At 64.7% G+C, this 56941-nt stretch carries 53 protein-coding genes (2 of these 53 only partly in view); 31 read left to right on the plus strand and 22 right to left on the minus strand.

Translation table 11 applies throughout. From position 1 onward, the window contains the following. A protein-coding gene (gspD, locus tag G6P99_RS05875) for a type II secretion system secretin GspD (protein ID WP_165127528.1) crosses the window boundary here: on the minus strand, positions 1–135 show its start. It extends 2250 nt beyond the left edge of the window; only the first 135 of its 2385 coding nucleotides appear in the window; the start codon lies at positions 133–135; its stop codon lies beyond the left edge, outside the window. A gap of 325 nt (positions 136–460) precedes the next feature. Here gspD and G6P99_RS05880 point away from each other — a divergent pair, with 325 nt between their 5' ends. From G6P99_RS05880 to G6P99_RS05925, 10 genes are read left to right on the plus strand one after another with little or no spacing between them, the layout of a single operon-like run. Further along, entirely contained in the window at positions 461–2137 is a 1677-nt protein-coding gene (locus G6P99_RS05880) for a GspE/PulE family protein (protein ID WP_029079781.1), read from the plus strand. Positions 2138–2141: 4 nt separating this feature from the next. Then, positions 2142–3353 (plus strand): type II secretion system F family protein, encoded by a 1212-nt coding sequence (locus tag G6P99_RS05885; protein WP_029079780.1) that lies wholly within the window; start codon positions 2142–2144, stop codon positions 3351–3353. A gap of 53 nt (positions 3354–3406) precedes the next feature. Next, entirely contained in the window at positions 3407–3883 is a 477-nt protein-coding gene (gene gspG / locus G6P99_RS05890) for a type II secretion system major pseudopilin GspG (RefSeq protein WP_035976545.1), read from the plus strand. Between the two features lie 18 nt (positions 3884–3901). After that, the gene (locus G6P99_RS05895) at positions 3902–4366 is read left to right on the plus strand and encodes a type II secretion system protein (RefSeq protein ID WP_029079778.1); all 465 of its coding nucleotides are present in this window, start codon (positions 3902–3904) and stop codon (positions 4364–4366) included. Continuing rightward, positions 4347–4751, plus strand: a complete 405-nt coding sequence (locus tag G6P99_RS05900; RefSeq protein WP_165127530.1) for a prepilin-type N-terminal cleavage/methylation domain-containing protein — start codon at positions 4347–4349, stop codon at positions 4749–4751. Before G6P99_RS05895 ends, G6P99_RS05900 begins: the two co-directional genes overlap by 20 nt. Next, complete coding sequence (locus tag G6P99_RS05905; RefSeq protein ID WP_029079776.1) at positions 4748–5476, plus strand: PulJ/GspJ family protein; 729 nt, start codon at positions 4748–4750, stop codon at positions 5474–5476. The genes G6P99_RS05900 and G6P99_RS05905 overlap by 4 nt, the downstream gene beginning before the upstream one ends. After that, on the plus strand, positions 5476–6390 hold the full coding sequence (locus G6P99_RS05910) for a general secretion pathway protein GspK (RefSeq protein ID WP_029079775.1): 915 nt from the start codon (positions 5476–5478) through the stop codon (positions 6388–6390). The genes G6P99_RS05905 and G6P99_RS05910 overlap by 1 nt, the downstream gene beginning before the upstream one ends. After that, positions 6390–7463, plus strand: a complete 1074-nt coding sequence (locus tag G6P99_RS05915; protein WP_029079774.1) for a PilN domain-containing protein — start codon at positions 6390–6392, stop codon at positions 7461–7463. Before G6P99_RS05910 ends, G6P99_RS05915 begins: the two co-directional genes overlap by 1 nt. Beyond that, entirely contained in the window at positions 7460–8023 is a 564-nt protein-coding gene (gspM, locus tag G6P99_RS05920; protein ID WP_029079773.1) for a type II secretion system protein GspM, read from the plus strand. The genes G6P99_RS05915 and gspM overlap by 4 nt, the downstream gene beginning before the upstream one ends. Next, a complete protein-coding gene (locus G6P99_RS05925; protein WP_245284594.1) occupies positions 8023–8667 on the plus strand; it encodes a hypothetical protein in 645 nt (214 codons plus the stop codon). Before gspM ends, G6P99_RS05925 begins: the two co-directional genes overlap by 1 nt. A gap of 19 nt (positions 8668–8686) precedes the next feature. Here G6P99_RS05925 and G6P99_RS05930 read toward each other — a convergent pair whose 3' ends face one another. Continuing rightward, entirely contained in the window at positions 8687–9208 is a 522-nt protein-coding gene (locus G6P99_RS05930) for a prepilin peptidase (RefSeq protein WP_245284593.1), read from the minus strand. Positions 9209–9420: 212 nt separating this feature from the next. Here G6P99_RS05930 and G6P99_RS05935 point away from each other — a divergent pair, with 212 nt between their 5' ends. From G6P99_RS05935 to G6P99_RS05950, 4 genes are all read left to right on the plus strand, one after another. Then, a complete protein-coding gene (locus tag G6P99_RS05935; protein ID WP_029079770.1) occupies positions 9421–10206 on the plus strand; it encodes an EfeM/EfeO family lipoprotein in 786 nt (261 codons plus the stop codon). Further along, positions 10203–11579 (plus strand): cytochrome c peroxidase, encoded by a 1377-nt coding sequence (locus G6P99_RS05940; RefSeq protein ID WP_029079769.1) that lies wholly within the window; start codon positions 10203–10205, stop codon positions 11577–11579. Before G6P99_RS05935 ends, G6P99_RS05940 begins: the two co-directional genes overlap by 4 nt. Before the next feature lie 242 nt (positions 11580–11821). After that, positions 11822–13873 (plus strand): alkaline phosphatase family protein, encoded by a 2052-nt coding sequence (locus G6P99_RS05945; protein ID WP_029079768.1) that lies wholly within the window; start codon positions 11822–11824, stop codon positions 13871–13873. A 120-nt stretch (positions 13874–13993) separates the two neighbouring features. Further along, positions 13994–14674, plus strand: a complete 681-nt coding sequence (locus G6P99_RS05950; RefSeq protein ID WP_245284591.1) for a hypothetical protein — start codon at positions 13994–13996, stop codon at positions 14672–14674. A 139-nt stretch (positions 14675–14813) separates the two neighbouring features. On the opposite strand, the gene G6P99_RS05955 is transcribed toward G6P99_RS05950, so the two are convergent. Continuing rightward, a complete protein-coding gene (locus G6P99_RS05955) occupies positions 14814–16238 on the minus strand; it encodes a cytochrome c peroxidase (protein ID WP_029079767.1) in 1425 nt (474 codons plus the stop codon). 306 nt (positions 16239–16544) lie between these two features. On the opposite strand from G6P99_RS05955, the gene G6P99_RS05960 reads away from it, so the two are divergent. Then, positions 16545–18308, plus strand: coding sequence for an alkaline phosphatase family protein (locus tag G6P99_RS05960; RefSeq protein ID WP_029079766.1), 1764 nt, complete (start codon positions 16545–16547; stop codon positions 18306–18308). A gap of 62 nt (positions 18309–18370) precedes the next feature. On the opposite strand, the gene G6P99_RS05965 is transcribed toward G6P99_RS05960, so the two are convergent. Then, on the minus strand, positions 18371–22876 hold the full coding sequence (locus G6P99_RS05965; RefSeq protein ID WP_165127532.1) for a DUF5801 repeats-in-toxin domain-containing protein: 4506 nt from the start codon (positions 22874–22876) through the stop codon (positions 18371–18373). A gap of 440 nt (positions 22877–23316) precedes the next feature. Between G6P99_RS05965 and G6P99_RS05970 the strand changes: the two genes are divergently transcribed. Beyond that, a complete protein-coding gene (locus G6P99_RS05970; RefSeq protein ID WP_245284590.1) occupies positions 23317–23970 on the plus strand; it encodes a FecR family protein in 654 nt (217 codons plus the stop codon). A 37-nt stretch (positions 23971–24007) separates the two neighbouring features. Next, positions 24008–24874, plus strand: a complete 867-nt coding sequence (locus G6P99_RS05975) for a tetratricopeptide repeat protein (RefSeq protein ID WP_029079764.1) — start codon at positions 24008–24010, stop codon at positions 24872–24874. 79 nt (positions 24875–24953) lie between these two features. On the opposite strand, the gene G6P99_RS05980 is transcribed toward G6P99_RS05975, so the two are convergent. The 5 genes from G6P99_RS05980 to G6P99_RS06000 all read right to left on the minus strand — a co-directional run bounded on the left by G6P99_RS05980 (position 24954) and on the right by G6P99_RS06000 (position 29321). After that, positions 24954–25820 carry an HlyD family secretion protein gene (locus G6P99_RS05980; protein WP_029079763.1) on the minus strand — a complete coding sequence of 289 codons (867 nt, stop codon included), beginning with the start codon at positions 25818–25820 and terminating at the stop codon, positions 24954–24956. Further along, a complete protein-coding gene (locus G6P99_RS05985) occupies positions 25817–26023 on the minus strand; it encodes a DUF1656 domain-containing protein (protein WP_029079762.1) in 207 nt (68 codons plus the stop codon). The genes G6P99_RS05980 and G6P99_RS05985 overlap by 4 nt, the downstream gene beginning before the upstream one ends. Continuing rightward, a complete protein-coding gene (locus tag G6P99_RS05990) occupies positions 26020–28071 on the minus strand; it encodes an FUSC family protein (RefSeq protein ID WP_165127534.1) in 2052 nt (683 codons plus the stop codon). The genes G6P99_RS05985 and G6P99_RS05990 overlap by 4 nt, the downstream gene beginning before the upstream one ends. Before the next feature lie 2 nt (positions 28072–28073). After that, on the minus strand, positions 28074–28547 hold the full coding sequence (locus G6P99_RS05995) for a MarR family winged helix-turn-helix transcriptional regulator (protein ID WP_029079760.1): 474 nt from the start codon (positions 28545–28547) through the stop codon (positions 28074–28076). Positions 28548–28763: 216 nt separating this feature from the next. Next, the gene (locus G6P99_RS06000; RefSeq protein ID WP_029079759.1) at positions 28764–29321 is read right to left on the minus strand and encodes an HNH endonuclease; all 558 of its coding nucleotides are present in this window, start codon (positions 29319–29321) and stop codon (positions 28764–28766) included. 190 nt (positions 29322–29511) lie between these two features. On the opposite strand from G6P99_RS06000, the gene G6P99_RS06005 reads away from it, so the two are divergent. Beyond that, on the plus strand, positions 29512–31272 hold the full coding sequence (locus G6P99_RS06005; protein ID WP_165127536.1) for a chloride channel protein: 1761 nt from the start codon (positions 29512–29514) through the stop codon (positions 31270–31272). Positions 31273–31444: 172 nt separating this feature from the next. On the opposite strand, the gene G6P99_RS06010 is transcribed toward G6P99_RS06005, so the two are convergent. From G6P99_RS06010 to G6P99_RS06030, 5 genes are all read right to left on the minus strand, one after another. Then, positions 31445–32455, minus strand: coding sequence for a peptidyl-alpha-hydroxyglycine alpha-amidating lyase family protein (locus G6P99_RS06010; protein ID WP_051346109.1), 1011 nt, complete (start codon positions 32453–32455; stop codon positions 31445–31447). A gap of 132 nt (positions 32456–32587) precedes the next feature. Beyond that, entirely contained in the window at positions 32588–34375 is a 1788-nt protein-coding gene (locus G6P99_RS06015; RefSeq protein ID WP_029079757.1) for a flavin-containing monooxygenase, read from the minus strand. A 101-nt stretch (positions 34376–34476) separates the two neighbouring features. Continuing rightward, positions 34477–35562, minus strand: coding sequence for a DUF2855 family protein (locus tag G6P99_RS06020; RefSeq protein ID WP_029079756.1), 1086 nt, complete (start codon positions 35560–35562; stop codon positions 34477–34479). Positions 35563–35669: 107 nt separating this feature from the next. Beyond that, entirely contained in the window at positions 35670–37187 is a 1518-nt protein-coding gene (locus G6P99_RS06025; protein WP_029079755.1) for an acyl-CoA synthetase, read from the minus strand. Positions 37188–37211: 24 nt separating this feature from the next. Next, positions 37212–38183, minus strand: coding sequence for an NAD(P)H-dependent flavin oxidoreductase (locus G6P99_RS06030; protein WP_029079754.1), 972 nt, complete (start codon positions 38181–38183; stop codon positions 37212–37214). Between the two features lie 205 nt (positions 38184–38388). On the opposite strand from G6P99_RS06030, the gene G6P99_RS06035 reads away from it, so the two are divergent. After that, on the plus strand, positions 38389–39276 hold the full coding sequence (locus G6P99_RS06035) for a LysR family transcriptional regulator (RefSeq protein ID WP_029079753.1): 888 nt from the start codon (positions 38389–38391) through the stop codon (positions 39274–39276). Between the two features lie 44 nt (positions 39277–39320). Here the strand turns inward: G6P99_RS06035 and G6P99_RS06040 are convergent, their stop codons facing one another. Together G6P99_RS06040 and G6P99_RS06045 are read right to left on the minus strand one after the other, a co-directional pair. Further along, a complete protein-coding gene (locus G6P99_RS06040) occupies positions 39321–40883 on the minus strand; it encodes a glycosyl hydrolase family 17 protein (protein ID WP_035976540.1) in 1563 nt (520 codons plus the stop codon). 164 nt (positions 40884–41047) lie between these two features. After that, the gene (locus G6P99_RS06045; RefSeq protein WP_029079751.1) at positions 41048–41701 is read right to left on the minus strand and encodes a DNA-3-methyladenine glycosylase family protein; all 654 of its coding nucleotides are present in this window, start codon (positions 41699–41701) and stop codon (positions 41048–41050) included. Between the two features lie 175 nt (positions 41702–41876). On the opposite strand from G6P99_RS06045, the gene gluQRS reads away from it, so the two are divergent. Together gluQRS and G6P99_RS06055 are read left to right on the plus strand one after the other, a co-directional pair. Then, on the plus strand, positions 41877–42746 hold the full coding sequence (gluQRS, locus tag G6P99_RS06050; RefSeq protein ID WP_029079750.1) for a tRNA glutamyl-Q(34) synthetase GluQRS: 870 nt from the start codon (positions 41877–41879) through the stop codon (positions 42744–42746). Positions 42747–42880: 134 nt separating this feature from the next. After that, the gene (locus tag G6P99_RS06055; protein ID WP_029079749.1) at positions 42881–44194 is read left to right on the plus strand and encodes an ATP-binding protein; all 1314 of its coding nucleotides are present in this window, start codon (positions 42881–42883) and stop codon (positions 44192–44194) included. Here the strand turns inward: G6P99_RS06055 and G6P99_RS06060 are convergent. Next, the gene (locus G6P99_RS06060) at positions 44121–44981 is read right to left on the minus strand and encodes a YihY/virulence factor BrkB family protein (protein ID WP_371261153.1); all 861 of its coding nucleotides are present in this window, start codon (positions 44979–44981) and stop codon (positions 44121–44123) included. The genes G6P99_RS06055 and G6P99_RS06060 overlap by 74 nt on opposite strands. A gap of 166 nt (positions 44982–45147) precedes the next feature. Between G6P99_RS06060 and G6P99_RS06065 the strand changes: the two genes are divergently transcribed. From G6P99_RS06065 to G6P99_RS06085, 5 genes are all read left to right on the plus strand, one after another. After that, entirely contained in the window at positions 45148–45342 is a 195-nt protein-coding gene (locus tag G6P99_RS06065) for a twin transmembrane helix small protein (RefSeq protein WP_165127538.1), read from the plus strand. A 157-nt stretch (positions 45343–45499) separates the two neighbouring features. Then, complete coding sequence (locus G6P99_RS06070) at positions 45500–46072, plus strand: cob(I)yrinic acid a,c-diamide adenosyltransferase (protein WP_029079746.1); 573 nt, start codon at positions 45500–45502, stop codon at positions 46070–46072. Between the two features lie 117 nt (positions 46073–46189). Continuing rightward, a complete protein-coding gene (locus tag G6P99_RS06075) occupies positions 46190–46939 on the plus strand; it encodes an electron transfer flavoprotein subunit beta/FixA family protein (RefSeq protein WP_029079745.1) in 750 nt (249 codons plus the stop codon). Further along, positions 46939–47889, plus strand: a complete 951-nt coding sequence (locus tag G6P99_RS06080) for an electron transfer flavoprotein subunit alpha/FixB family protein (protein ID WP_029079744.1) — start codon at positions 46939–46941, stop codon at positions 47887–47889. Before G6P99_RS06075 ends, G6P99_RS06080 begins: the two co-directional genes overlap by 1 nt. Before the next feature lie 248 nt (positions 47890–48137). Then, entirely contained in the window at positions 48138–49019 is an 882-nt protein-coding gene (locus G6P99_RS06085; RefSeq protein WP_029079743.1) for a 3-hydroxybutyryl-CoA dehydrogenase, read from the plus strand. A gap of 16 nt (positions 49020–49035) precedes the next feature. On the opposite strand, the gene G6P99_RS06090 is transcribed toward G6P99_RS06085, so the two are convergent. The 3 genes from G6P99_RS06090 to G6P99_RS06100 are packed head-to-tail and all read right to left on the minus strand — an operon-like array spanning position 49036 to position 50749. After that, positions 49036–49161, minus strand: a complete 126-nt coding sequence (locus G6P99_RS06090; RefSeq protein WP_256375148.1) for a hypothetical protein — start codon at positions 49159–49161, stop codon at positions 49036–49038. After that, positions 49158–50369 (minus strand): pyridoxal phosphate-dependent aminotransferase, encoded by a 1212-nt coding sequence (locus G6P99_RS06095; protein ID WP_035976518.1) that lies wholly within the window; start codon positions 50367–50369, stop codon positions 49158–49160. The genes G6P99_RS06090 and G6P99_RS06095 overlap by 4 nt, the downstream gene beginning before the upstream one ends. Next, on the minus strand, positions 50366–50749 hold the full coding sequence (locus tag G6P99_RS06100) for a tautomerase family protein (RefSeq protein WP_029079741.1): 384 nt from the start codon (positions 50747–50749) through the stop codon (positions 50366–50368). The genes G6P99_RS06095 and G6P99_RS06100 overlap by 4 nt, the downstream gene beginning before the upstream one ends. 108 nt (positions 50750–50857) lie before the next feature. On the opposite strand from G6P99_RS06100, the gene G6P99_RS06105 reads away from it, so the two are divergent. Next, positions 50858–51715: a LysR substrate-binding domain-containing protein gene (locus tag G6P99_RS06105; RefSeq protein WP_084518376.1), complete on the plus strand. Its 858-nt coding sequence runs from the start codon at positions 50858–50860 to the stop codon at positions 51713–51715. Positions 51716–51816: 101 nt separating this feature from the next. Then, positions 51817–52005: a putative motility protein gene (locus tag G6P99_RS06110; protein ID WP_029079739.1), complete on the plus strand. Its 189-nt coding sequence runs from the start codon at positions 51817–51819 to the stop codon at positions 52003–52005. On the opposite strand, the gene tlpA is transcribed toward G6P99_RS06110, so the two are convergent. Beyond that, positions 52006–52686 (minus strand): thiol:disulfide interchange protein TlpA, encoded by a 681-nt coding sequence (gene tlpA, locus G6P99_RS06115; protein ID WP_029079738.1) that lies wholly within the window; start codon positions 52684–52686, stop codon positions 52006–52008. It lies immediately after the preceding gene. A gap of 127 nt (positions 52687–52813) precedes the next feature. On the opposite strand from tlpA, the gene argH reads away from it, so the two are divergent. The 3 genes from argH to lysA all read left to right on the plus strand — a co-directional run bounded on the left by argH (position 52814) and on the right by lysA (position 55860). Further along, complete coding sequence (gene argH, locus G6P99_RS06120; protein ID WP_029079737.1) at positions 52814–54211, plus strand: argininosuccinate lyase; 1398 nt, start codon at positions 52814–52816, stop codon at positions 54209–54211. Between the two features lie 92 nt (positions 54212–54303). Then, entirely contained in the window at positions 54304–54579 is a 276-nt protein-coding gene (gene lptM, locus G6P99_RS06125; RefSeq protein ID WP_029079736.1) for an LPS translocon maturation chaperone LptM, read from the plus strand. A gap of 15 nt (positions 54580–54594) precedes the next feature. Next, positions 54595–55860 carry a diaminopimelate decarboxylase gene (gene lysA / locus G6P99_RS06130; protein ID WP_029079735.1) on the plus strand — a complete coding sequence of 422 codons (1266 nt, stop codon included), beginning with the start codon at positions 54595–54597 and terminating at the stop codon, positions 55858–55860. A 197-nt stretch (positions 55861–56057) separates the two neighbouring features. On the opposite strand, the gene G6P99_RS06135 is transcribed toward lysA, so the two are convergent. Further along, on the minus strand, positions 56058–56941 hold the 3' portion of the coding sequence (locus G6P99_RS06135) for an NAD(P)-dependent oxidoreductase (RefSeq protein ID WP_029079734.1). The gene runs 28 nt beyond the window's last position; only the last 884 of its 912 coding nucleotides appear in the window; its start codon lies off the right edge, out of view; it ends in the stop codon at positions 56058–56060.

Genomic DNA, 56941 nt, shown 5'->3' on the forward strand with positions numbered 1-56941 from the left:
CTGGGACGCATCCACACTCTCGCCGACTGTTGCGGAATTGCAGGACGCCAGCAACCCCAGCGACGTCAAGACGAAAATGGCTGTCAGGCCGCCACGGATCGTCGGGCAGCGGCCCACTGTGCCTACGCGTTGCATGAAGGCCCTTCGCTACTTGCTGGCTGATATTTCGATGGCTTGCGACGATCGGTCCTGCCCCGCAGGACTCTTAGCGAGCGTTCATGACAGAAATAAATTGGTTACATGATTGTCGTTCGCGACCTGCATCGTGTCGTGCCAAAATTTGTGCAGCCGGCGCGTTGCTTGTGTCCGCGATGCCACCTCAAAGTTTCTTGAGCGCGGCGGACGATGTGACTTCGCACAGCTGTCACACTTCGGGTCGATAACCGCGCAGTTAACGGGAGCCGAACGGTGCCAGCGGCTCGGCGCGAGCTGATCCAGGATAGCGTGGCGGGATAAGAGAATGGCCAACGACCTGTCCGTTCGGTTTGTGGATTATCTCCGTCAGAACAATCACCTCGCGCCGACCGATGGGCCGGTCGAGCGGGCCGGGCAAGGCGCCGACCACAGGCAATTGAAGCTGTGGGAGGTCACCAGTCTTTCGCCTGTCGAATTCGCCGACGAAGCCGCACGCTTCTTTGCACTGGGCCGCCTGACGCTCCAGGAAATGACCTCGGCCGAGCCGCTGGTCGGGTCGTTCTCGCCGCGTTTCCTGCGCGAGACCATGGTCTATCCGTGCCGGGAAGCGGATGGAACCACTGTTCTCGCGGTCGTCGACCCCACCGATCAGGCGACGCAGCGGGCGGCGCAGATTGTGCTCGGCGCCGGGATAACAGTGAAAGTGGCATCGTCGGAAGATGTCGCCATCGTGCTGAACAACCGCGCCAGTGCCGAGGAGGACGAGGCCACCGAACTGACGGCGGCGCTGCCCCGCGAAGACGACATTGAGAGCCTGCGCGATCTCGCCAGCGGCGCCCCGGTGGTGCGCGCGGTCAACGATCTGATCGAGAAGGCGGTCGAGCTTCGCGCCAGCGACATCCATATCGAGCCATTCGCCGCCGGCCTGATGGTGCGCTTACGGATCGATGGCCTGCTGCGGCCGGTCGCGGCGCTGTCGGGCGTGCTGCCCCAGGCCGTGGTGTCCCGCATCAAGATCATCGCCAATCTCAATATTGCCGAGCGCCGCCTGCCGCAGGACGGCGCGGCGCGGCTGCGGGCCGGGCGTACCGATATCGATATCCGCGTCGCGATCATGCCGATGCAGCATGGCGAATCCGCCGTCATCCGTATCCTGCCCAAGGATCGCGGCCTGCTGGTCGTGGAAAAACTCGGGTTCTCGCAGGCTGATGAAGCCAAGCTGCGGCGGCTCTTGAAGTTGCCGCATGGCATGGTCGTGATCACGGGACCGACCGGCAGCGGCAAGACCACGACGCTGGCGACGATCCTGTCGATCCTCAACGAGCCCAGCCGCAAAATTCTCACGATCGAGGACCCGGTCGAATACGAGATCCCCGGCGTCAACCAGTCCCAGGTCAAGCCGGCGATCGGTCTGACCTTCGCCACCGCCTTGCGCTCCTTCGTTCGACAGGATCCCGACGTCATTATGGTCGGTGAAATCCGGGATACCGAGACCGCGCATGTCGCGGTGCATGCGGCGCTGACCGGGCATCTGGTGCTGACGACGCTGCACACCGAGACGGCGGCGGCCGCGGTGCCGCGCCTGCTCGACCTCGGGGTCGAAGGCTATCTGCTGCGCTCGGTGCTGCGCGGCGTGATCGCGCAGCGCCTGGTCCGGCAATTGTGCGAGCGCTGCAAGACGGCGCGGCCGCTGGCATTGGCTGATTTCACCGAGGACCCCCGGCTTGCGGCGATCGGATTGCGGGCTGGCGAGATTGTTCACGAGCCATGCGGCTGCGAACGCTGCGGCGGAACCGGCTATCGCGGCCGCCTCGGCGCATTCGAGCTGCTCGAACTATCGAATGAATTGCGCGAACTGATCGGGGAGCGAACCGACGGACTGAAGATCGATACGATGGCGATCCGGGCGGGCATGACCACGATGCTCGATGACGGGGTCGCCAAATGCCGCGCCGGATTGACCTCGCCCGCCGAGATCCTCCGCGTTGCGACGGTGCGGTGACGTCGTGCCGAATTATCGCTATCGCGCTTTGACCCAGACCGGCGAGATCGTGAACGGCACGATCGCCGCCCCGACTGCGGCCGAGGTGGCGCGGCGGATCGAATATCTCAAGCTGCTGCCGATCGAAACCACCGAGGACAAGCGCGCGTCCGGCGCCGCCGGTAGCCGCAGCCTGTTCGGCGGGCCGAGCGCCGCTGAGGTCACCACATTCACGCGCGACCTTGCGCTGCTGCTCAAGGCCGGCGCGCGTCTCGACGATGCGCTGGAGCTGCTGTCCGGCGATGCCGATGTCGGGCGGATGCGTCCGGTGGTGGCAAAAATTCGCGCGGCCCTGCTCACCGGCGAGAGCTTTGCCGATGCGGTCGCGGATCATCCGACCCTGTTCCAGCCGATGTACATCGCCCTGGTCCGGGTCGGGGAAATCTCCGGCACGCTCGACTCCGTGCTGGAGATGCTCGGGACCGAGCGCGCGCGTTCCGAGCAGATGCGGCGCAAGCTGACTGACGCCATGCAGTATCCGGCCTTTGTACTGGTCGCGGCGTCCGGCGTGATGCTGTTCTTCCTGCTTTTCGTGCTGCCGCAATTCTCGACCGTGCTGGGCGATTTCGGCGGCAAGTCGGATACGGCGCTCGCCAGCTTCATCGCGGTATCGGATTTCCTCCGCGCCAATGCCACGGCGGCAAGCCTGATTAGTGCGGCCACGATCGCGCTCGCATGGTGGCTGCTGCGGCAGGCGCGGGTGCGCGCCGCGCTCGTCAACGCGATCTCGCGGGTTCCCGGCATCAGCAGCGCCTTCCAGTTCTATCGCGCCAGCCTGTTCTGCCGCAATCTCGGCGTCCTGCTCGGCAGCGGCGTCAACCTCACCGCTGCGCTGCGCATCCTCGTCGACATCATGGCGGTGACCGGGAGCGAGGCGAACTGGACCGCCGCCGCCGACCGCGTCCGCCATGGCGGAAAACTGTCGGAAGCGCTCTCCGTCGCGGACAGCCTGCCGCCGATGGCGGTGCGCATGCTGCGGCTCGGTGAAGAGACCGGGCAGCTGCCGGTGCTGGCCGGGCGGGTCGCGGAATTCTACGAAGCAAAATTGCAGCGCAGCCTGGACCGTGTCGTCGGCATCGTCGGTCCGCTGGCGATCATCACCATCAGCACCGTCGTCGGCGGACTGATCGTATCGGTGATGACGGCGCTGCTCTCGGTCACGCAGCTAGTCGGTTAGAGCAGAGGTCATCGGTCATGATATCGCGCAACACCATCATCGGGGCATTTTCCATGCGAGCGGGACGCGCTCGGGCGCGGTCGCAAGGGCCGCGGCGTTCGGGGCAGGAGGGTTTCACCCTGGTCGAGATGCTGGTGGTGATCGCGATCATCGGCCTCATCATGGGGCTGATCGGGCCGCGCGTGCTCAACTATCTCAGCGAATCCAAGGTCAAGACCGCGCGCATTCAGCTGCAGAGCTTCTCCAGCGCGCTCGACCTGTTCTATCTCGACGCGGGCCGCTTCCCGTCCACGGCGGAGGGGCTCGCCGCTCTGGTCCGGCGCACGCCGGGGGTCGCGGCCTGGAATGGTCCGTATCTGAAGGGCGGCAACGTTCCGAGCGATCCCTGGAATCACGCCTATCTCTATCGGTCGCCCGGCGAACACGGGCCGTATGACATCGTCTCCTATGGATCGGACGGTCAGGAGGGCGGCAGCGGTACCTCCGCCGACATTTCGCTCGAGAAGGCGACAGCCGCCAACAATGAATAACACGGGTGCATGGCGAGCATGAATGACGCGACGCAGCGCGGTTTCACTTTGCTCGAGATGGTGTGCGTGCTCGCCATCATCGCGCTGCTCGCGGCCGTGCTGCTTCCGTTCATTCCGCACCAAACCTCGCGTTCGCGGTTGCAGGCCTATGCGCTGCAGACCGCGACGCTCTTGAAGGCCGACCGCAATGCCGCCATCGAGCGCAGCACCAGCGTTGCGACGCTGGTCGATGCGGCGAGCCGGGTGATCCACTCGGGCGCATCGCGCATGGCGGTGCGAATTCCCGACGATGTGCGGTTCGATGCCGTGCTGCCGCAGCGCTGCCAGCGGCAGGCCGCGCTATCGACCATTCGTTTCTTCGCCAATGGCGGTTCCTGTGGCGGCTCCATCGCGCTGACGCGGCTCGATGCGGGATATGAAGTGCGCGTCAACTGGCTCACCGGAAGGGTTGAAATCGTTGCTCGTGACGTCGCCGCCAACTAACCGCGCTGACGCGGGGTTCACGATCATCGAGGTGCTGGTGGCGCTGGCGCTGGTGGCCGTCTCGATCGTCGCGATCGGCGCCGTGATGGGTGTCAAGACGCGCGGTGTTCGCTCCATGGAGCAGCACGTCGCGCTGATGCAGGCAGCGCGCACCTTGATGACGGTCGGCATTCCGCCCCGCGCCGAATTGCAGCCGGGCTCATCGACCGGGCAGGCGGAGGGCTACCGGTGGACCGTCGACGTCAGTCCGCTCGGTGGTGACTGGACGGTTCCCGAGGGCAACGTGCCCTGGGCCCCGGAGCTGGTGAGAATTCGCGTCAAATCTCCGGGCGGCGCATTGTCCGACGTCCGCACCGTGCGCCTGATGCCGAGGTCCTCGCAATGACCCCGGCGAACACAGACCAGCGCGCGCATGAGCGCGGCTTCACGCTGATCGAGACCATCGTCGCGCTGGCGCTGATGGGGCTGTTGCTGTCGGCGCTCGCCAGCATCACGGCGCAATGGTTGCCGAGCTGGAACCGGGGGCTCGACCGGATCCAGCGCAGCGAGCTGATCGGGATCGCGCTGGAACGGATCGGGGCCGACCTCGCCGCGGCGGAGTTCGTTGCCGCCAATCGCGACGCCCACAAGCCGCTGTTCGATGGATCGGAATTGTCGGTGACGTTCGTGCGGACGTCGGTGGGACCGAATGCGGGGCCGGGGCTCGACATTGTGCGGCTTGGCGAGATCAGGGATCGCGGCGAGTTCGTCACGGTGCGTTCGCAGGCGCGGTTTACACCGCTGGCCGACGGAGTGTCGCTATCGGAACAGGTGCATCTCGGCAGCCCGGTCGTGCTGCTGCGCGCGCCCTATCGGCTGTCCTTCGCCTATGCCGGTGCGGACCGGGCATGGAAAAGCGTGTGGCGGGATGCCGACAGACTGCCGGCGATGATTCGGCTGACGGTGCGTGATGCTGCCAGCGAACGGGTGCTGTCGGTGTCGACCATCGCGCCGGTCCATGTCCAGATTCCGAGCGACTGCACCAAGCCGGACGGCAATTGCGGCGACAAGCGCAATTCCGACGGCAACGCCGATCAGGGCAAGACGTCTACCGATCAGGGGAAGACGTGATGGGCGCGACCGGCAAGTGCGGCCGAACGCCGGCCGATCGCGGCTTCGTCATCGTTGCGGTGCTCTGGATCCTGCTGGCGCTGTCGTCGCTGGCGATCATCTTCTCGGCCTATCTCGCCGCGTCGGCGCGGGCGCTGGCCGCCAGCGACCTGTCGTTGCAGACCGAGGCGCTGATGTCGGCCGGAGTTGAGCTCGCAGCTTATCAATTGACGCTGACGGATGAGAAGACGCGGCCGCAGAGCGGGGCTTTTCATTTTGGGCTGGACGATGCCAGCGTCGGCGTGACCTTCACGTCGGAGGCGGGCCGCCTCGACCTGAATTACGCATCGAAGGAGATGCTGATTGGCCTGTTCGTCGTGCTCGGCGCCGGCAAGGACGCAGCCGGCGAATACGCCGACCGGATCGTCGGCTGGCGAACCCGGCCCGCGCCGGGCAGCGAGAATGTCGAGGCCGCCCGCTACAATGCGCTTGGCTACTCGCCGCGCCAGGGCCTGTTCGTCCATGTCAACGAGCTGGCGCTGATCGCCGGTATCCCCGAAGCCCTGGTCGACCGCGCGCTGCCGTTTGTCACGGTGTTCAACGGCAGCCCGGATGTCGATCTGAAGATCGCGGCGCCGGAAATCGTCAGGGCGCTGGACAAGGCATCGGGCAACGATCAGGACGGCTTCGGGGCGCGTTCGGCCTCGCCAAACGGCATCGCGGCCGGAACGCAGGCGCCGAACGCGCAAAGTGCGGCATCGACGGCGCAGAGCCCATGCTACCGGATCGCGATCTCGATCCGTTTCCGCAACGGCCATCGCACCACGTCCGAGGCGGTGATCGCGCTCGGCGACAAGGTCGAGCCCTATCGTGTGTTGTCCTGGCAGAACGATGTCGAACCGCGAAATCCGGTTCTGCTTCGCGGGAGAGGTTGATGGCAATATTTGCCGAAGCACGACAATGGTTCGAGCGTTGGATCGGCGCCGTCGCGGTCACCGTTGACGGCGTCGCTGATAGGTTCGTGCGCCGGCGTGGCGTCGCGCTCGACGAAAATGCCGACGGCACATTCACCGCCCGTCTCGCGGTGTCGAAGGATGGTTCACCCTCGGTGCCGGTTTCGTTTCGGCTCGATCACGATGTGCCACAGCCTCCACTGTCAACGGATTGGAAGACGGCGTTCGACGGCAGCCGGATCGAGGTGCGCTTGCGATCGGATCAAATCGTCAGCCGCGTGCTCGATTTCCCGAGTCAGGCTGGCGATTTCCTCGACGGCATGATCCGCGCGCAGGTCGACCGGCTGACACCATGGAGCGCCGCTGACGCGGTGTTCGGCTGGGGCGCGCCGCGGCCGGTCGGCAATGATCGTATTGAAGTCGCGTTCAGTGCGACCGCGGCGGCCAAGGTCGATCCGTTGATCCGGTTGGCCAGGACGCTGGGCGGCGCTTCCATCGCGGTCTCGGCGCCGGCGGTTGGCGGCGACGGCACGCTGCAGCAGGTGACGTTGCTCGATCGGCCGCTGCGGGGTCTTGCCGGACATCTGGTTCCGCGCCTGTTGCGCATCGGCCTGGTCTCGACGGCCGCCGCAGCCGCGGTCTCGCTGCTGCTGAACATCTATCTCGGCGGCTGGCTGCAATCGGAGCAGGACGATCTCCAGCACCGGATCTCGCAGCGCCGTGCCGCGCTGCGCCTTGACGCCAATGGCGATTCGTCCGGTCTCGGCCTGTTGGCCAAGCGCAAGCAAACGACGCCATCGAGCGTCATGGTCCTGGAAGCGATCTCGCGTGTATTGCCCGATACCACCTATGTGACCGAGCTGCGCATCGAGGGCAACAAGGTGCAGGTGGTCGGAATGACCCAGGATGCGCCATCCCTGATCAGGCTGCTGGAGCAGTCGCCGCAATTCACCCGCGCCACGTTCTTCGCGCCGACGACGCGCGCAGCGAATGAGACGGCGGAGCGGTTCCACGTCGAGGCCAACATCACCGCGAATTTTGGGTCCGGCACATGAGCACAGCATCCCGATCGCTGGCCGCCGTCAGCACCTCGCCACTGGTCGCGACCGCGAGCTATCTCGGCCTTTTCGTGCTTTTGCTCTTTGTCGTCATTTCGTCGCTGTCTGATATCGCTGGCCTGCGCAGCGATGTTGCGGCCTCGGCCGGAATGCTGGAGCAGCTCGAGGGACGATCCAGGGCGAACACCGCGCCAGGTCAGCCCGCGATGCCGACCGGCTCCGCTTATCTCGAGGGCGCCACCGTCACGGTTGCCGGCGCCACCTTGCTGCAACGTGTGTCGGGTGCCGTGATCAAGGCCGGCGGCAACGTGCTGTCGACGCAGCTAGACGTTCCCAACGTGCCGGCGAAGGCCGGCTTTCTCAGTATGGTCGCGAGCTGCGAGATCGAGCAGGCGCAATTGCAGCCGGTGCTCTACGATCTCGAAGCCAGCATGCCGTTCCTGTTCATCGACCAATTGGTCGTGCAGCCCGTCGCCGACGAGGCCGCCAAGGGCGCCGATCCCGGCAAGATGCGCGTGCTGCTCGGCGTGTCCGGACAATGGCGGGGAGCCAAGTGATGCGACGCTTTGCAGCGATCATCGTGCTCCTGGCCGCGTCGGTTCATGCTGCAGCGGCCGCCGTGCCCGACCGGTCCGGCGATGCGCTCGATGCCGGGCTGCTCGATGATACCCGCCTGGGCGGTCCGGTGCTGAGCTCGCCGCCGCCGTCCGAACCTGTAACGTCGGTCCGCGTGGCCCCTTCGCCGGCGCCGCCGCCGCGGCCACTCAGCGCAAATCCGCTGTGGGGCATCCCGCTCAAGACGCTGTCCAACACGCGCGACCGGCCGGTGTTCTCGCCGTCGCGGCGGCCGCCGCCCGCCGTCGTTGCGGAACCGGAGGTCAGCAAGCCAGCGCCGACGCCGCCGCGCAAGGTCGCGATCGAGCCGCCGCCGCTGTCGCTGGTCGGCACGATCGCGGGAGATGATGAAAGTTTCGGGATATTTCTCGATCAATCGAACAAGACCGCGCTGCGACTGAAGGTCGGTGACGATTTCCAGGGATGGAAGCTGCGAGCCATCAACGGACGTGAAGTCAGGATGCAGAAGGACGAGCAGGAGGCCGTGCTCTCATTGCCCCAGCCCGGCGGTGAAGAGAGCGGCGACGTCCGGCTCGTTCCGGTCAGCACGGAGCGGAAGCCTTTGGCCGCGCGGCGCCAGATGTGATTGCAGCGTCCAGCGGAAACTAGATCAGCGCGAGCCAGCTCTGAAGTGCCGCCGTCAGGAGAAGGCCGAGCGCAAGAAAAGGACCGAACGGGATCGACGTCTGGCGCTTCATCTCGTGTCCTGCGAGTTGCAGGCCTCCGGCAACTGCAAGTGCCGCGAGTGCCGCGATCAGCAGCAAGGTCGGAACCCCTGTCGCGCCGACCCAGATCGTGGCGGCGGCAAGAAACTTGACGTCGCCAAGTCCCAATCCGTCGACATGCCGCAAGGCGAAGTAAAGCCGCTGCAACAGCCAGAACACGGCGCCGACGAGGACCGCGCTCGCCATTGCGGTGAAGGCGGCTGTCGTGCCTTCAGTGACGACGACGTTCGCAAGACCGAGCGCGGCGATCGCAAGGTTCAGCCAATTTGGAATGATGCCGTGGCGAAGATCGATCAGCGCGACCGCGCAGCAGAGCATGCAAAGCGCGCCGTAAGACCCGATAAAATAAAGAACTTCGCGATCGATATGCATGGTGACGGGATAAGTGTGACGCGTGCTCAATGTGTTGCAACAACTCGCGCGCGTTGAACAGTCCATTCTCAATTGATCCGTCACCGCGCGACGGGTTTGCGAAATTGTGATCGTCATCGACGATAGCGAAGCAGAAAAGATGCGACAAAATGTCTGCGCTGTCACAAATCCGCATAGGACACCGACAATAGTCCGCACCACTACGTGCCGCGAGCCCTTCGTGGCAGATGAGTGGGTTGACTATGCACAAGATGCGAGTGGCGGCGTGCCTTGCTTTGCTGGCAGCGTTCGCGGGCGTGCGCGCCGCGAATGCCGGCGCTCTGGAGGAAGGTGCCGAGCGCTATCGGCCGTATTTGATCGAGGGCGTCGCCAGTGCGCTGACAGGCGCGCGTGCATTGCGCGAGCGCGCCGCGGCAGCGGATTTGCCCGGTGCGAAGAAGGCCTGGCTGTCGGCGCGCGCCGGCTGGGAGCGCTCGGAAGTGTTCACCGCAGGATTCGTTCCCGAGCTCGATGCGCAGATCGACGCCTGGCCGAACGCGGACAGCGGGTTCCACGCCATCGAGGCAAAGCTGTTCGGTGCTGCAAGCACCGACGTCGCCACTGACGCGGCGGGCCTTGTCGAGCATCTGAACGACCTTCACGGCAAGCTCAAGGACATCAAGCTGACGCCGCAGGGCCTCTTGGACGGCACGGTGCGGCTCGCTTACGAGGTCGGAGAGAGCAAGGCTGATGGCGGCGAATCGCGCATCAGCGGCACCTCGCTCGACGACATGCGCAACAACATCGCCGGCATCGACTTCGCTTACCACACGATTTTCTCTGCCGCGCTCAACACGGTCGACGGCAAGCTCGACGAGACGGTGAACAACCGGATCGAGCAGCTCGAGGCGATCGTCGCGACGCCCGACTTGCCGCGTGTCAACATTGCCGATCTGCGCCAGACCAGTGAGGAGCTGGTGATCGCGTTGCAGAGCGCATCGGCGAAGCTCGGCCTGCAGCGGCCGACCTTGGAGGCCCAGGCGCGATGACATCGCTTCAGCTGCGTCTGGCTGCACTGCTCTCCGGCGTCATCGCCCTTGCACTGCTCGGGCGCGCCGTGGCGTTTCCGGTCGATGGCGACAAGACCGTGCTGCCGGTTGCGACCGAGCTGAACGAGGATGCGCTCGACAAGCCGCGCGAGGTGTTCCAGTCCGAGCGCACCGGCAGCAAATCCTATCTGGTGAATCTCGGCGATCTCGCTTTCAATTCGCCCGGGTTGCTTGGCGAGGTGGCGCGGCAGGCCGGCGTGAGCTGCGGCACCTGTCACGTCAATGGTGCCAACAACGCCAAATTCTTCATGCCGAAGATGTCGAGCCGGCCCGGCACGTTCGACACCACCGGTCCTCTGTTCAATCCGAAGGCCAACAATCTGTCGTTCGATCCCGTGCGGATTCCGAGCCTGCGCGGCGCCCGCTACCTGGCACCCTATGGCGCCGACGGCCGGTTCGCCTCGCTGCGCGATTTCGTCCACAACGTCATCACCAGCGAGTTCGCCGGACCGGAGCCGTCGCCGGCAACGCTCGATGCGATCGTGGCCTATATTCACGACATCGACTTCCTGCCCAACCCGAGCCTGGGCCCCGCGGGACGGCTGGCTGGCAAGATCACCGAGCCGGAACGCCGCGGCGAGGCGTTGTTCTCGCGGCCGTTTCCGCACGATCCTGCGCTGAGCTGCGCCGGCTGCCATGTTCCATCGTCGGGCTTTGTCGATCATCAGCAACACGACATCGGTTCAGGCGGACTGTTCAAGACGCCGACCCTGCGCAACGCCGACTTCAATGCGCCGTATTTTCACGACGGCCGCTTCGACAATGTCAGCCAGGTCGTCGATTATTTCGACCGCACGTTTCAGCTCGATCTCTCGGCGCAGGACAAGGGCGACCTCGTCGCCTATCTCACGGCGGTGGGCGATGGCGTGCAGCCCTATGAGCGCGACGGTGCCGGCGCCACGCTGAAGGAGATCAACGATTTCTCGACGGTGCTTGCGACCGCGATTCCTGCCGGCGACAAGGACATCGTCGCACTGGCGGTCGATACGATCGGCCGTGAGCTGCGCGAATTGACCGAGCAATACCCGGATCGCAAGAACACCAGCGTATCAGGCGGCGAGCAGCAGCGCGTGCTTGCGCGCAGCGGTCTCAAGGAGCTGGTGCTCACGCTGCGGCGAATCGAAATGGCTGTTGCAGCGGGGCGCAGCGCGGATGCTGCAACCGAGTTCAGGAACTATCGCAATCTGATGGCCGCTGCTGTTCCGGCGTTGCTGGCCAGTGCGGAGCCGTGGTCGTTGTTCAATCAGAACGTGCATGATCAGCATTATGCTGCGCTTCGCCAGGTGATGCGCTCCAAGCATGTTTCGCATTGATTGGGCTGTATTTAAGCTCTTTTGCTGACCCGCTTCGCTGCGTGGATCGCTTGATCGTTTCTCAACCAATGATTGAATATTTGAATCGCGGAGTTGCGCGCGCTGCTGATGATGTCTCCGCGAAAATATTTGAACGTTTCGAAATTTCTTGCGCGCATTCATGTAAGCGAAAACCATGCGTCATATTGCCGCACTAAGCAGGGTGCGTTGCTAACCGCAAACACCTGAGGTCGACAATGAGTTTGAATTACAAAAAGCACTGGCGAACCAGCACCGCGCTCTGCATCGCGTCTACGGTGCTCGTTGCGACAGCCGCATATGCCGCTCACTATCCGGGCGGTCACAGTGATTGGGACAAGCGCCCGCATCACAACAACAAGGCGCACCACGACGCCGATCGCGCCAAGAATGACCACGATCATGGTGACAAGGATCACGGCGACAAGGTGAAGACCGCCTCGCCGATCAAGCACGTCATCATCCTGATCGGTGAGAACCGCGGCCTCGATCACACCTTTGGCATCTACAAGCCGAAGGGCAAGGGGCAGACGATCTCCAACCTGCTGTCGAAGGGCATCGTCAACGAGGACGGAACGCCGGGTCCGAACTTTGCGCAGGCGCAGCAGTACTCGGTCGCGGGCCAGACGTCCTTCTATATCGGCGCGCCGACCATCTCGAAGTCGCCCTACAACGCGACCAACCTGATGCCGCAGCCGAACACCAACGGCACGCCGACCGCGCAGAGCGACACCTCGCCCCCGTTCAAGACGATCGCCGAAGCCAGCGTCGAGAAGGACATGGACCCGGCGGATCTCGACATCCTCACCACCGGCTTCAGCGGTCTGCCGACCGGTGTGCTTGATACCCGCGTTCCCGGCGCCGGCGGTCTGAACGGACCGTTCCAGTTGCAGGGCGAGCAGCTCTCTGACGACGACTACACCGGCGACTCGACGCATCGCTTCTATCAGGACTGGCAGCAGGAAGACTGCAACGCCGCCAGCGCCACCAAGAAGAACAACTCGGGCTGCCTGAACGACCTGTTCCCGTTCGTGATGGCGACCTATTCGGCGTCCAACAAGAGCATGGCCAACTCGATGGGCTTCTACAACGCCCAGCAGGGTCAGGCCCCGGTCCTGAAGATGCTCGCCGACCGCTTCACGCTGAGCGACAACTTCCACCAGTCGTTCCACGGCGGCACCGGCGCGAACCACTTCATGCTCGGCACCGGCGATGCGGCGTTCTGGAGCGACGGCAAGGGCAACCCGGTGACGCCGCCGGCCAGCCTGATCGCCAACCCCAACCCGGCCGCGGGTTCGGTCAACCGCTACACCGTCGATGGCAATTGGAGCAACTGCTCTGATGTCTTCCAGCCGGGCGTGAAGCCGATCGTCACCTATCTCAACAATCTGCCGTACGCGGCCGAGCCGAACTGCAAGCCCAACCACTACTACATGCTCAACAACGTCAATCCGGGCTATCTGCCGAACGGCGCGCTGGCGGGCGGCAACAACGTCCCGCCGTCGTCGGTTCGCACGATCGGCGACGCGCTCATGGAGAAGAACATCTCCTGGGCGTTCTATGGTGGTGCGTTTAACGACGCCGTGGCGCTTTCCAACGCCGCGGTTGCCGCCAATCCGTCGAACCCGAACCTCAGCGCCGCCGCGGTTGCCGATCCGGCACACGCGCTCGGCGTTGCCTACTGCCAGATCTGCAATCCGTTCCAGTATGCGACCTCGATCATGGCCAACCCGGCCGTGCGCCAGGCTCACATGAAGGACACTGCCGATCTAATCACGTCGATCGAGAAGAACACGTTGCCCTCGGTGTCGTTCGGCAAGCCGGATGGCCTGCTCGACGGTCACCCGCAGAGCTCGAAGGTCGATCTGTTCGAGGCCTATGTCCTGAACGTGCTCAACGCGCTGGACAACAACCCCGAGCTGAAGGCTGAAACCGCTGTCTTCATCACCTGGGACGAGGCCGGCGGCTATTGGGACTCCGGCTACCAGCAGTCCATCGACTTCTTCGGCGACGGACCGCGGATTCCGACCCTGATCCTTTCGCCCTATTCGACGGGCGGCAAGGTCAACCACAACTACGCCGACCACGTTTCGCTGCTGAAGTTCATCGAACGCAACTGGGCCCTCCAGCCGCTCACGAACCGCAGCCGCGATAACCTGCCGAACCCGAGCTACTCGAAGAACAACGAGTATGTCCCGACCAACAGCCCGGCACTGTCTGATCTGTTCGACGCGTTCGACTTCAGCAAGCCGGTCACGTTGTCCTACACCGAGTGATCAAGCTCTCGCCCAGCGCGAGGTCTTGAATCCATCCGAGGCCGGCGCCGATCGAACCCATGGTTCGGTCGGCGTCGTCATGTTTTGCCTGCCCACCAGATGATCGATCGGGAATATGCGATGAAGCGTAACGAGAAGATTTGTTCGGGAAGCCCTGCGGCCTGCCTGCTTGCCGTTGCCGTCCTGGCCAATGCGACGATGCCGGCCCAGGCGCAGCAGTTTTCCGCCGACCTCGTCGCGAGGAAGGATGATACGGCAACAGCCATGGGAACCTTGCGGGTCTCGGACGGAAAAGCACGGATCGAGACAGCCGCGTTGCCCGATGGCTTCTTCCTGATCGATACGGCCAGGCCCGCGGCCTGGTTCGTCCGTCCGGGCGCCCGCGTCTTCATGGACGCAAGACAATCGAGCCCGCTCACCCAAATGTTCGTTCCGGTCGATCCGGACCAACCCTGCCGGCAATGGCAGGCGATCGCGCAACTGGCCGCGCCGATCGATGTCGCGACATGGCATTGCCAACGCGACGGAGAGGAGACGATCGCGGGGCGCGCCACCGATGTCTATCGGGTCACGGCGTCGTCCGGTCCCGGCTTCGTCGGGTGGATCGACCGCGCGCGGAAATTCCCGGTGCAGATCAAGACCGCGGATGGGACGGTGATCGCCGTCGATCACATCCGCGACGAGCCCCAGCCGGCGCAGGCCTTCGAAATCCCGGCGAACCTGCGCAAATTCGACCCGCAGACACTGATCCGCAGGATTCAGCAGAGCGACGTATGGGTTGCGCCGCCGGCTTCGGAGTGAGCCGATGTGTGCCGGTGCCTACTGCGATTGCCGGCTAAAGCATGATCCGGAAAAGTGCGAAGCGGTTTTCCCTCGCGACAAACGCAATGCGTTTGCGCGGAGATCATGCGCAGACAAGGAGCCATAGCGCGACGATGATTCATCGCGCATTGGTCACCGGCAGGATCCGGCCGAGCGCCGTGTAGTGCGACTGATGCACGTTGCTGTTGAACAGCGACCAGGGCTCGACCTTCTTCAGGGCGACGGGAACGTCGAAATTCACCAGCTGGGCGAATTGGCGATATTCGGCCATCGCATCGTCGATACGGCCGGCTCCAACGTCGAGATCAATGCGGCGCAGGGTGAGGACGAGGTCCTTCAGGATCGCGCGCGCCGCCAGCCGCTCGTCCTTGCCGCCGATCGAGCTGTTCCTGATGTCGGGAATCCGCTCGGTCAATTCACGCAGCTCGGCGCCGACGCCGGTCACGGCCAGCGACACCACCGCGGTATCGGCGGCCGGGATGGCGACCTCGAGGACGCTCGACAGTTCAAGCACTTCCTTCATCCGGAGCACGACGCCGTCCTTTTCGAACGGACGGTCGCCGTCACCGACCGCAGTCAGATAGGCGACGAGGTCCTGCGTGTCCTCGGTCGACAGGTCGAGGTCGAACACGCGGTCGAAATGCTCCACCACCTGCTCGTAACTGTCGTAGCGGCCATCGTGGAAATACGGCGCGTTGAAGTTGGCGTTCAGCAAAGTGGGGGTCTTGACCAGTCCGCCGGATCCGACGTCGTGACGCAGCTGGTCGTTGAAGGTTGCCCCCGGAACATGACAGCCGGCGCAGCTCAGCTCGGCCTGCTTCGGGAACGGCTTGAAGAACAGGTGCTCGCCGCGGCGCTCCGCAACACTGGCCTGTGCGGCAAGCCTGCCGCCGGGCCCGAGCTTTGGATTCGGCAGGAACTCGATGTCGTTGATATAGGCGACCAGGCCGTCGAGAATCTCGTCGCGCGGCTTTGGACCCGAAAATTCATTGACGATGACATTATAGACGAAGTCGCGGAGCGAGCCGATGCGCCCGTCATGTCCGTAGGGCGCGAGGAAGCGGGCGCCGCGCAGGCTCGGTATCCTGACCGGATCGAGGATGCTGTTGAACGTCTTGGCATTGAAGAGAAGGCTGGTCGTGTCGAAGGTGCCGGGACGCGAAGAGGCTCCGGGGACGAATAATTTCGGGTTCGATGCGCCATTGACGTGGCAGGTGCCGCAGCTCATCTCGGCCTGCCGGGCCTTGCCGCCCAGGATGGAAGGCGAATTGAAGGCGAGATCGCCGAGATTGACCAGATAGGACTTTCGGCCGCCCATCGCTTCGGAATGAAAAAGCTCGCGCGGCCGCGCCAGCGCCTCCTCGGAAAATTCGGTGCCGGCCGGCAGCACCGTCTGGTCGCCGCCGAGCGGGAACGCGGTCGCGCGCAACGGAAGGAAGGCCGCGACGAGCGTCAGCAGCGCGATCGGCGCGTGCTTCACGCCGCGACCGGCGATTGCGGTCCGACCTGCTCCGGAATCGCGCGCAACAATTTCGCAAGCCATCGCGAGAATTCGCCCCTGTCACAAATCGCTTCGTGCCGCCGCCCGATCGGAAGATGTCACGGAGGTGACAGTTTTCTGTCGGCGGGACCAATGACCGTCTGATTGGATAGACGAAGGTTGATTGCGGTTTGATGACGGCAACGAAGCCGAAACCGATGGTTACGCTTCTTACCGGGCGATACTCTGTCGCGGCGTGAACGACACGTCATGCCTTCGCGCGCGCGTCGAAAAACGGTCATCCCAGCGAAATGTGTTTTGCTTAGCGTGTAGCTCCATTTCTATTTCTTTCTAAATCAGGAGAGCACTATGCGGCTTTGGGGAGCCATTCCGGCGCTCGCAATTGTTGCTGGCACCGTTGCCACCGCACCGGTGGCAAACGCCGAGAATCTGGTCGAAAAGATCATCGATGAATTCAAGCACGAGGTCAGGGACGAGCTGCGTGATCTGCGCGATCGCGGTCATGAAGGTGTGCATCAGTACAAGCACATCGTGGTCATCTACCAGGAGAACCACAGCTTCGATAACCTCTACGGTCACTGGGGCGATGTCGGCCGTGACCGGATCAATGGCACCCCCGACGCCGATGCGGCGCACACCTTGCAGGTCCGGCAGGACAATCAGACCGTCTATGCCTGTCTGCTGCAGAACGACGTCAACCTGACCTCGCCGTCGCCGCAGCCGACGAGCTGCACCGACAATACGGGCACCGTCGCGATCCTGAGCGCCTTCAAGAACAAGCCGTTCGAGATCAACGACTTCATTCCGACCTCGGCCACCACCTGCCCGAAACCGGTCGGCGCTTTCGCTGCGCACGGCTTCCTCAACGGCACCGGCGCGCCCGGCGGCTGCACCGAGGATATCGTGCATCGCTTCTACAACGAGCAGTACCAGCTCAACGGCGGCCGGCAGAACCGCTACGTGACCGGCAGCGACGCGTCGGGCCTGACGATGGGCTACTACGACACCAAGAAACTGCCGATCTACAGCTATCTGCACGGCCACGGCGCCCCGAACTACGTCATCGCCGACAGCTTCTTTCAGGGCGCCTTCGGTGGTTCGTTCCTCAACCACCAGTTCTTTGTTGCAGCCGCGGCGCCGCAGTTCGTCGGTGCCTTGAGCGACGGCAGCGCCAACGACTTCCACTCGATCGTCGATGCCAACGGCATGCCCACCAGCACGCCGCTCTATACGCCGGTCTCCACCGTGAAGGATGCGCAGCTGACGGCAAAGTGCAGCCAGACCGGGCTGCCGGCGGGCCTCGCCTGCGGCGACTATGCGGTCAACACCACGCAGCCGACCTACCAGCCCTATTCGCCGGGCACCCCAGACATCAAGCGCCTGCCGCCGCTGCACACGCCGAACATCGGCGATCGGCTGTCGGCAAAGCACGTTGACTGGGCCTGGTATTCGGGCGGCTGGTCGAACGCCAATGGCGACGTCGGCGCTTCCGGCTGGACCAACGGCAACGGCACGACCTGCACCGATCCGAACCATCTTTCGACGGCGGTGTTCCCGAATTGCGCCGACGTGGACTTCCAGTTCCACCATCAGGCGCTCAACTACTTTGCCAATTACGCGCCGGGAACGCAGGCCCGTAGGGATCATCTGAAGGACGAGGCGGAGTTCATCCAGGCGGCCAAGAGCGGCCGGCTGAAGCAGGTCAGCTTCATCAAGCCGATCGGCGAGGAGAACGAGCATCCGGGGTACACCAGCGAGTCCGAAGGCAGCCAGCATCTCGTCGATCTCGTCAAGGCGATCGCCGAAGGGCCGGATGGCAAGGACACGCTGATCGTCATCACCTATGACGAGTTCGGTGGGCAGTGGGATCACGTTCCGCCGCCGCCGCACAACCGTCATGGTGCCGAAGCCAGGGCTGCGGACCAGTGGGGCCCGGGCACCCGCATTCCGGCGCTGCTGATCGCCAAGCGCTTCAACAAGTCGGGCGTCGCGCATGAGGATTTCGACACCACGTCGATCCTCAAGATGCTCGAAAAGCGCTTTGATCTCGATCCGCTGGTGACGCGCCCGGTGCGCAGCCTTTCGGCGGCGCTGAAGGCCGGCGACCACTGACAAGAGAAGCGATCCTGGCCCGCGTCAACGTCTGACGCGGGCCGGAGTGTGTGGAGGAGTAGTTAGACGATCAGATCATGAGGCGTATGGGTCACGACGGCGTCCGGCATGTGGTTTGAGAAGTAATCCGGCTGGTGCTCCGGGATAGCTGGCCCAGTTGCTGGCGCTCCGTCTGCAGCCCCTTGTGCCAGGCGAAATCCGGCGGAATCCTGATGGTAACCGAACCACGTGGCGGTTTGATCGAAGTCTGGAGGAGGCGAAGCTCCCTGCTGTTCAAGGCTCGGAAGCTCCGCCGCGAAATGAAAGGACTGCCCGGTCGTTGCGGATGTTCCGCCGTCTACAAAGGGCAACATGGCCTGAGACAAGGCCGCGTCGACGTGGCCGCTCGTTGACGTCGGGCTAACGTCGGGCGCTGGAGCGCTGGTGCTGCCGCCGACCGGCGGTGCAGCACTGTCCGGGCTGGCCGCGAATGTGAAGGCATCCATCCCCGCCGTGTGGCACTGAATATCGACCTGAAGGTTGGTCGTGGCCGAGTCGCCGTCTCCGTCGACCGCAGTTACATCGAACAGGAGATCTGCGTTGATACTCGTCTTTTCAGTATAGCTGATGTTGTTGACCGCGAAGGTGGGGTGCCCGGCCTCCGCCCGATCATAGTCGACCTGGACTTGATTGAACGCCCTGTCAACGTACAGCGTGTACGTCGTCGTCGTGGCATTAAAAGTGTAGGTGTCGATCAGCGAAGCATCCGATGTCTCCTGGACCACGAAGCTGGCGCTGCCGCACAGCGGCTTGGGAACATCGATGCAGAAGTCGTGAACGTCGGAGCTGCCGTCAAGAACCTTGAGGATCACACCGGCCGTGCCATAGCCCTGCCATTGCGTGAGATTGAAACTGACCTGCGACTGCTGCCCGGTGAACGCGAGGTTCAACTGCTCGGCCGGGTCCATTTGCAGTCCGCTGTCGCCGACCGCGATACCGCAACTCGATGCCTTGACATCGAGCGGATGGCCGGCGCAGTCAGACCCGGTAATCACCAATTGCCCATCCGGAGCAGTCAATGACGGCGTGCCGCAGGGCGGCGCGTCGAAATCGGAGCCGCTAACGGTGACGTCCTTCGACGGCCCGGCGTGCTCGAGATCAAAGCAATATGTTCCGTCCGGACTGATCAGCAACCTGAAGTACGGATCGGCCAGCGTGCCGCCGCAATCCGCAAGATAGGCGTCCAGTTCAACGCCGCCGCCCACCTGATGGGTCGTATAGTAGAAGCTGTAGTCATCGCCATGTCCGGTGACGTGCACCGAGGTAACGCCGTCACCCAGGCAAGACGTAGCCAGATCGTATCCCGTGCAGCCGACTGCACCGTCGTGGACGGCAACGCGCATCGCGGCGTCGCCATCCGCGCCGAAATCGACATGGTAAGTGCCGGTCGCGGTTTGATCGTCCCGGGCGGTGACGAAGGTCTCCGGGAAGCCGCAAATGGTCGGGTGATCGTCCGTGATCGTCAGTTGCTTGCCGAGGTCGATGCACGCAGTCTGGAAGTCGCCATCCTTGTCCGTAATGGTGGCGACCAGGTTTACGACGCCGGCGGTTAGTGAGACGGCTTCGTCAGCGCTGGTGCAGGACGGATGCGTCACCGCGCGATACTCGGTGAAAGTGACGCTTCCCGTGGCCGGATCAACCGCGATGGTGAATGCCAGCTCCCCGCTTGCGGTGCCGACGTGACCTTCGATCGTGTTGCCGTGCTGAACCAGCACGTCGGCGAGGCCGGTATGCGAGTCGGTCAGACCGGACGGGGTGCAGTTACCTCCGTTGATCGTCAGCGCATAGTGGGTCGTCGCGCCATCGGCGCCCTGGAGCGAAGTGAACGCCGTCGAGAAATCGGCTGATATTGTCGTCAGCGCCGCGTCCGGCGCGGAGCCGGCAATGTGGCCGTCCAGCGCCGTTGCCGTCAGATGCGTCTCGCTCAGCGTCAGCGACGGAGCGGTGCCGTTGGCCCGGATGCAGGGGCCATCGTCGCTGATGGATAGCCTGCTGCCGAGGTCGAGGTTGGCGCTCTGGAAGTCGCCGTCCCTGTCGGTGATCGTGGCAGTCAGGTTTACGATGCCGGCGGCCAGCGATATGGCCTCGTCGCTGTCCGGGCTGGTGCCGAGCGGCTGCTCCACCGGCCGGTAGTCGGTGAAGGTCACACGTCCCGTAGCCGGATCAAGCGTGATAGTGAATGCCAGTGTGCCGTTGGTCGCGCCGACGCGGCCTTCGATCGTGTTGCCATTCAGAACCAGCAGGTCGGCGAGGCCGGTATGCGAGTCGATCAGCCCCGACGCTGCGCCGTTGCCGCCCGTGATCGTCAGCGCGTAGCGGATGGTCGCGCCATCGGCGCCTTGCACCGAAGTGAAGGCCGCCGAGAAATCGGCTGAAGTCGTCGTCAGCGCCGCGTCCGGTGCCGAGCCGGCGATGTGGTCGTCCAGCGCCGTTGCCGTCAGATGCGTCTCGCTCAGCGTCAGCGATGGGGCTGTGCCCGCCGCCGCAATGTGCGGGCCATCGTCGGTGATCGTCAGCTGCTTGCCGAGATCGATGCTTATGTCCTGGTACCGGCCGTCGCTGTCCGTGACCGTCGCGATCAGGTTTACAATGCCGGTCTCCAGCGCGATCCCTTCGCCGTTGTCGGGGCTGGTGCCGGACGATTGCTCCACCGCGCGGTGCTCGACGAAGGTCACGCGGCCCGTGGCCGGATCAACCGCGATGGTGAATGCGAGCGCCCCGCCTGCTGTGCCGACACGGCCTTCGATGGTGTTGCCGTTCAAAACCAGCACGTCGGAGAGGCCGGTGTGCGAGTCGATCAGCCCCGACGCCGCGCCGTTGCCGCCAGTGATCGTCAGCGCGTAGCTGGCGGTCACACCCGGTGCGGTGACGAACGCTGCCGAGAACTCGCCTGAGGTCGTCGTCAACGCGGCGTCCGGTGCCGAGCCGGCGATGTTGTCGTCCAGCGCTGTCGCTGTCAGATGGGTCTCGCTCAGCGTCAGCGACGGCGCCGGTCTGGCCTCGATCAGCGGGCCGTGGATGGTGATCGTCACCACCTGCGGGGTTCCGCCTATCGTGGCCACCGTGAAGCTGTCGGTCAGGGTTTGGCCGACATGGAGGGCTTGCACGGAGCTGTCGGCGTTGTTGAGCGTATAGGTCCACACGCCGGCCGTTGTGAGCGTGAATGAGCCGTGGCCGCCCGCGCTTGTCGTCGGCGCGTTGATGGCGGTGAAGGTATTGGCGGGATCGTCGACATCGGTGTCGGTGAGCGTGCCGGTCGCGATGAGCAGACCGGGCGAGGCCCCACTGACGCCGACTGCACCCACAACTGCGCCGGCCTTGGCGCCGGAAATGATAGAGGCGTCGTCGACACCAACAATGGGGATGTCGAAGCTCTCGCTGGTCGAGAGCGTGCCGTCCGATACGGTGATAACGAAACTTTGGGTCGAGTTGACCTTCAGCGCGTTGATCGCGGCATTGTTCGGAACGAAGGTGTAGTTTCCGGTCTCGCTGTTGAGGTAGAGCGTGCCAAACGCGCCGGTGCTCGACACGTCGTAGGTCAGCTGGCCCTGCACCACGTTGCCGGCACTTCCTCCGCCGATGCCGAATGTCACCGCACCGTTCTTGCTGCTCGCGGAAAAAGTTCCGCTCGCCGTACCGAAGTCATCAAATTTCGCGGTATCGATTTCCGTCAGTCCTGCTCCGAGGTTCAGGTGCGGCGGCACCGGCGGCGGCTTGAAGGTCTCGACGTTGGCAAAGATGACCACCGGCACGGGCGCGAGCGGATCTGGCGTCAGCGGTTGCGCGCCAGGCTGAAAATTGATCGGTTGCAGCAACGGCGACCCGTCGAAGGTCGACGTGCCGGACCCTTTCGATCCCGGTCCCTTCTCGAAATAGGCGAGCGTCTCCTGCTGGGCCTCCCGCAATTCCTGCATGTGCGAAGGGGAATTCGTGGCCTGGCTGACGCCGACGGAGGACCCCTTTCTGCTCAGGATGATCGTCTCTCCGGGATCCTCGACGATGATATGCCGGGGGATCGCCTCCTTGGTCACGAGCTCGAAGACGCCGTGGTGGAGGTCCTTGTAGTTGATGCTGTCGTCGTCCAGGAACGTGACGTTCGACTCCGCGGCCCGGGCTTCTTTCAGGAGCGAGAAGGTCAGCGCGGTGAGCGTCAGTGTGCCGAAGCCGCCCGCTCGAAAGTTGCCAACCGGTGGGTCCGCGGCCGGGGTGCCCGACCTTGCCAGCCAACTGCCAATGGAACGGAAGATGTCCCTGGTCCTCGCGAGCAGGCCCGGTCGCGCGATCTCGTTGGGGTCCTGCGCGCATGCACTTAGCTCGAGGCAGGTGCCACCTGGCAGATCGAGCACCCTGCCACCGATCAACCGTATCTCGATCCGCCCGCCGGCTTCGACCTCGATGACGTCACCCTCGCGAACGGGATCGCCAATCGTGCCTCGAACCGCGATGCCGCTTGCACGCCTGATAGTGCCGCAGCCGATCGCCGTCTGAATGTTGCCGATGAATCGGGGCGGCTGGCCCAAATCGGCCATGCACACGCCCCCGAACTCGACGCCGGACGCAACTGACATTGGCTTTTCGCCTGTTGAGCAGCTCAGACCGGAACGCGGTGCCGTAGTTTTTTGGTTTGGCTCGCCGCGAGGTGAAAAATCCTCGCGCCAGCAGCCATAGGCTTGCCCGCCGAAACGTCCTGATTGAAACTAAATTCGGTAGTGAAAATCGAACTCCAAGTAGCGGAGAGCCATTGCGAAAATGGCAGAACAGCTGTCCTTTATCGCGCGTGCAGCCCCGCAAAATTAATAGTATAGTTACTGAGTAAATTGTCCACTTATTAATTTTTAATCGAACTGCGTCAGGCACTTATGCCTGTTTTCGGTAGCTCATCTGGCACTCAAGGCCCTGCGGTCTCGGCCCGGCGGTTCCGATCACCATCGAGCCACGACACGACAAAATCTTCTCAAAGGAGGGGATCGTGCGCATTCATTTGATTGTTCAATTGCTTGCAAGCTTCGTCCTGGCGCTCGCAACTTTTGTGCCCGGCCAGGTGCAGGCGCAAACCGAGCCGGCCCAGCCCGCGGTCCAGACTTCTCAATCGAAATTCATCGGGAGAGTCGTGGCGGCCACCGGTTCGGTCACGATCGAACACGTGAGTGCCGTCGTCGTTCAGGCGGGGCTGCCTGACAAACTGCCTCAGACGCAGGTTGGCGACCCCGTCTATCTGGGCGATGTGGTGCAGACCGGAGCCGACGGGCGGGTGGGGATCAACTTCACCGACGGCACCTCGTTCAATCTGTCGAGCAACGCCAAAATGGCCATGACCGAGTTCGTGTACGATCCAAACGGCAAGTCAAACTCGACCTTGCTCAAACTGACCAATGGAACGTTCACCTTTGTTGCCGGCAACATTGCGAAGACCGGCGACATGAAGATCGACACCCCCGTCGCAACGATGGGCATTCGAGGCACCACGCCACGCATCGAAATATCTGAGGATGGCACTGTGAAGTTCGCCACGCTCGTTGAAGAGGGCAAGAGCAAGGTCCGGAAGACCGGGACCCGAACGACGCAGCAACCTGAGCAAAACCCCCTCCACAAGTTTAATCCAAACATCTGTCGAGGATGCTAGGGCAGGTGCAGGCCTTTTCGAGCATGCAAGGGCCGACATGAAACCTCGTGCAAGCGCCGGCGCAATTGTCAGCCTGATATCGCTTCTCGTTGCGATGCTCTCCGCCTGGCCGGCGATCGCGCAGAAGCCGAAGCCAAAGGACAACTATCTGCGGAATGTCGAACTGTGCAGCGGCCGCGACCGCGCGCCGCTCGACGCGCGCATTGGCGGATGCACTGCGCTGATCGATGCGGGGCAGGACATGACGACGGCTGGTCTGGCGATCGCCTACAACAACCGTGGCAACGCCTATGCCGCCCAGGGAGATTACGACCGCGCTATCCAGGATTTCGATCGGTCCATCGAGCTCAATCCGACCTACACCAAGCCGTTCAACAACCGCGGCGTGGCCCATTTCAGGAAACACGAATACGAGCTTGCGACTGCGGCTTTCGATCAGGCGATCAAGCTCAACCCGAACTACGGCCAGGCCTTCGCCAATCGCGCGGAAGCCTACCTGAAGACGAATGACTATGCCCACGCAGCGCAGGATTATGATCAGGCCATTCGCCTCGAGCCGAATCTCGAAGGCCTATGGAACGGACGCTGCTGGAGCCGGGCCGTCCTCGGCGCGTTGCAGGCGGCGCTGGAGGATTGCAACAAGGCCCTGCAATCGGGTTCGGCCAATGCCGCGACTTACGACTCGCGCGGCCTGATCTATCTGAAGACGGGCCAGCTCGGCTCGGCGATCGACGATTACAGCGCCGCACTCCGGATCGACCCGAAGCTCGCAAGCGCGCTCTATGGACGCGGACTGGCGAAGCTGAAGCAGGGCGACAAGGCCGGCGGCGATGGCGATATCTCGGCGGCCAAGGCGATCCAGGGCAGCATCGGCGACGATTTTGCACGCTACGGCGTGCAATAGACGAACTTGGCCGACAGAGGCACAGCAAGCGCGGGTGGTCCGCTTGACGCCGCCACGCCGGTGCGGCCCGCCCGGCCGGCTAGTCCATGATCTCGACCGTTGCCGAACGGCCGGCGACCAGCGCGATGCGATCCGGCAGGTGATCGAGCGCGATGCGCACGGGAACGCGTTGCGCGAGCCGAACCCAGCTGAAGGTCGGATTGACGTTGGCGAGCAGGTTCGCGCCTTCCGTGCGGTCGCGGTCCGCGATGCCGGCCGCAATGCTCTCGACATGTCCGGTGAGCCGGACCGGCTCGCCCATCAACCGGACCTGCGCCTTGTCGCCGACGCGAATGCGCGCGAGCTTGGTCTCTTCGAAATAGCCTTCGACATGCAGCGTATCGGTGTCGACCAGCGCCATCACGCCCTTGCCCGCGCTGACATAGGCGCCGGGCCGCAGATCCATATTGGTGATGGTGCCGTTGACCGATGCGTGCACCTCGCTGCGATCAAGGTTGAGCTGCGCGACCGCGCGATCGGCGACCGCCTGATCATAGGCGGCCTTGGCCTGGAGCTGCGTGGCCAGCACCTGCTCCTGCTTCTGCTGCGACACCGCATCGGTGGTCAGCGCGCTGTAGCGTTTGAGGTCGGCATCGGCCTGATCCAGCGTCGCGTGATGGCCGGCGACCGCAGCATCGGCCTGCTGCAACGCCAGGGCAAAGCGCGCGCGATCGATCCGGAACAGGATATCGCCGCGATGTACCGGTTGATTGTCCTTGACCAGCACATCGGTGACAAAGCCGGAGACGTCGGGAGCGACCTGAACCACGTCGGCGCGGACCTTGCCGTCACGGGTCCACGGCGACTCCATGTAGTAGACCCACAGCGCGCGAGCGACGGCGAGCGCGACAACCAGCGCGATCGCGGTCAGCGCGACCCGGCCAAGCCAGGCAAAATTCCCCTTCATGGCAGAAACTCCGAGAGATAGACGACAACGCCGAGCAGGCAGACGTAAAGGGCGAAATTGAACAGTGCGCGGTGCCAGACCAGCCGGTACAGCCCGAAGCGCTGCATGATCCGGCTCACGATGACGCTCAGCGCATAGGCCACGATCAGCCACAGCAGCAGCGCCGGGACCAGGACACCGTAGATATCGAGCTCATATCTCATGCAGCAAAACTCTCCTCGGGCTGCGATCGATACGCCGGCGCATCCGGAAACAGGCCGCGGCGGATGCCGACGAGGCCGAGCAATGCATCGTCCCGCGCGCCCGCGTTGGAATCCTTGACGACCGCGGTCAGCGCCGCATCGATGCATGACAGCAGTCCGGTCGGCATTGCCGCGTCCGCATGGCCGCGAAACGCCGCCGCGAGGTCGTCCAGCATGTCGTCGATGGCGCGCACGGTCGATGCGGCGAGGCCGTAACGGGCCCGCCTGAGATCGATGATGTTGAGCCCGATGCGCAGCTGGACCAGGCTGTCGGTATCGCGGCGGTCGCTCTCGGAGATGAAGGCGACGCGCTGGGCCAGGAGTCCGAGCCGATGCAGCATCAGGCCGGCAAACTGCGCGCGATCGCCGTGGCCACGCCGCTCGGCCGCGACCGCCAGCGTCTGCCAGCTCGACGTCGTCAGCCGCCTGGCGATCCATTCGGCGCCGACGCCGCGCGCGATCCGCGTCACGATCTCGGCAATCACGATACCGAGGAAGAAAGCGACGGACGAGTTGGCAAAACTGGCAAAATCCGCGCTGTAGGTCGATTGCAGCGCGAGCAGCGTTGCGGTGTTGACAGCGAGAGCCGAGCCGATTGGCGCGGTTTTCGGCCGCGCGATCAGGAAGCCGTACAGGAGGAAGGTCGAAGCCAGCGCGGCGATCAGCACCTCGACATGGGTGATGCCCGGCACCAGCGCGAACTGGTAGACCGCGACCACGACGATCGCGACCAGCGAAAACAGGCCGAAGGCCCGGATGCTGCGCGCCGGCTCATCCTGCGCGGCGAAGAAGGAGCAGGCGACGGCCGCCATCATCGGCGCCGAGGCGCCGTCGGGCCAGCCGGTCGCAATCCACAGGCCGCAGCAGATCAGGATCGCCACTGCGGCCCCGGCGGCCGACCACAGCGCCATGCCGTGATCGCGATGGCGGACCGGCGCGGCCCCCGACTCCGGGTGGAACGCCAGCGGGATGGTGGATATCTCCTGGCCCGCCGAAATCGCATCGCCCAGCGCGCGGCAGTCGGCCGAGATGTCGATGAGCTCGCGCAGCCGGAGCAGCAGGCTGATCGTGATAATGCGCTCCCGCGGCGCGACGCCGTCGAGCGCGGATTGCCGCTCGGCGATTGCAGCGCGGATCTGCTCGCCGGATTGCCGCTGGCGATCGTCGTCCACGATCCATGCGGCGAGATCGTCGAGCAGATGCCGGAGCTCCGGCTGTCTTTGCAGCGCCGCCTCGCCGAGTGCGGCGAGCCGGTCTTCGATCGACGTGATGATCGGCAACAGCATCAGCATGCGCAGCCGGACCTCACCGAGGCCACGGACCGCGCTGGCGTCGGCCAGCCGGTCATAGGCGACATGGGTCGAGAGCGTATCGATCTCGACGATGTCGGTTGCAAGCCGGAGGCGCTGAGCCCGGCGCGTCTCGCCGGTCCCGCGATCAAGCAGCACGTCGCGGGACAGACCGCGCGCATCCGACAGCCAGCTCCTGACGCGGCCGCCGACCGCAGGCGCGACGCTGCGGGGAAACACCACGGTCGACACCAGGCTCGCACAGACGATGCCGAGCGAGATCTCCTCGACCCGCGCCAGCGCCACGTCGAAGATGCTGCCCGGGTCGGCCACCGACGGAAAGCCGATCAGTGCGACAGTATATCCGCCCAACATGAAGATATAACTGCGCGGCGTGCCGTCGAGCAGCGACAGATAAAGACAGAGCCCGACCCAGAGCGCGATCGCAAGGCACAGCAGCTCTGGCGCATCGACTAGGTTCGGCACCATGGCGACCGTCATGCTCGCGCCGGCCAGGGTGCCGATCACGCGGAAGAACGCCTTCGAGCTGGTCGCGCCGGCGAGCGGTTGTGACGTGATATAGACCGTCGCCATTGCCCAATAGGGCCGCGGCAGATCGATCGCCAGTGCGATGACAAGCGCCAGCATCGACGCGGCGAACGTCTTCAAAGCGAAGATCAGGTCCGCGTGGCGGACCAGGAACGGCTCTTCCGCGCGCATGACTATTTCGCCTCTGCGGCAGTTTTCGCGTCCTGCAGGCGGCTCGCACGCTGTTCGATGCGCTGGAGCGTCTCGAAGGTTATCGCAAGTTTCTCGCTGTCGATATCCTTCAGCAGGCTGGTCCGCACGCGGCGCATGATACGGTTGATGTCCGCGGCCTTGGCTTGGCCGCTGGCGGTGAGATGCAGCGTCTTGGCGCGGCGGTCGGTGGGATCCTCGCGGCGCTCCACCAAGCCCTCGCTCGCGAGCAAATCGATCAGCCGCACCAGCGAAGGCCCCTCGATACCCAATTCATCGGCGAGCACGCCCTGCCGGACGTTTTCTCCCTGCCGCGACAGCACCAGCAGCGGAATCGCAGTCGCGTCCGACAGGCCATGATCGGACAGCGCCTGATCCGACTCGCGGCGCCAGATCCGCCCAAGCCGGGTGATCAGGAGCCCGATTTCGGCGTGGATATGAGCTTGCGACGGAGCCATGTCAGTTAGATAGGATACTAATGATTAGGCTGCAATCATATTCCCCAGAATATCTCCGTCGATCACGCAAAAGCGAACGCACTCTGCGGCGAGGACAGAGGTTTATGGTGTCAGACATGCTCGAAGAAAATTCATGGATTCGCGGCAGCAGCCATGGCGCCCACGATCAGCTTGTTTTCGTGTGAATTTCGTCGGAACGTCCGCGCGCCGTATCCGCTACGGATCGAGCTCAGTATCCCAGTAGAGATAATCGAGCCAGCTCTCGTGCAGATAGTTCGGCGGGAACAGCCGGCCGTTGCGGTGCAGCTGATGCACGGTGGGTGCGTAGGGCGTCTGCTTCGGAAACATCCTGGCCTGCTGCGGCGTCAGATTGCCCTTGCGCAGATTGCAGGGCGAGCAGGCGGCGACGACGTTCTCCCAGGTGGTCTGGCCACCCTTGCTGCGCGGAATGATGTGATCGAAGGTGAGGTCGTCGGCCGACAGGCAATATTGGCAGCTGAATCGGTCGCGAAGGAAAACGTTGAACCGGGTGAAGGCGGGGTGGGTGGTCGGCTTGACGAAGGATTTCAGAGATACGACGCTGGGCAGCTGGATTTCGAAGGAAGGACTTCGTACCGCGCGGTCGTAATATTCGACGATGTTGACACGATCGAGGAACACTGCCTTGATCGCGTCCTGCCAGGACCAGAGCGACAGCGGGTAATAACTCAGCGGCCGGAAGTCCGCATTCAAGACCAGCACCGGCCAACCGCCTTGCGAGACATGTGCGTTCAAATAACGCTCCTGACTCCCATTAGCTGCGAAGCAGCATGCACTCACATACTACAGGCAGCGTGACGGGATTGTGAAGAGCAATGAGCGGCTTATCCGCCGCGCACTGCCATGTTCCTGCCCCGATTGCCTCCCGCCCGCGAGGCCCGTAAAGGGAGCGCAAGGCCGTGTCGGCCAGTGACGGACCCTGCCGATGACCACGACGTCAAGCTATTTCGAGGCGCCGCGCCGGTTGCGCGCATTCGTACGCGCGCACGAGACGAGCCTCGTGGTGCTCGCGGTATTGATCGGCGCCATTGGCGGCCTCGTGGTGGCGGTGATGAGCAGCCTGGTCACGGTGCTGCATTCGGTGCTGTTCAATCTGCCGCTGGGCGACCGGTTGTCGAGCCAACCCAGCATCGATCCGCTGCGCGCACTGCTGGTTCCCTCAATCGGCGGCCTGCTGCTCGGCATTGCCTTTCTTCTGCTGCTCCGGGTCCGGCCGGCTCGCGAGATCGACCCGATCGAGGCCAACGCGCTCTATGGCGGTCGGATGTCGTTCCGCGGCAGCGTGATCGTGGCGCTGCAGACGATCTGGTCGAGCGGCATCGGCGGCTCGGTCGGGCTCGAGGCCGGCTACACCCAATTGTCCAGCGGCCTGGCCGCCTCGCTCGGCCGCGGCTTCCACCTCCGCCGCAACGACCAGCGAATCATGGTCGGCTGCGGCGCTGCGGCGGCGATCGCCGGCGCCTTCAGCGCCCCGCTCGCTGGCGCGTTCTACGCTTTCGAACTTGTGATCGGCGGCTACACGCCGGCGAGCCTGACCCCGGTCGGCGTGGCGGCGGTGACCGGCTACTTCGTCGCCCATGCCTTCGAGCCGCTGCCGCTCGGTGTCGGTGTCGGAACCGTCGGCGACGTGCTCGGACGGGACCTCGCGATCGCCGCGCTGCTCGGCATGGTCGCGGCCCTGACCGGCATTGCGATCATGCGTGGCGTGACGCTGTGCGAGGCGCTGCTCGCCAAAACGAGGCTTTGGCCGCCGCTGCGGCCGGCGATCGGCGGGCTTGCCGTCGGCGCGATGGCGCTGCTGACGCCGCAGGTGATGTCGTCGGGCCATGGCGCGCTGCGTTTTGCCGGCATCGTGTCGATGCCGCTTGCCTTCATCGCCGGCGTGTTCGCGCTGAAGGCGGTGGCCTCGATTGTCTCGCTCGGCTCCGGCTTCCGCGGCGGATTGTTCTTCGCCACGCTGTTCATGGGCGCGCTCGGCGGCCGGCTGTTCGCCGCCGGCGTCGACATCGTGTGGCCGGGGCTGAATCTCGATCCCAACGCCTATGCGGTGATCGGCATGAGCGCGCTGTCGGCCTCGGTGATCGGCGGTCCGCTGACGATGTCGTTCATCGCGCTGGAATCCACCGGCGACCTCTGGCTCACCACTGCGGTGCTGGTCGCGGTCATCATCTCGACCACGATCACGCGCGAGTTGTTCGGCTATTCGTTCGCGACCTGGCGACTGCATCTGCGCGGCGAGACCATTCGTAGCGCCGCCGATATCGGCTGGATCCGGGATCTGACGGTCGGCAAGATGATGCGGCGGGACATGATAACGGTGGACGCCGCGATGCCGATCGAGGCGTTCCGCGAGGAATTTCCACCGGGGTCGAAGACCCAGGTTGTCGCGATCGACGGCGAGGGACGTTATGCAGGCCTTGCGCTGGTCGCCGAAGCGCATGCGCCCGATCTCGAGGCCGACAAGGGGCTCGCCGGCATTCTGCGCTACGCCGACGTGATGCTGCATCCCGGCATGAACGTCCAGGAAGCGATCGCGGTGTTCGACGCGGCCGAAGCGGAATCGCTCGCGGTGGTCGAGGGCGATGGCGACCGGCGGCCGATCGGCCTGCTCACCGAAGCGCACGCGATGCGGCGCTATGCGGAAGAATCCGAACTGCGCCGCCGCGAGGTGATCGGCGAGATCTGATTTCGGTGGGGGGTAGCCGAGGCGTCGGGCAGCAAGCGGGAGTGAGGCTCTGTCCGTCGCAATCTATCAGACCCGTCATCCTGAGGTGCGTGCGCAGCGAGCCTCGAAGGATGCCCGGCCGAGCTGCGGCGGCGGGGGCCGTCGATGCTTCGAGACGCGCGTTCCGCGCTCCTCAGCATGACGGGGATAAGTAAGCGGGCCGGCGCTGCGCCGTCACCCGTTCCAGCTTCTGCAAACACCGCGTCACGCGCACGGCAGCCGGCATCTCGGTGTCCGGAAAGCTGGTCTTCCAGTCGGTGACGCCGACTTCGCCGACATAGATGTCGCCGCGTGAATCCAGTGCGATGCCGTGCGGCGCCAGGAATTTTCCGGTCTCCACGCCCGGGCCGTGCTCGCCGCCGAGCCGGGCGATCCGGTTGCCCTTGTGGTCGACGATCGACAGCCGCGGGCCGAGATTGGGCACCTTGCGATTGACCGCCATGCCGGGGCCGAGCTCGCCGATCACGAATTTCGGCTGCGTGCCGCCGCCGCAGCAACACAGCGCGCAAGGCCGGTGCAGATTGTTCCACTGCGTCTCGTATTTGCCGTTGCCGTCGAACACCTGGACGCGGTGGTTCTCGCGATCGGCGACATAGACCCAGCCGTCGGCGTCGGTCGCGATGTTGTGCACGATGTTGAACTGGCCGGGATCGGTGCCGGGCTCGCCCCAGGTCTTGATGAGTTTTCCGTCAGGCGTGTATTTGTGGACGCAGGCATTGCCGTACCCGTCGGAGACATAGATATCGCCCTTCGGCGACAGCGCGGTATGGGTGCAGCGATGGAACGGCTCGCCGCTCATGAATGGCGCCGGCTTGTTCGGGATGCCGATCGTCAGCAGCACCTTGCCGTCGGTCGAGCACTTGCGCACGGTGTGGTCGCCGTCGTCGGTGCAATAGAGATGGTCGTCGGCGTCGATGTGCAGGCCGTGGGCGCGCGAGAACAGGCCTTCGCCCCAGCTCCTGATGAAATTCCCCTCGCGGTCGAGCACCACCATCGGGTGTTCGCCGCGGTTGAAGACATAGACGCGGTCCTTGCTGTCGACCGCGACGGAGGCGACATCCGTCAGGCTCCAGCCGTCGGGTAGCTTCGCGAAGTTCTCAACGACGCGGTAGCGATGCTCGCCGGTGCCGAGGATGGTTGGCATTTTTGTTCCTCTCTCTCTTCTCGTTATTCCGGGATGCGCGAAGCGCAGGCCCGGAATCCATTTCTCCGCAGAGATTGTGGCCCAATGGATTCCGGGTTCGCGCTGCGCGCGCCCCGGAATGACGGTGGATGGTTAGGTCAGCCTCGCCACCGGCCCGACATCGCGTGGCAACAGCCCTTCCTCGATCGCCTTGATCTGCAGCGCGAGGGTGCGCGAGTTGATGCGGCATTGCGCGAGGCTGCCGGCGATGAACCAGAGGCCCGGCTGTGGCGTGCGGGTGTACATGTTGCGCAGCTCCTGGCCGTCGCCAAAGCCCCAGATCGGGCCGACGCGCGCGGCCATGGCTTCGCCGAACAGTCTCTTCACCAGCTCTTCCTGCGGCCGGTAGCCAGTCGCGAGCACGATGAGGTCGGCCGCAACCGTCTCGCCGTTCTTCAGCCGCGCGCCTTCGCTCACGAAGGTCTCGATGTCGGAGAACTGCTTCAGAGCGACGGCGCCGCCCGCGACGAGATCGGAGCAGCCGACGTTGAAATAATAGCCGCCGCCGCGGGTCAGGTATTTGAACTGCCAGCCGGTGCCGCCCTCGCCGAAATCGAGCTTGAAGCCCTTGCGCGCGAGGCCGTCGAGCAGCGGCTTGTCGAGCTCCTTCGACTGCTCGGTTATCAGCACGTGGCTGCGCTTGGCGAGCGCCAACGGCATCGAGGTCGCGATCAGATCATTGTCCTCGAGCGAGCCTTCATTGTAGGCGGCATAGGCAAGCTGCGCGGACGGCTCGATATTGGTGACCAGCGTCGAGGAGCGCTGCACCAGCGTGACCTCGGCGCCGGAGGAGTGCAGGTCCTGCGCGATGTCGTGACCGCTGTTGCCGGTGCCGATCACGAGCGCCCGCTTGCCGGCCCAATGCTCGCCGTCCTCGTAGCCGCTGGAATGCAGCACCTTGCCGGCAAAGTTCTTCAAGCCCGGGATGTCGGGCACGCTGGGGATGCCGCTGACGCCGGTCGCCATCACGACATGGCGCGGCTGCATTTTCCTCATCGTGCCGTCGGCGCGGCGCAGCTCGATGGTCCAGCGTCCCTGTGCGTCGTCATAGCTGCCGCCGACAAACTCCGTGCCGGTCCAGAAGTTCAGCTCCATGGCGTCGACGTAGGATTCGAACCAGTTGGCGAGCTTGTCCTTCGGGATGTAGGTCGGCCAGTTCGGCGGGAACGGCATGTAGGGCAAATGATTGACCTGCACCTGGTTGTGCAGGGTGAGTGCGTGATAGCGCTTGCGCCAATTGTCGCCGACGCGCGCCTCGCGGTCGACGATCAGCGCGTCGATCCTGAGCTGTTGCAGCCGCGCGGCGATCGCAAGCCCGGCCTGGCCGCCGCCGACCACCAGCACGTCGGGGTCGTGGTCGGCATATTCGGCGGCTGCCTTGCGCAGGTCGAGCCAGTTGGGTCCGCGGAAGTCGCGGGAATAGGCTTGTCCGCGCGGCCGCGTATGACCTTGCTGCTCTTCAAAGCCCTTCAACTCCTCGAGCGCCGTCAGCAGCGTCCAGGCCTTCAACCGATCGACATCGGCCGCATCGGGGACCAGCCGCACGATGCCGTGGCCGCGGCCAACAGCGGTTTCGAACTTGAAGATCGCCTCGATCGCATCGGTGCCGGCGCGCTTCACCCGGCGTGGCGCGGCGCGCTCGGCGTCGATGCGGAAATTGCTCGGCGTGCTGCGGCGGGCATGCGCGGGCATCTCCTCGAGGATCGCGAAGGCGCGGTTGACGGTCTGGATGTTCCAGCTCAGCGCCAGCACGTCGCGCCAATAGCTGTCGGGATGGAACAGCGGCTTAAGCAGCACATCTTCGGGGCTCGCCAGCGCATCCTCGAACTGCACAAGCCAATTGTCGGCGGCGACCGAAATATCGTCCGTCTTGTCGAGCATTGAGCGTCTCTCGTCATCGGCCGTCTTGGTGACGGCGTTCCCATTGCCGCAAAGCCTATACCTATCCGAAGGCCTGCAGAAAGGGCGTGACGGGATATCGCCTATTCGGCCAGCGACAGGATCAAGCCTTGATCGGGCGGGACCCGGCCCTGCAGGGTGTCGAGATAGGCCTCGCGCACTGCGGCTGGTCCCCGCCGCTCGACGACCTCGAGCCAATCGGGCAAATGCGGCACGAGCTCGGTCCAGGCGGCGCCAAAACGCTGATCGATGCCGCCGGGCCCCCATTCCTTGGCGCGCTTGCGGATCTGGTCGGGCGCGAAGAACCAGACCGGCTTGGCGCCGGGAAGCGCAGGTTCGTCCGGCTCGTTGGCGCGATGCGTCAGCCCGACCCGGCCGGAATAGACCATCTGCGCGCCGAAGTGCCGGTGCAGCGTTTCGCGCAGCGCGCTGTTGCCGGCCATGTCGACATAGGCGACCGGCTCGGCCGGCGGGATCGCGCTGACCTGGTCATAGGTGACGACCTCGTCATAACAGCCGAGCGAGCTGACGAAATCGACATTGCCCTTGGAGGTCAGCCCGATCACCCGGATGCCCCTTCTGTGCAGCAGATGGGCGAGGCCGAACGCGGTCTTGCTCGAGGCCGACGACAGGATGACGCGGCGGGCGCCGTAGAATTCGTTCTCGGCCAGGAAGTCGTCGACCAGGAACGACAGCATGAACAAGGGCAGCAGCAGTGCACGGAAATCGCCCTGCCGGCCGGCATCGGTCGGATCGCCGGAGACCCGGGCATAGGCGTTATACACCGGCGAGACCTCCTGCCGGTGTGCGGCTCCATCGCGCAGGCCGCGCTTGCTGACGTCGGCGGCCTCGATGACAAGATGGGTCGCCATCGGGAAATAGCCGAACAGGGTTTCGCCGACCGTGACGTTCGGATGCTTCGAGGCAAGCACCTCGCCAAAGCCCCACACCGGGATGATGCCGTAGCCGTCAGGCGCCGGGAACAGCTGCCAGTATTTCAGCTGCTCGCCGATCACGGCGTAGGTGATGTTGTTGGCGGTGAAGGCGAAGCGGGTGACCTTGACCAGCAGCGCGTCGGCCGGCAGCGCCGCGGCGTCGGGGAGCTCCGTCTCGATCACCTTGCACTGCTGCAGGTCGTTGCGGATGACGATGAAGTCGGTGGAGTTCATGGCGATGATCCCGGCCTCGGATGAGCGCCGGCATCGTCGCGTCGATTGCCGGCCTTTTGCAACAGCAACAAAGTTTCAAACGCCGTTCGGCGTCGCCGTCATTTCGCTCAGCGAAGCTGTCCTTCGCGGTAGAGGTCGCGCAGCTTGCGCTTGAAGATCTTGCCGGTCGCCTCACGCGGCAGCGCGTCCATGAAGCGGATGTCTCTCGGCACCTTGAAATTGGCAAGCTTGCCGCGCAAGAAATCCTGGATCGCTGCAACCGAGAGTGCTGCGCCCGCTTCCGGCTCGACGCAGGCGAACAGCCGCTCGCCATATTCGTCGTCGGGAACCCCGAACACCGCGCAGTCGCGGACGCCTTCCATGCCGATCAGGGTGTTCTCGATCTCGGCGGGATAGATGTTGACGCCGCCCGAGATCACCATGTCGCGCTTGCGGTCGCACAGGAACAGATAGCCGTCCGCGTCGAGATAGCCGACGTCGCCGACGCTGACGAGGCCGTCGCGGTCGGCCTCGGCGCGGGCCTTGGCATTGCCGTGATAATCGAAATCCGACGCCGTCGTCTGGCGCATGAAGATCTCGCCGGGCTCGCCGACGTCGCATTGCGTGCCGTCGGGCCGGAATATCTTGACGATGCCGCCCTCGATGGCGCGGCCGACCGTGCCGGGCTTGGCGAGCGCTTCCGCCGCCGAGTGCCAGACCGGGATGCCGGTCTCGGTCGAACCGAGATATTCGTTGATCACCGGTCCCCACCATTCGATCATCGCGCGCTTGACGTCGACCGGGCAGGGCGCCGCGCCATGGACGATGAAGCGCAGCGACGACAGGTCGTAGCGGTGCCGCGTCTCTTCCGGCAGGCGCAGCAGCCGCACGAACATGGTCGGGACCATATGCATGTGCGTGACGCGGTGGCGCTCGATCAGTTGCAGCAGATCCTCGGGATCGAAGCGCGGCTCGAGCACGATCGCGCAGCCGTTGCGGAACGCGAGCATTCCATAGGAGTGCGGCGCCGAATGGTACATCGGGCCATTCATCAGGATCACCTGGCCCTCGTTCGGCTTGACGCCGTAAGTGATGGCGCCGACGCGCGCGGCCGCCGCCTGCTGCTCCGGCCGCATCGGCTTGCGCTTGACGCCCTTCGGCAGTCCGGTGGTGCCGGAGGTGTAGAACATCGGCGCCGCGCCGATCGGCGCGTCGGCGAGCAGTTGATGCGTCTCACGCCAAATATCCCAATCGGTCATGCCGTCGGGCACGCGCGTGGATGCAGGCGCCACGCCATAGGCCGCGGCGATCTCCGGTGGCGTCGTCACGACCAGGAGCTTGATCCCCGGCGGCAACCCGTCGCGGATCTGCGGCAGCAGATCGGCATGGCAGACCAGCGTGTCGGCGCCGCTGTCGGACAGGATGTAGGCGACCTCGTCGGCCTTCAGATGCCAGTTGATCGGCACCACCGGACTGCCGAGCGCGGCCGCGGCGGCGACCGCCTCGAACAGCGCGAAGTCATTGCGCAGCATCATGCCGACCGGCTTGCCGCCCTGCACGCCGAGCGCGCGGAAGCCGGTCGCCGCCCGCGCGATGCGGGCGTGAATCTCGCCATAGCTGATCTGTCGGTCGCCGCTGATGATCATGCCATTCTCTCCAGGCGGTCGTCGTCAGGCGCTGGCTCGCAGGAAGTCGCTGCGCGCCTCGGTGTACTCCGCCTTCAGCCGCGCCACCAGTTCGGCGACCGGCGGGGCGTCGACGATCTGGCCGATACCCTGGCCGGAGCCCCAGATGTCACGCCAGGCCTTGGCCTTCGTGTTGCCGCCGGAACCGAAGTTCATCGTGGATTTGTCGGCGACCGGCAGATTGGCCGGATCGAGGCCTGCGGCTGCGATCGACGGTCCGAGGTAGTTGCCGTGCACGCCGGTGAACAGGTTCGAATAGACGATGTCGTGGGCGGCATATTCGGTCAGCGCCTGCTTGTACCTGAGGTCGGCATTGGCTTCCTCGGTCGCGATGAAGCGGGTGCCGACATACGCGAGATCGGCGCCCAGCGCGAGCGCGGATGCGATGCTCCAGCCGTCGGAGATCGCACCCGACAGCAGGATCGTGCCCTTGAACCATTGCTTGACCTCGCGCACCAGCGCGAACGGCGACAGCGTGCCGGCATGGCCGCCGGCGCCGGCGCAGACCAGGATCAATCCGTCGACGCCCTGCTCGGCGGCCTTGCGGGCGTGCTTGACGTTGATGACGTCGTGGAACACCACGCCGCCAAAGGAATGCGCGGCCTCGACGATCTCGGACGGCGGGCGCAGCGAGGTGATGATCACAGGCACCTTGTGCTTCACGCAGGTTTCCATGTCGCGCATCAGTCGGTCGTTGGAGGCGTGGCAGATCTGGTTGACGGCGTAGGGCGCGACCTTCTTCTCCGGATGCAGCGCCTGGTACTCGCCGAGCTCGTTCTCGATCTGCGTCAGCCACTCGTCGAGCTTCTCAACCGGGCGGGCGTTCAGCGCCGGGAATGAGCCGACGATGCCGGCCTTGCACTGCGCGATCACTAGTTCCGGCCCCGAGACGATGAACAGTGGCGAGCCGACGACCGGCAGTTCAAGCTTGTTGGCGAGCGAAGCAGGCAACGGCATTCGGATCCTCCCTTGTCGCGAGGCCGGCCAGGGCCGGGGCGCGTTCATTGATGTTGATTTGAGCGCGTCGGGCCGGGCGGAGCCGCTGGCCTGCGCTTGCTGCTGTGCATTATAGAGCTGGACGGCATCGCCGGGCCGTTCAATATTGAACAGACAGCTCGTCAAGAGTGAACAGGACGGTCGCAGCATTGCCGTGGGGGAGCCGATGGACTGGGACCTTTGCAAGACCTTCGTCGCGGTTGCGGAAACCCGTAGCTTCGCGGCCGCAGCGCGCCGGCTGCGCTCCAGCCACCCGACGGTCGGTCGCAAGGTCACCGAGCTGGAGGATCAGCTCGGCGTTCGCCTCTTCGCGCGATCCAATGACGGTCTTTCGCTGACATCGCAGGGGCGCAAATTCCGCGAGCATGTCGAGGCCATGGCGGCGGCGGCCCTGCGCGCCGAAGCCGCGGTGTCGGCGACCGGCGCCCAGGCGCGCGGCGTGGTCAAGCTGTCGATCGGTGCGACGCTGGCCTCGCACTGGCTGATGCCGCGGCTCGGTCCGTTTCTCCGTGCCCACGCCCACATCCAGCTCGAAATCATCACCCATCCGTTTCCGGCCAGCGTGCGCCGCCGCGAGGCCGATGTCGTGCTGCGGCCGGTGGATAGCGGCGACGAGAATCTGATCGGCCGCAAGATCGGCCGTCTCGGCACCGGCTTCTTTGCCTCGCGCGACTACGCCGCGGGGCGGCGTCTGCCCGAACGGCGCGACGAGTGGAAAGGACACAGCATCATCGGCTTCGCCGATCGAGCCTCCAATGAGCGCCTGGCGCGCTGGAGCGATGCCATTACGCGGCAGGGATCGGTGGTGATGCGGTGCTCGTCGCAGGGCGACATGCTCGCCGCGGCGCGGGCCGGGCTCGGAATTTCCGCGCTGTCGTGCTTTGTCGCAGCCGACTATCCCGATCTGGTGCGCGTCGCACCGCAAAAGCTGTTCAGCGTGGCCGACATCTGGCTGCTTGCGCACCCTGATCTTGTCGAACTCCCCGCGGTGCGCGCGGTACTCGACTTCGTCACCGCTTCCGCGCGCGAGGACCGGGTGAGGTTGCGCGGATAGAAGGTAGGTGAGAGGTGGCTGCATTTCGGACCGCTTTGCCGTTCTCAGGCACGCGCCCGCCACAGCGTTGCCGCAAGCAGCAAGAAGGCGGCGCACGTCCACAGCGACTGCCAGTTCTCCGGACCTTCGTTGAGCCCGACATAGATCGCCGCCACGGCAAAAATGCCAGCAAATATCGATTCCGCGAGCGGACGGATTCCTTTCGCGGGAGGATTGAGCAGCGTGATCGCCGCAAAGGGCACAACCGCCATGGTGAGCGACGCAAAGGGAAAATCGATGAAGCGCGGGTCGAACACGAGGCCGATCGCGGCCGCGGTGCCGATCACGACGGTGACCATCAAGGCCAATCCGTGCAGGGTCACCAGCACCGATTCAGTATGGTGGCCCTTCGGACCCAACAATTCCAGGAAGCTCGGCGATGTGCGACCCGACATCAGGGCGTTGGCGCCAAGCACCGGCGAAGCCGTTGCCGCCGCCAGCAGTGAGCCCCACAGCAACCAGCCACCCGTTCCGTAACTTTCATAGACCATCTTCTGGGCGGCCACCCCGAACAGGATTCCGGCTGTCGTCGCCGATACGCCGACCGTAAGCCATGACGCGAGCCCGGGTTGTTCGGGCTTGCGGCGTGAGGTCAGCCATGCCGCGCCGAACACCAGGATCGCCAGCGCCATTCCGCCCAGCATTTGCAGCTTCCAGCGCGGGAAATTGCTGATCGGCACGCCCGCCGGATATTTCAGCGCGCGCTCTTCGGAATCGAACAGGCCCCAGGTTCCGCCGATCGTGCCTTCGATCTCCCGCTTCCATCCTTCATCATAGGCCTCGAACAGGTTGACGCGGAAATGCTCGCGCCGCGCGAGGTCCAGTACCTCCGCCACCACCCGCGCCTGATTGGTGCGCGACGGCAGCGCTGATTCGCGCATGCGCCCCTCGCTCGGCCAACCAAATTCTCCGATCAGGATCTCCTTGCCCGGAAAAACCGCCGCGATCTGCCGGCGAATCTCGTCAGCGTGGGCGGCGGCACGCTCCGCCGGAATTGGAATGTTCTCCCAATAGGGCAGGATATGAATCGTGACGAAATCGACCACGTCGGAAAGTTCGCGATTGCTCAGCCAGAATTCCCAGACGTCGGCATAGGTGACGGGGACGCTGACCTGCGCCTTGATCGAGCGGATCAGGGCGGCGAGGTCGGAAGCCGACATTTCCTTACGCAGCAGGACCTCGTTGCCGACCACCAGCGCGATGATGGTTTCCGGATATTCCCGTGCGAGGCGGATCGCCGTTTCGACCTGCGTTGCATTCTTCTTGCGGTCGCGGTCGAGGAAAATGCCCTGGATGACTTTCAGTCCCGCCTTGGCCGCGAGTTCGGGAATCTGATCGAGGCCGAGATCGTTCGCGTAGGTCCTGATGCAGTTGGATACTTTGGCAAGCTGGGCGAGATCTTCCGCGATCTGTTCCTTCGACACCTGCGTCGTCTGCGAAAGCGACGTCTGGTGGTTGCGGAACGGCGCGTATGAGATGCACTGCACCTTGTCGTTGGGATCGATCGGTGCCCGCACCAGGTTGACCGGTATGCCCAGCCACCACCACACCGCGGCGATGGCGGCCAGGGACAGCAGGAGAAGCGTCAGCGGAGTGCGGAGAGAAACCAGGTCGGTCCTCCTTGCAGGAAGGATGTGTTGGGCGTGCAAAATGCGCGAGGCCGTCAAATTGATAAAGTATTGGTCTACTGATGATATACCACGCGATCACACGGCAAGCGTTTTTTTGCGCCCTACTTTGCGCCGGCGATCACGCCTTCGCGATTCCTGAGCACGCGATAATACGCCCACCACAGATGGGCGGCGGCGCCGCGCAGCGGGCGCCACGGCTCCGCAAGCGGCGCCATCTGCTTCGGCGTCGGCCGTTCCTTCAGGCCGAGCCCGACCTTGACCGCTTCCTGCACGGCGAGGTCGCCGGCGGGCCACGCGTCGCCATGGCCGAGGCAGAACAGGAGATAGACGTCTGCGGTCCAGGGGCCGATCCCGGGCAATGCGGTCAGGGTGTTGTGCGCGGCATCGGCATCCTCGTTGGCGAGCACGTCGAGGTTCAGCCGCTCCTCGGCAAGCTCGCGGGCGATGTGCTTCAGGGTCTTGATCTTGGCCGCGGACAACCCGAGCCGGCCGAGGCGGTCGGCCCGCGCCTTGCGGATCGCATCATGGTGGAACGGGTCGAACGCCTTGCTGACCCGTCCCCAGATCGCCGCCGCGCTCGCGGTCGAAAGCTGCTGGCCGCAGATGATCGCGGCAAGCCCGGCAAAGCCCGGCTCGCGCTGCCGGATCGCCGGCATGCCGGTCAGTTCGAGGATCGGCCGCAGGCGGCGGTCCTGTGCGACCAGCTTGTGGATCGCGTCGTCGAGGTCGGCCTGGGTTTCGAGATGGATCAGCATTGCGGGATCTGCATCGACTTGTCGTGCGCGGGCTTGACCCGCGCATCCATCTCCTATCGTAACAGAGTCTTGTCCAGCCGCATGATCCGGGAAAGTGGAAGCCGGTTTTCCGGAAAGATCATGCCTAAACAAGGATTGCCGGGTCGAGCCCGGCAATGACCTACGACCAAACGCCATGCCACCAGTTTTCCGCTTTGCGCCGAGTCCGAACGGCTATCTCCATCTCGGCCACGCCTATTCGGCGCTGCTCAACTTTGACCTCGCGCGGCAGTCGGGTGGACGTTTCCTGCTGCGCATCGAGGACATCGATGCGACGCGCTGCCGTCCGGAGTTCGAGCAGGCGATCTACGAGGATCTCGGTTGGCTCGGCATCGGCTGGGAAACCCCGGTGCGGCGGCAGTCCCAGCATTTTTCAGCCTATCGCACGGCCGTCGACCGGCTGTCGGCGCAGGGGCTGATCTATCCCAGCTTCGAGAGCCGCGCCGACATCGCGCGCCTGGTCGCGGAGAGGGAGTCCGGTGGTGCATGGCCGCGCGATCCGGATGGCGCGCCGCTCTATCCGGGGGCGGCCAAATCGCTGTCGGCCGAGGACCGCGACCGGCTGGTTGGGCAGGGCGCGCCATTCGCGCTGCGGCTCGACATGGCGGCCGCGTGCGTGCGCGCCGGAAGCCTGCGCTGGCGGGAAGCGGGCGAGTGGCCGGCCGGCGAGCGCGGTGACGTCGCAGCGCGGCCGAAGGCCTGGGGCGATGTGATCCTGGCGCGCAAGGAAACCCCAACCAGCTACCATCTTTCCGTCGTGATCGATGACGCCCTGCAAGGCATCACCGATGTGGTCAGGGGCGTTGACCTGTTCTGGTCGACCAGCGTGCACCGGCTGTTGCAGGAACTGTTGGACCTGCCCGCGCCGGCCTACCGGCACCACCGGCTGATCCCGGACGCCGCCGGCCAGAAACTGTCGAAATCGACCCAGGCGACCGGGCTGCGCGAGCTGCGGGCGGCGGGGGCGAGCCCGGCCGACATCCGCCGCCTGGTCGGCCTGCCGTAGATCCCGACCGAATTTCGATCGCGAGTAAGCGGGTTACCATCGTGCCGCTTTGCTCAGGAAAGCCGCAAACGCCGCCGTGACTCCGGCACGCCTGGCATGCCATGTTGCGATCAGGGGCGGGGATCACGGAGACCATGGCGTCAAAATCGCGCGTACGGCGCAGTACGCGGCCATCCGGAAGGGTGCCGCCGAAGACGCGCGCCGCAAAAACGCGCTCCGCCAAGAGCACAGCCAAAACTGCCGCCAAGACCGCAACCAAGCCGCGCCGCAAGCGGGCCGCGCCGAAGCCGTCCGCGAATGCCGCTCCCAGCATGGTCGAGACCGCGCTCGCCGCCTTTGCCCATGAGGTGCGGACGCCGCTGACCGGAATCCTCGCGATCAGCAATCTGCTCGCGACATCGGATCTCGGTGAGCGCGAGCGGCGCTGGGTCGATACCATCAAGGCCGGCGCCGAGCATCTGGCGAGCCTTGCGACCCTGTTCGTGGATGCGGCCCGGAACGAGGGGCCGGGGCTCGAGATCCGGCAGGACTTTTTCGATCTGCGTGCGCTGGCGCGCCTTGCCGGGGATTCGCTGGCCGGCCGCGCGGCGGCCAAGGGGCTGCAGGCCTCGGTGGAGGTCTCCAGCAAGCTGCCGGCGTTTGCGGTCGGTGATCCCGTCCGACTGCGTGCGGCGCTGGAAAACCTGATCGACAACGCCGTCAAGTTCACCGAGCAGGGCAGCATCGAGCTGCATGTCGCGCCGGTGCGCGCCGCCAAAGGCAAGATCGGCGGCGGCAGGTTCGGCGTCGCTTTCGCGGTCTCCGACAGTGGCATCGGCCTGACGCTGGCAGAGGTCAAGCGCCTGTTCCGGCCGTTCTCGCAAGCCAACGTCTCGATCGCCTCGCGGTTCGGCGGCGCCGGGCTCGGCCTGTCCTCGGTCCGGCAGCTCGCGCGCGCCATGGGCGGTGACATAGTCGCGGCCCAGCGCGCGGGCGGCGGCACCATCTTCACGCTCAACGTGGTGCTGGCGCGCGCCGAAGGGCCGGTCGGCGCGGCGCCGGGCCAAAGCGGGGCGGCGCTGCTGTCGCAAGGGCTGCGGCTGCTCAGCGTCGAGGACAATCCGTTCGGTCGCGTCGTGCTCAACACGATCCTGACCGAGCTCGGTCACCACGCCGAATTCGTTGGCCAAGGCGAAGCCGCGCCTGATCGGCTTGGGCAGGGCGCCTTCGACGCCGTGCTGATGGATATGGTGCTGCCGGGCATCAACGGCGTCGAGGCAATCAAGCGCATCCGCGCGCTGCCGCCGCCGCACGGCCGTATCGTGATTGTCGGGATTTCCGGCCGTGCCGAGGACGAGGCCGCGGCGCGCGCTGCCGGCGCCGACGCCTTCCTGGTCAAGCCTGTTTCTCCGCGGGCGCTAGCGACTGCGCTGCTTGAAGCGACACGCCGTGCGGCAACCGCGACTTAATGATTGCCGCGTTCAGCTCGCCGCCGAACACGAAGATCGCGGCGATGAAATACAGGAACACCAGCGCGATGATCACCGAGGCGAGCCCCGCATACATCGTGACATAGTTGTTGGCGAAGCGCGCCAGGTACATGCCGAAGCCGATGCCGGAGACCAGCGACGCCACCACGGTGAAGATGATGCCGGGCAGGATCTGCGTGAAGCCGCGGCGCCCCGCCGGCAGCCAGGCATGCAGGATGAACAGCGCCACGACCAGCGCCAGCACCGTGATGCCGTAACGCACGGTGTTGAGCAGGCTCTCGTTCGATTCGACGAAGAACGGAATATGGCGCCGCGCCGCCTCGATGATCAGCGGGCCGAGCACGATCAGGAATGCCATCGCGAGCGAGGTGAACGCCGCGACCAGGGTGTAGCCGATCGATTCCAGCCGCAGCCAGTACCAGCGCCGCGGTTCGATCACGGCATAGGCGCGGTTCAGCGCCACCCGCAGCGCCTCGACGCCGTTGGAGGCGAAGTAGACCGCGAGCACCGCGCCGATGGTCAGGATGTCGCCCCGGGTGTTGGTCAGAACGTCGTGGATTTGGTCGGACAGCGCCTCGGCGACCTGCTCCGGCCAGACCTGGAGCAACAGCCCGACCGCCTGGTCGGCAAGCTCCTTGGAGCCGAAGAAGCCGGCCAGCGACGTCAGCACGATCAGGAACGGAAAAAGTGCCATCAGGGTCGACAGCGCGATGTGGCTCGCGATCGCCCAGCCGTCATCGGCGAGGAACGTGTAAAAGGCATCCATCACGACATGGGTGACGTAACGAAGCTGCTTCACATTCCACCCGGCATTGTCGACGACGGCTCGGTCCGAAAACCGGTCCAGCATCCAATATTACGCATTGAAAAGCCAGTTGGTTGCATGGCCCAGCTGTGTGGAAGTCCGATCCATGCGGTGTTATGTACCGCAGATGACATCCGTCCTCAGCATGATCGTTCTTCCTATCGCCGTCGGCGCCGTGGCCCTGGTGCTGCTGCTCGGCCTTGTCAACATGATGAGGGGCGGCTCGCCGAACACGTCGCAGAAGCTGATGCGGCTGCGCGTGCTGTTCCAGTTCGTCGCCATCGTGATCGCGACGGTCGTGGTCTGGGCGATGGGGCGGTAGATGCGCTAACCTTCACCTCTCCCATTGGGAGAGGTCGGATCGCCATCGGCGATCCGGGTGAGGGATTCAGGTCCGTCGTTAGACCGCATCCCCTCACCCGCTCGCAAGATGCTCGCGACCTCTCCCTGTGGGAGAGGTGACAACACCGGAGCCAACCATGGTCGTTCTCAATCGGATCTACACGCGCACCGGCGATGACGGCACCACCGCGCTCGGCTCCGGCGAGCGGCGGCCGAAATACGATCTGCGCGTTGCTGCCTACGGCACGGTCGACGAGACCAATGCGGCGATCGGCGTGGTGCGGCTGCATCTGGCCGATAGCCCCGATGTCGATGCGATGCTCGGCCGGATCCAGAACGATCTGTTCGATCTCGGCGCCGACCTTGCGGTGCCCGAGCGCGAGGGCAAGACTGAGCGTCTGCGGATGCTGGCGAGCCAGGTCGAGCGGCTCGAGCGCGATATCGACAGCCTGAACGACCAGCTCGCGCCGCTGACTTCGTTCGTGCTGCCCGGCGGGACACCCGCTTCTGCATATCTGCATCTGGCCCGGACGATATGTCGCCGCGCGGAACGCATGATGGTGGAACTCGCTGCCCGGCCCGACGAGCCGGTCAATGAAGCTGGCATCCAGTATATGAACCGGCTGTCGGATTTCCTGTTCGTTGCCAGCCGCTTCCAGAACAACAAGGGAGCCGGAGACGTGTTGTGGGTGCCGGGTCAGAACCGCTAAACTGGTTCAAAACCGGGGGACGGTTTTTTGGCTTTGCCGCGTTGACCGGGGGGTACGGGACCTTTAGGTTCCGCGCCAGCCAACCGAAACCCATACAATCAAAGCGAAAGAGGATCGATGAAGGTTCTTGTGCCGGTAAAGCGGGTCGTCGACTACAACGTCAAGGTCCGCGTCAAGAGTGACGGATCGGGCGTGGAGCTCGCCAACGTCAAGATGTCGATGAACCCGTTCGACGAAATCGCCGTCGAGGAAGCGCTGCGGCTGAAGGAAGCCGGCAAGGCGACCGAAGTGGTGGTGGTCTCGATCGGACCGGCGCAGGCTTCCGAGACCATTCGCACCGGGCTTGCGATGGGTGCCGACCGCGGCATCCTGGTCAAGGCCGAAGGCAATGTCGAACCGCTCGCGGTGGCCAAGATCCTGAAGGCGGTGGTCGAGGCGGAGCAGCCCGGCCTGGTCATCCTCGGCAAGCAGGCGATCGACGACGACTCGAACCAGACCGGCCAGATGCTGGCCGCGCTGCTCGGCTGGTCGCAGGCGACCTTCGCCTCCAAGCTCGAGGTCGAAGGCTCTGACTTCAAGGTCACGCGCGAAGTCGACGGCGGCCTGCAGACCATCAGGCTCAAGGGCCCGGCGATCGTCACCACTGACCTCCGCCTCAACGAGCCGCGCTATGCGTCGCTGCCCAACATCATGAAGGCGAAGAAGAAGCCGATCGACGACAAGAGCGCTTCGGATTACGGCGTCGATCTCACGCCGCATCTCGAAGTGCTGAAGACCGCGGAACCGGCGGGCCGCAAGGCGGGCGTCAAGGTCAAGGACGTCGCCGAACTCGTGAACAAGCTCAAGACCGAAGCCGGGGTTCTCTGATGACGACGCTGTTGATTGCTGAACACGACCACGAGACCCTGAAGGACTCGACCAACAAGGCGCTGACCGCGGCGAGCCAGCTCGGCGGCGACGTCCATGTGCTGGTTGCCGGTGGCGGCCAGGGCACCAAGGCGGCGGCGGAAGCAGCAAGCAAGCTCGCCGGCGTCGCGAAGGTGCTGGTGGCCGAAGGCCCGGCCTATGAGCACGACCTCGCCGAGCCGCTGGCCGCGCTGATCGTCGCGCTGGCGCCGAACTATGACGCCTTCGTCGCCCCCGCGACCTCGCGCTTCAAGAACGTGATGCCGCGCGTCGCAGCGCTGCTCGACGTCATGCAGGTCTCGGAGATCATCAAGGTCGTCGCGCCCGACACCTTCGAGCGTCCGATCTATGCCGGCAACGCGATCCAGACCGTGAAGTCGAAGGACGCCAAGAAGGTGATCACAGTCCGTACCTCGACCTTCGCCGCAGCCGGTGAAGGCGGCAGCGCGGCGATCGAGAATGCCGCATCGGCGGCCGATCCCGGCCTGTCCACGTTCGTCGGCGAGGAAGTCGCCAAGAGCGACCGTCCGGAACTGACCTCGGCCAAGATCATCGTCTCGGGTGGCCGCGCCATGCAGAGCCGCGAGAACTTCGCCAAGTACATCGAGCCGCTCGCCGACAAGCTCGGCGCCGGCGTCGGCGCCTCGCGCGCCGCGGTCGATGCCGGCTATGCGCCGAACGATTGGCAGGTCGGCCAGACCGGCAAGGTGGTGGCCCCGGAACTCTATGTCGCGGTCGGCATCTCCGGCGCGATCCAGCATCTGGCCGGCATGAAGGACTCCAAGGTGATCGTCGCCATCAACAAGGATGAGGACGCACCGATCTTCCAGGTGGCCGATTACGGCCTGGTCGCCGACCTCTACCAGGCGGTTCCAGAACTGACCGAAGCACTCGGCAAGCTCGGAAAGTAAGCGACAAGACACCGGCCGGGTGAGTAATCTCCGGCCGGTGTTATTATTCTTGGGGCAACGATCCGGAAACGGTTTTCCGAAAGGATCGAGCTCGATAGGGGAAAATGGGATCGGGGTGTGATTATCTTTAATCACATCATGGTCCCGGGAAACGTTTTCCGGCGGATTGGGCAACCCGGAAGGCTTCGCTTCGGGTATCGTTGGAATTGGGCAGGCGCGACATGCGCGCCGTTCCGGTGGATGACAAGATGACGGTGGCAATCAAAAAGGTCGGCGTGATCGGTTCGGGCCAGATGGGCAACGGCATCGCCCATGTGGCGGCGCTGGCCGGCTTCGACGTGGTGCTCAATGACGTGTCCGGCGACCGGCTGAAGTCGGCGCTGGCGACCATCAACGGCAATCTGACCCGCCAGGTCGCCAAGAAACACATCAGCGAGAGCGAGCGCAAGCAGGCGCTCGACCGCATCACCTCCTCCGAGACGATCGATGCGCTCGCCGACTGCGATCTCGTGATCGAGACCGCGATCGAGAAGGAAGAGACCAAGCGCAAGATCTTCCACGACCTCTGCGCGGTGCTGAAGCCGGAAGCGATCGTCGCGACCAACTCGTCGTCGATCTCGATCACAAGGCTCGCCGCCTCGACCGACCGCCCGGAGAAATTCATCGGCATTCATTTCATGAATCCGGTGCCGGCGATGGAGCTGGTCGAGCTGATCCGCGGGATCGCCACCGACGACGTGACCTTCGACACCTCCAAGGCCTTTGTCGCCAAGCTCGGCAAGCAGGTCGCGGTGTCGGAGGATTTCCCCGCCTTCATCGTCAACCGCATCCTGCTGCCGATGATCAATGAGGCGATCTACACGCTGTATGAGGGCGTCGGCAACGTCGAGGCGATCGACGCCGCGATGAAGCTCGGCGCGCACCATCCGATGGGCCCGCTCGAGCTCGCCGATTTCATCGGCCTCGATACCTGCCTGTCGATCATGCAGGTGCTGCACGAGGGGCTCGCCGATTCCAAGTACCGGCCGTGTCCGCTGCTGGTGAAGTACGTCGAGGCCGGCTGGCTCGGACGCAAGAGCCAGCGCGGCTTCTACGATTATCGCGGCGACAAGCCGGTCCCGACACGATAATTTACGCGCGCTCGTCTCAGATCAGTGCCCGCAACAGCGCAAGCGCCGCGGGCACGAGGCCGACAACCATCGTCACACCCGTTCCAAGTCCGAGCAGATGCGCTGTTAGCGCGAGGCGCTGGCTTTTCTCCTGCGTTGTCATTGCAGTGCCTCGCAGGCGCGCTTCAGCCGCCGTCCGGCCTCTTCGATGGTCGATGACGGGTTGGCGAAGCTGAGGCGAATAGAAGGCGACAGCCCAAAATCCTCGCCGGGAAACACCACCAGATCGGCTTGTTCGAGCAGGTAGCTGGAGAAATCGCGGTCAGTCTCGAGCAGCTTGCCGTCGGCAGCACGCTTGCCGATCACGCCGGCGCAACTGACCAGCAGATAGAACGTGGCTTCCGGCGGCGTGCAGGAGAGCCCGCGGCATCCGTTCACGAGTTCAGCAAAGCGGTCACGCCTTGCGCGAAGGATGACGGCGCGCTCGGCCAGCACATCCTGCGCGCCGTCGAGGGCGGCCACCGCGGCGGCCTGGCTGATCGACGACGCACCGGACGTGGTCTGCGACTGGATCGTGATCATCTCGCGGATCAGCGCCGAGGGGCCTGCGGCGTAGCCGATGCGCCATCCCATCATGGCGTAGCTCTTGGCGAGACCGCTGACGGTCAGCGTCCGCACCTTCAGGCGCGGCTCGATTTCCGCAAGCGTCGGCGCGGGAGCGCCGTTGAACACGATGTGCTCGTAGAGCCCGTCGGCAAGCACCCAGACGTCCGGATGGCGCAACAGGATCGCGGCGATCTCAGCCAGATCCTCCGGAGAATACAGCGCGCCGGAGGGATTGACCGGATTGTTGACGACGACCCAGCGGGTTCGCGGCGATATCGCCGCCTGCAAATCCTCCGCACGCAGCCTGAAGCCGTTGTTCTGCGCGCAGGGCACGATCACCGGCGTGCCGCCCGCCAGCCGGACCTGATCGAGATACGGCGCCCAGTACGGCGCGGGGACGATCACCTCGTCTTCAGGCGCCAGCGTCGCCAGCAGCGCGTTGAACAGCGCCTGGGTCGAGCCATTGGTGATGACGATCTCGTTCAGTTCGTAATCGAGATGGTGGTCGCGCAGCAGCGCGGCCTGCACCGCGCGCTTGAGCTCCGGCGTGCCGTCGACATCGGTGTAGCGGGTCTCGCCGCGCCGTGCCGCTTCATGCGCCGCCGCGATCACATGATCCGGCGTCGGGAAGTCGAGATTGCCCGACGACAGCTCGATGATCTCACGCCCGGCGGCGCGCAATTCGCGGGCGCGGCGGCGCAGCACCGATGCGGGCGATGCCTTGATGCCGCTCATGCGCGGCGAGAGGATGGGTGTCGCGGTCATCGGACGTACTGCGCCTCACCGTTGCCGAACGACCAGTTTTCGGGAAGCACCTCGACAAGGTTGATGAAGATGTCCTCGGCGCGCAGGCCGGGACTTTCGCTCAGCAGTTCGGCGATGCGTCGATAGAGCTTCTGCTTCTGCGCAACCGGGCGGGTGTTGCTGACCGTGACCTGAATGATGACCAGATCGTCGCTGCGCCTGATCCCGAGATAGTCCGCGCCATAGGCGAAATCGTCGTCGTCGTGCTCGGAGATCGTCATGAAGCGATCGCCTTCCGGCACATCGAAGGTCTCGCGCATGGCGCGATAAAGGCTTTCGAGAATGGCCTTGCGGTAGGCGGCGGGCTTGCCCCGTCGCAGGGAGACGCGGGTCAGCGGCATGATGAAGGCTCTCCTGGAGGTGATCGTTGCGTGCAGCCGATCCTAGGGGCTTCTTGATCATTGAAAAATGGTATGATATCGCATTTCAATGATTGCTAATTTAAATGAATGGCGATGAAGGCACTCGACGTCGAGGCGGTGCAGGCCTTTGTCCTGGTGGCCGACCTCAGCAGCTTCACGCGCGCGGCGCAGGTCATGGAGACCACGCAGTCCGCGGTCAGCCTGAAGATCAGGCGTCTGGAAGACGGGCTCGGCCGGCGGCTGCTGGAGCGGACGCCGCGGCTGGTCAGGCTGTCCGCGGAAGGGGCCGCCTTCCTCGGCGCGGCGCGCAATCTCGTGGCCGCGCATCAATCGGCGATCGGGTCGTTTGCCGTCGAACATCGGCGATTGGTGGTCGGCATCAGCCACCACATCGTGGGATCGGAACTGGCCTCGCTGTTGAAGCGGATGAACACCACCGATCCGGGACTGGTGATCCAGCTGCACGTCGATACGTCACGCTCGGTGCTCAGCGCATTCGACGACGGCAAGCTCGATGCTGCGATCGTGCTGCGCCACGACGCCAAGCGCCGCGATGGCGACGTGCTGTTCGAAGAACCCTTCGGCTGGATGGCCGCGCCCGATTTTCACCATCGGCCGGGCGAGCCGCTGCGCCTGGCGACGCAAGCCGAGCCGTGCAGCGTGCGCGCGATGGCGGTCGAGGCTCTCGACGCTGCCGGCATCGCCTGGACCGAGGCGTTCGTCGGTGGCGGGCTTGCGACGATCGGGGCCGCGATTTCCGCGGGCCTTGCCGTCGCAGCGCTGGCGCGCCGAGTGGCGCCAGCCGATACCGTCGACCTCGGACCGCGGCTAGGCCTGCCGCCACTGCCGTCGCGCGACGTCATGCTTCACTCAAAACTGTCAGACGCACGGACACGGCGGGCGTTGCGCACATTAGGTGCGGCCTTCGCGGCGAACGCGGTCTGAGCGGCTCGTCGTCCAAACGATGTGTCAGCCTGACGCGGCCGCCGACACCAAGCGTTAACTTTCCCCGGCTACGTCCAAAGCCGGACTTGGGAGTGCCGCGTATGGACATGATGAGCATGGTCACCAGCATTCTGTCGATGCAGCAGGGCAACCTGCAGGGCGAGATCGCGACCCGTGTGACCAAGCAGAACCTCGACGCGGAAAAGTTCGCCGTTCAGACCCTGCTCGGCAGTCCTTCCACCGCGAACTTGTCCCCCGGCGTCGGCGGCAACCTCAACGCCGTCGCCTGATCAGAACCCCGCTGCGGCCGGCCCCAGCGCCGCCTTCACCAGCTTGATCGCGTCGTCGCTCGCCCATTCGGCGGGGCCGGCGATATTGGCGATTTCGCAGCCCTTGCCGTCGACCAGCACCGAGGTCGGCATGCCCAGCGCCTTGCCTATGTTCTTAAGATCTTGAAAGACCTTGGCTTTCTGGTCGCTGAAATAGCCGAGATTGGTCAGATTGGCCTCTCTCAGGAAATTCTTCGGCTTGTCCGGGTCGCGGGTGTCGATGTTGATCGCGACCACCTCGAAATCCTTGCCGCCGAGCTTGGTCTGCAGGCTGTCGAGCGCCGGCATTTCCTTGCGGCAGGGCACGCACCAGGTCGCCCACAAATTGACGAGTACCGTCTTGCCGCGCCAGTCCGAGAGCTTCTTCGGTTGGCCGTTGGCGTCCTCGAAGGCGAGGTCCGGCAGCCTCAAGGGGGTGGTCGCCATGGTCAGCGCCGCGACCTCGCCATGGGCGAGCGGGGCGATCTTCTTGGCCAGATCCACCGCGCTGTTGCAGGCGACGTCGCCACCCGCGGGATGCTTGAGGCCGGAGACCCCGACATAGCCGATCGCGGCCCCGGCCAGCACGGCGCCGATCACCAGCGGGATGCGCCACCGGGCGGCAGGCTTGGCGGTCGGTTCGGACGGGGTCGTCTCGGGCATATCGTTTGTCATCCTGGGTCAGATGTGGCTAAGCAATGCCGGGAATACGACCGGAACCGCCATGCCGTTTCGCCGCTCCGGCGATGAAACCGCACGGCCTGCAATACAAATTCGTGAGCGAGAAGTCATGAGCAACAAGATGTGGGGCGGCCGGTTCTCGGAGCGTCCCGACGCGATCATGGAGGAAATCAACGTCTCCATCGACGTCGACCGTCACCTTTATGCCCAGGACATCGCCGCGTCCAAGGCCCACGCCGCAATGCTCGCTGCACAGGGCATCATCACCGCTGCTGATGCGAAAAATATCGGCAAAGGTCTAGACACGATTTTGTCAGAAATCGGCAAGGGCGATTTCGACTTCAAGCGCGCGCTCGAAGACATCCATATGAACGTCGAGTCGCGGCTGTCCGAATTGATCGGGCCCGCGGCGGGCCGGCTGCACACTGCGCGCTCGCGCAATGACCAGGTCGCGACCGATTTCCGCCTCTACGTCCGCGACACCATTGATGAGACCGATGCGGCGCTGGCCGCGTTCCAGGAGGCCTTGGTCGCCCGCGCGCTGGAGCATGCCGGAACCGTGATGCCTGGCTTCACCCATCTGCAGACCGCCCAACCCGTGACCTTCGGCCATCATCTCTTGGCCTATGTCGAGATGGCCAGCCGCGACCGCGGCCGCTTTACCGATGCGCGCAAGCGGCTGAACGAATCGCCGCTCGGCGCTGCCGCACTGGCCGGCACCTCGTTTCCGATCGACCGTGCCGCGACCGCCAAGGCGCTCGGCTTCGACCGTCCGATGGCCAATTCGCTCGACGCGGTCTCCGACCGCGATTTCGTGCTGGAGACGTTGTCGGCGGCTGCAATCTGCGCGGTGCACATGTCGCGTTTCGCCGAGGAGATCGTGATCTGGACCTCGCCGCTGGTCGGCCTCGTCAGGCTCAGCGACAAGTTCACGACGGGATCGTCGATCATGCCGCAGAAGCGCAATCCGGACGCGGCCGAGCTCGTGCGCGCCAAGACCGGCCGCGTGATTGGCGCGCTCACCGCGCTGCTGATCGTGATGAAGGGCCTGCCGCTCGCCTATCAAAAGGACATGCAGGAGGACAAGCAGGGCGCGATGGAGGCGTTCGCGGCGCTGTCGCTCGCAATCCGCGCCATGACCGGCATGGTCGAGGACCTGGTGCCGGACGCGGCGAAGATGAAGGCCGCCGCCGGCGAGGGCTACGCCACCGCGACCGACCTTGCCGATTGGCTGGTGCGCACCCTGAGAATGCCGTTCCGCGACGCCCACCACGTTACCGGGCGGATCGTCGGCCTGGCCTCGCAGGAGGGCGTGGCACTGCACGAGCTGCCGCTGAAGGCCATGCAGGAGGTCGAGCCGAAGATCACGGCCGACGCCTTGAAGGTGCTCAGCGTCGAATCCTCGGTGCAGAGCCGGACCTCGTTTGGCGGCACGGCGCCGAAGAATGTGACGGCGCAAGCCAAAGCCTGGGCCAAGCGGCTGGAAAAAGAGCGAAAATCGGGCTGATCGCGAAAATTTGGCCGTGATTTCGTGGCCCTCCGCCTCTCGCCAGAGCACACCAATGTTTGTATGGTGCGGCCCGAATTGGGGATTTCGTCGTGACTAGCAAGAACCGCCTGACCCCCTCGGGATGGGCCATGATTGTGCTGAGCGTATCAGCGCTGACGCTCGGCGGCTGCGGCCGCAAGGGGCCGCTCGACCTGCCGCCGACCGCGAACGCCGCGCCGGGCACGACAGCGGCGCCGGGCGATACCGAGAGCGAGCGGGCGGCGCAGCCCAGCGTGTTCAACCCGACCTATGGATCGGATGCCGCGCCGGCCGCATCGAAAGGCAATAAACGGCCCTTCATCCTCGATCCGCTGCTCGGCAACTAGTATTCAAAGCGTGTCATGCACCATTTCGACTATCGCAACGGCGTGCTGCATGCCGAGGCGGTCAATCTCATTGACCTGGCGGAAGCCGTCGGCACGCCGTTCTATTGCTATTCGACGGCGACGCTGGAACGGCACTACCGCGTCTTCACCGAAGCCTTCGCCGGCGAGAAGGCGCTGGTCTGCTACGCCATGAAGGCGAACTCCAACCAGTCGGTGCTGCGCACGCTGGCGAAGCTCGGTGCCGGCGCCGACGTGGTGTCCGGCGGCGAGTTGAAGCGGGCGCTGGCGGCCGGCATTCCGCCGTCGAAGATCGTGTTCTCTGGCGTCGGCAAGACCGAGGCTGAGCTGCGCGCCGCGCTCGCCACCGACATCCTCTGCATCAACATCGAGTCCGAGCCGGAGCTCGAGATGCTGTCGCGGCTGGCGGTCGAGATGAAGACGACGGCGCGGATCTCGGTGCGGGTCAATCCGGACGTCGATGCCGGCACGCATGCCAAGATTTCGACCGGCAAGTCGGAGAACAAGTTCGGCATTCCGATCGCACGCGCCCGCGAGGTCTATGCCCGCGCCGCGAAGCTGCCCGGCATCAAGATCACCGGCACCGACGTCCATATCGGCAGCCAGATCACCGATCTCGGCCCGCTGGAGGCTGCCTTCCGCCTGCTCGCCGATTTCGTGCAGACACTGCGCGCCGACGGCCACGACATCTCCCATGTCGATTTCGGCGGCGGCCTCGGCATTCCCTATTACATGGACCGCGCCGCGCCGCCGGCGCCGGATGCCTATGCCGCGATGGTCAAGCGCGTCACGCATAATCTCGGCTGCACGCTGATGTTCGAGCCGGGCCGCATGATCGTCGGCAATGCCGGCATCCTCGTCACCCGCGTGATCCATGTGAAGCCGGGCGATGCCAAGAACTTCGTCATCATCGACGCCGCGATGAACGACCTGATCCGGCCGACGCTGTATGAAGCGCATCACGATATCCTGCCGGTGCGCCAGCCCGCGCCTGATACCCCGACCATGGTCGCCGATGTGGTCGGGCCGGTCTGCGAGACCGGCGACTATCTCGCGCTCGACCGCGCGCTGCCGCAGCCGAAGGCCGGCGATCTCCTCGCGATCATGACCGCCGGCGCCTATGGCGCGGTGCAGGCCGGCACCTACAACACCCGGCCCTTGGTGCCGGAAGTGCTGGTCAAGGACGACCAGTATGCGATCGTTCGCCCGCGCATCGACGTCGACGCGCTGATTGCGATGGACAAGCCCGCGCCGTGGTTGTGAGGCACACTGGCACCTCATTCTCGGTGTCGTCCCTGCCTAGTGCGCAATTGCGCACGGGAGCAGGGACCCATAACCACCGCTCTTGATTGTTGTATTGAGCTGGGCCCCAGCTCAGCTAAACCACAAACGCCTGTGGTTATGGGTCCCGGGTCGCGCTTCGCTTGCCCGGGACGACAGCGTTTAATTCGGCGAGAGCGTTATTTCGCGGCGTGGCTACCGCCCTTGCCGCCACCCACGATCACGCCCGCGGCCTTCTCGATCGGCTTGATCGCGGCGGTGAAATCCGACTCCGGTCCTTCCTCGCGGATGATCACCTCCCAGAGCCGGCCGACCGCTTCGGCGACCTCCATCGAAAGCCCGAGCGAGCGCATCTCCTCGACCGCGAGCCGCACGTCCTTCACCATCAACCCGGTGGCGAAGCCGAAATCGAAGCTGCGCGGCAAGACCGAACGCGGAAACTTGTCGCGGCTCGCGGTGTTCAGCCCCGAGCCCGCATTGATGACATCGATCATCACGGCCGGATCGAGCCCGGACTTGACGCCCATCACCACCGCTTCCGAGGTCGCGACCATCGCGGTCGCCGATAGGAAGTTGTTGGCGAGCTTCATGGTCTGGCCGGAGCCCGGCTTGGTGCCGATGAAGAACACCTTGCCGATCACGTCGAGCGCGGATTTCACCAGCTCGAAATCGGCGCGCGGGCCCGACACCATCACCGCCAGCGTGCCTTTCTCGGCGCCGGAGACGCCGCCGGACACCGGGCTGTCGATCTGCACGATGTTCTTTTTCGCCAGCAGGTCGTGGATCTTCACTGCCATCTGTGAGCCGACGGTGGAGAGATCGATGAAGCGCTTGACGCGCGTGCCCTCGATCACGCCGCCGGTGCCGGTCGCGACCTCGAGCGAGGCCTGCAGCGAGGGCAGGCTCGCCATCACGGTCTCGACCCGGTCGGCGACGTCCTTGGGCGAGGTTGCAGCCTCAGCGCCGAGCGCGACCAGCTTGTCGAGCGCGTCCTTGCTTGTGTCGAACACGGTGAGCTTTTGGCCGGCCTCGATCAGCCGGCGCGCCATCGGGAAGCCCATCT

Origin of the sequence: Bradyrhizobium sp. 6(2017) (assembly GCF_011058295.2) — a bacterium.
Taxonomy (GTDB): domain Bacteria; phylum Pseudomonadota; class Alphaproteobacteria; order Rhizobiales; family Xanthobacteraceae; genus Bradyrhizobium; species Bradyrhizobium septentrionale.

Coding starts and splice junctions, on each gene's coding strand:
- G6P99_RS06010 (WP_051346109.1), bottom strand. CDS start 32,455: ATGCCAACCATCCTCGGCACCGGCGAGCATCGCTACCGCGTCGTTGAG.
- G6P99_RS06065 (WP_165127538.1), top strand. CDS start 45,148: ATGACATCCGTCCTCAGCATGATCGTTCTTCCTATCGCCGTCGGCGCC.
- G6P99_RS06090 (WP_256375148.1), bottom strand. CDS start 49,161: ATGACAACGCAGGAGAAAAGCCAGCGCCTCGCGCTAACAGCGCATCTG.
- argH (WP_029079737.1), top strand. CDS start 52,814: ATGAGCAACAAGATGTGGGGCGGCCGGTTCTCGGAGCGTCCCGACGCG.
- tlpA (WP_029079738.1), bottom strand. CDS start 52,686: ATGCCCGAGACGACCCCGTCCGAACCGACCGCCAAGCCTGCCGCCCGG.
- gspG (WP_035976545.1), top strand. CDS start 3,407: ATGCGAGCGGGACGCGCTCGGGCGCGGTCGCAAGGGCCGCGGCGTTCG.
- G6P99_RS05975 (WP_029079764.1), top strand. CDS start 24,008: ATGAAACCTCGTGCAAGCGCCGGCGCAATTGTCAGCCTGATATCGCTT.
- G6P99_RS06075 (WP_029079745.1), top strand. CDS start 46,190: ATGAAGGTTCTTGTGCCGGTAAAGCGGGTCGTCGACTACAACGTCAAG.
- G6P99_RS06045 (WP_029079751.1), bottom strand. CDS start 41,701: ATGCTGATCCATCTCGAAACCCAGGCCGACCTCGACGACGCGATCCAC.
- G6P99_RS05880 (WP_029079781.1), top strand. CDS start 461: ATGGCCAACGACCTGTCCGTTCGGTTTGTGGATTATCTCCGTCAGAAC.
- G6P99_RS05925 (WP_245284594.1), top strand. CDS start 8,023: ATGCGACGCTTTGCAGCGATCATCGTGCTCCTGGCCGCGTCGGTTCAT.
- G6P99_RS05955 (WP_029079767.1), bottom strand. CDS start 16,238: ATGGCTTGCGAAATTGTTGCGCGCGATTCCGGAGCAGGTCGGACCGCA.
- gluQRS (WP_029079750.1), top strand. CDS start 41,877: ATGCCACCAGTTTTCCGCTTTGCGCCGAGTCCGAACGGCTATCTCCAT.
- G6P99_RS05935 (WP_029079770.1), top strand. CDS start 9,421: ATGCACAAGATGCGAGTGGCGGCGTGCCTTGCTTTGCTGGCAGCGTTC.
- G6P99_RS06015 (WP_029079757.1), bottom strand. CDS start 34,375: ATGCTCGACAAGACGGACGATATTTCGGTCGCCGCCGACAATTGGCTT.
- G6P99_RS06055 (WP_029079749.1), top strand. CDS start 42,881: ATGGCGTCAAAATCGCGCGTACGGCGCAGTACGCGGCCATCCGGAAGG.
- G6P99_RS06070 (WP_029079746.1), top strand. CDS start 45,500: ATGGTCGTTCTCAATCGGATCTACACGCGCACCGGCGATGACGGCACC.
- G6P99_RS05960 (WP_029079766.1), top strand. CDS start 16,545: ATGCGGCTTTGGGGAGCCATTCCGGCGCTCGCAATTGTTGCTGGCACC.
- G6P99_RS05950 (WP_245284591.1), top strand. CDS start 13,994: ATGAAGCGTAACGAGAAGATTTGTTCGGGAAGCCCTGCGGCCTGCCTG.
- G6P99_RS05995 (WP_029079760.1), bottom strand. CDS start 28,547: ATGGCTCCGTCGCAAGCTCATATCCACGCCGAAATCGGGCTCCTGATC.
- G6P99_RS06035 (WP_029079753.1), top strand. CDS start 38,389: ATGGACTGGGACCTTTGCAAGACCTTCGTCGCGGTTGCGGAAACCCGT.
- G6P99_RS05980 (WP_029079763.1), bottom strand. CDS start 25,820: ATGAAGGGGAATTTTGCCTGGCTTGGCCGGGTCGCGCTGACCGCGATC.
- G6P99_RS05905 (WP_029079776.1), top strand. CDS start 4,748: ATGACCCCGGCGAACACAGACCAGCGCGCGCATGAGCGCGGCTTCACG.
- G6P99_RS06025 (WP_029079755.1), bottom strand. CDS start 37,187: ATGATCATCAGCGGCGACCGACAGATCAGCTATGGCGAGATTCACGCC.
- G6P99_RS06020 (WP_029079756.1), bottom strand. CDS start 35,562: ATGAACTCCACCGACTTCATCGTCATCCGCAACGACCTGCAGCAGTGC.
- G6P99_RS05895 (WP_029079778.1), top strand. CDS start 3,902: ATGAATGACGCGACGCAGCGCGGTTTCACTTTGCTCGAGATGGTGTGC.
- G6P99_RS06095 (WP_035976518.1), bottom strand. CDS start 50,369: ATGACCGCGACACCCATCCTCTCGCCGCGCATGAGCGGCATCAAGGCA.
- G6P99_RS06060 (WP_371261153.1), bottom strand. CDS start 44,981: ATGGATGCCTTTTACACGTTCCTCGCCGATGACGGCTGGGCGATCGCG.
- G6P99_RS06110 (WP_029079739.1), top strand. CDS start 51,817: ATGGACATGATGAGCATGGTCACCAGCATTCTGTCGATGCAGCAGGGC.
- G6P99_RS05985 (WP_029079762.1), bottom strand. CDS start 26,023: ATGAGATATGAGCTCGATATCTACGGTGTCCTGGTCCCGGCGCTGCTG.
- G6P99_RS05940 (WP_029079769.1), top strand. CDS start 10,203: ATGACATCGCTTCAGCTGCGTCTGGCTGCACTGCTCTCCGGCGTCATC.
- G6P99_RS06080 (WP_029079744.1), top strand. CDS start 46,939: ATGACGACGCTGTTGATTGCTGAACACGACCACGAGACCCTGAAGGAC.
- G6P99_RS06105 (WP_084518376.1), top strand. CDS start 50,858: ATGGCGATGAAGGCACTCGACGTCGAGGCGGTGCAGGCCTTTGTCCTG.
- G6P99_RS06005 (WP_165127536.1), top strand. CDS start 29,512: ATGACCACGACGTCAAGCTATTTCGAGGCGCCGCGCCGGTTGCGCGCA.
- G6P99_RS05915 (WP_029079774.1), top strand. CDS start 6,390: ATGGCAATATTTGCCGAAGCACGACAATGGTTCGAGCGTTGGATCGGC.
- G6P99_RS06085 (WP_029079743.1), top strand. CDS start 48,138: ATGACGGTGGCAATCAAAAAGGTCGGCGTGATCGGTTCGGGCCAGATG.
- G6P99_RS05965 (WP_165127532.1), bottom strand. CDS start 22,876: ATGGCCGATTTGGGCCAGCCGCCCCGATTCATCGGCAACATTCAGACG.
- gspM (WP_029079773.1), top strand. CDS start 7,460: ATGAGCACAGCATCCCGATCGCTGGCCGCCGTCAGCACCTCGCCACTG.
- G6P99_RS05990 (WP_165127534.1), bottom strand. CDS start 28,071: ATGCGCGCGGAAGAGCCGTTCCTGGTCCGCCACGCGGACCTGATCTTC.
- G6P99_RS06100 (WP_029079741.1), bottom strand. CDS start 50,749: ATGCCGCTGACCCGCGTCTCCCTGCGACGGGGCAAGCCCGCCGCCTAC.
- G6P99_RS05910 (WP_029079775.1), top strand. CDS start 5,476: ATGGGCGCGACCGGCAAGTGCGGCCGAACGCCGGCCGATCGCGGCTTC.
- lysA (WP_029079735.1), top strand. CDS start 54,595: ATGCACCATTTCGACTATCGCAACGGCGTGCTGCATGCCGAGGCGGTC.
- G6P99_RS06030 (WP_029079754.1), bottom strand. CDS start 38,183: ATGCCGTTGCCTGCTTCGCTCGCCAACAAGCTTGAACTGCCGGTCGTC.